The 57671-nt window shown below is 35.9% G+C and carries 43 protein-coding genes, 1 other RNA gene, 1 pseudogene and 1 other annotated feature (1 of these 46 only partly in view); of the genes and pseudogenes, 34 read left to right on the top strand and 11 right to left on the bottom strand.

The window, feature by feature from the left end; translation table 11 throughout:
* Together ptsP and AXY_RS09280 are read right to left on the bottom strand one after the other, a co-directional pair.
* On the bottom strand, positions 1–1168 hold the 5' portion of the coding sequence (gene ptsP / locus AXY_RS09285; RefSeq protein WP_015010550.1) for a phosphoenolpyruvate--protein phosphotransferase. The gene continues 548 nt to the left of window position 1, outside the view; 1168 of the gene's 1716 nt are visible here — the first part of the coding sequence; it begins with the start codon at positions 1166–1168; the stop codon falls past the left edge of the window.
* 6 nt (positions 1169–1174) lie between these two features.
* Positions 1175–1444 (bottom strand): phosphocarrier protein HPr, encoded by a 270-nt coding sequence (locus tag AXY_RS09280; RefSeq protein WP_015010549.1) that lies wholly within the window; start codon positions 1442–1444, stop codon positions 1175–1177.
* A 282-nt stretch (positions 1445–1726) separates the two neighbouring features.
* Here AXY_RS09280 and secG point away from each other — a divergent pair, with 282 nt between their 5' ends.
* The 14 genes from secG to AXY_RS09215 all read left to right on the top strand — a co-directional run bounded on the left by secG (position 1727) and on the right by AXY_RS09215 (position 27886).
* Positions 1727–1957: a preprotein translocase subunit SecG gene (secG, locus tag AXY_RS09275; protein WP_015010548.1), complete on the top strand. Its 231-nt coding sequence runs from the start codon at positions 1727–1729 to the stop codon at positions 1955–1957.
* A 154-nt stretch (positions 1958–2111) separates the two neighbouring features.
* Positions 2112–2855, top strand: a complete 744-nt coding sequence (locus tag AXY_RS09270) for an alpha/beta hydrolase (RefSeq protein WP_015010547.1) — start codon at positions 2112–2114, stop codon at positions 2853–2855.
* A 43-nt stretch (positions 2856–2898) separates the two neighbouring features.
* Complete coding sequence (rnr, locus tag AXY_RS09265; RefSeq protein WP_015010546.1) at positions 2899–5166, top strand: ribonuclease R; 2268 nt, start codon at positions 2899–2901, stop codon at positions 5164–5166.
* 183 nt (positions 5167–5349) lie between these two features.
* Entirely contained in the window at positions 5350–5814 is a 465-nt protein-coding gene (gene smpB, locus AXY_RS09260; protein ID WP_041450162.1) for an SsrA-binding protein SmpB, read from the top strand.
* A gap of 90 nt (positions 5815–5904) precedes the next feature.
* Positions 5905–6267, top strand: a transfer-messenger RNA (tmRNA) gene (ssrA, locus tag AXY_RS12405).
* 197 nt (positions 6268–6464) lie between these two features.
* Entirely contained in the window at positions 6465–7472 is a 1008-nt protein-coding gene (locus tag AXY_RS09255; protein ID WP_015010544.1) for a response regulator, read from the top strand.
* Positions 7473–7573: 101 nt separating this feature from the next.
* The gene (locus AXY_RS09250; protein WP_015010543.1) at positions 7574–10519 is read left to right on the top strand and encodes an ATP-binding protein; all 2946 of its coding nucleotides are present in this window, start codon (positions 7574–7576) and stop codon (positions 10517–10519) included.
* A gap of 202 nt (positions 10520–10721) precedes the next feature.
* Entirely contained in the window at positions 10722–11645 is a 924-nt protein-coding gene (locus AXY_RS09245; RefSeq protein WP_015010542.1) for an IS30 family transposase, read from the top strand.
* 213 nt (positions 11646–11858) lie between these two features.
* Positions 11859–21245: a Cna B-type domain-containing protein gene (locus AXY_RS09240; protein ID WP_015010541.1), complete on the top strand. Its 9387-nt coding sequence runs from the start codon at positions 11859–11861 to the stop codon at positions 21243–21245.
* Between the two features lie 654 nt (positions 21246–21899).
* Positions 21900–23279 (top strand): PTS transporter subunit EIIC, encoded by a 1380-nt coding sequence (locus AXY_RS09235; protein WP_015010540.1) that lies wholly within the window; start codon positions 21900–21902, stop codon positions 23277–23279.
* Positions 23280–23305: 26 nt separating this feature from the next.
* Complete coding sequence (locus tag AXY_RS09230; RefSeq protein ID WP_015010539.1) at positions 23306–24772, top strand: glycoside hydrolase family 32 protein; 1467 nt, start codon at positions 23306–23308, stop codon at positions 24770–24772.
* A gap of 186 nt (positions 24773–24958) precedes the next feature.
* Positions 24959–25705, top strand: a complete 747-nt coding sequence (gene aroD, locus AXY_RS09225) for a type I 3-dehydroquinate dehydratase (RefSeq protein ID WP_015010538.1) — start codon at positions 24959–24961, stop codon at positions 25703–25705.
* Between the two features lie 225 nt (positions 25706–25930).
* Positions 25931–27145: a C40 family peptidase gene (locus AXY_RS13085; RefSeq protein WP_015010537.1), complete on the top strand. Its 1215-nt coding sequence runs from the start codon at positions 25931–25933 to the stop codon at positions 27143–27145.
* Between the two features lie 360 nt (positions 27146–27505).
* Positions 27506–27886 carry a YisL family protein gene (locus tag AXY_RS09215; protein ID WP_015010536.1) on the top strand — a complete coding sequence of 127 codons (381 nt, stop codon included), beginning with the start codon at positions 27506–27508 and terminating at the stop codon, positions 27884–27886.
* A 73-nt stretch (positions 27887–27959) separates the two neighbouring features.
* On the opposite strand, the gene AXY_RS09210 is transcribed toward AXY_RS09215, so the two are convergent.
* Entirely contained in the window at positions 27960–28820 is an 861-nt protein-coding gene (locus AXY_RS09210) for a DegV family protein (protein WP_015010535.1), read from the bottom strand.
* 209 nt (positions 28821–29029) lie between these two features.
* Between AXY_RS09210 and AXY_RS09205 the strand changes: the two genes are divergently transcribed.
* The gene (locus AXY_RS09205) at positions 29030–29881 is read left to right on the top strand and encodes a YitT family protein (RefSeq protein WP_015010534.1); all 852 of its coding nucleotides are present in this window, start codon (positions 29030–29032) and stop codon (positions 29879–29881) included.
* A 142-nt stretch (positions 29882–30023) separates the two neighbouring features.
* On the opposite strand, the gene AXY_RS09200 is transcribed toward AXY_RS09205, so the two are convergent.
* Both AXY_RS09200 and AXY_RS09195 read right to left on the bottom strand, forming a co-directional pair.
* Complete coding sequence (locus AXY_RS09200; protein WP_015010533.1) at positions 30024–30287, bottom strand: NifU N-terminal domain-containing protein; 264 nt, start codon at positions 30285–30287, stop codon at positions 30024–30026.
* A 73-nt stretch (positions 30288–30360) separates the two neighbouring features.
* Entirely contained in the window at positions 30361–31182 is an 822-nt protein-coding gene (locus tag AXY_RS09195) for a Cof-type HAD-IIB family hydrolase (protein WP_015010532.1), read from the bottom strand.
* Between the two features lie 160 nt (positions 31183–31342).
* Here AXY_RS09195 and AXY_RS09190 point away from each other — a divergent pair, with 160 nt between their 5' ends.
* Both AXY_RS09190 and AXY_RS09185 read left to right on the top strand, forming a co-directional pair.
* The gene (locus tag AXY_RS09190; protein ID WP_015010531.1) at positions 31343–32125 is read left to right on the top strand and encodes an alpha/beta fold hydrolase; all 783 of its coding nucleotides are present in this window, start codon (positions 31343–31345) and stop codon (positions 32123–32125) included.
* 101 nt (positions 32126–32226) lie between these two features.
* Positions 32227–32538, top strand: a complete 312-nt coding sequence (locus AXY_RS09185; RefSeq protein ID WP_015010530.1) for a metal-sulfur cluster assembly factor — start codon at positions 32227–32229, stop codon at positions 32536–32538.
* Between the two features lie 308 nt (positions 32539–32846).
* Here AXY_RS09185 and AXY_RS09180 read toward each other — a convergent pair whose 3' ends face one another.
* Positions 32847–33548: a Crp/Fnr family transcriptional regulator gene (locus tag AXY_RS09180; protein WP_015010529.1), complete on the bottom strand. Its 702-nt coding sequence runs from the start codon at positions 33546–33548 to the stop codon at positions 32847–32849.
* A 34-nt stretch (positions 33549–33582) separates the two neighbouring features.
* Positions 33583–34401, bottom strand: a complete 819-nt coding sequence (locus tag AXY_RS09175; protein WP_015010528.1) for an undecaprenyl-diphosphate phosphatase — start codon at positions 34399–34401, stop codon at positions 33583–33585.
* Positions 34402–34483: 82 nt separating this feature from the next.
* On the opposite strand from AXY_RS09175, the gene AXY_RS09170 reads away from it, so the two are divergent.
* Positions 34484–34894 carry a hypothetical protein gene (locus tag AXY_RS09170; protein ID WP_015010527.1) on the top strand — a complete coding sequence of 137 codons (411 nt, stop codon included), beginning with the start codon at positions 34484–34486 and terminating at the stop codon, positions 34892–34894.
* Between the two features lie 53 nt (positions 34895–34947).
* Here the strand turns inward: AXY_RS09170 and AXY_RS09165 are convergent, their stop codons facing one another.
* Positions 34948–35907: an IS30 family transposase gene (locus AXY_RS09165; protein WP_015010526.1), complete on the bottom strand. Its 960-nt coding sequence runs from the start codon at positions 35905–35907 to the stop codon at positions 34948–34950.
* A 294-nt stretch (positions 35908–36201) separates the two neighbouring features.
* Here AXY_RS09165 and AXY_RS09160 point away from each other — a divergent pair, with 294 nt between their 5' ends.
* The 5 genes and pseudogenes from AXY_RS09160 to AXY_RS12615 all read left to right on the top strand — a co-directional run.
* A complete protein-coding gene (locus AXY_RS09160) occupies positions 36202–37134 on the top strand; it encodes a beta-ketoacyl-ACP synthase III (RefSeq protein ID WP_015010525.1) in 933 nt (310 codons plus the stop codon).
* Between the two features lie 30 nt (positions 37135–37164).
* Entirely contained in the window at positions 37165–38406 is a 1242-nt protein-coding gene (fabF, locus tag AXY_RS09155; RefSeq protein ID WP_015010524.1) for a beta-ketoacyl-ACP synthase II, read from the top strand.
* A gap of 187 nt (positions 38407–38593) precedes the next feature.
* Positions 38594–38791, top strand: a complete 198-nt coding sequence (locus tag AXY_RS09150) for a hypothetical protein (RefSeq protein WP_015010523.1) — start codon at positions 38594–38596, stop codon at positions 38789–38791.
* A gap of 58 nt (positions 38792–38849) precedes the next feature.
* Complete coding sequence (locus AXY_RS09145; protein WP_015010522.1) at positions 38850–39605, top strand: YjbA family protein; 756 nt, start codon at positions 38850–38852, stop codon at positions 39603–39605.
* Positions 39606–39775: 170 nt separating this feature from the next.
* A pseudogene (locus tag AXY_RS12615) lies at positions 39776–40003 on the top strand (transposase); the annotation flags it as partial.
* A gap of 233 nt (positions 40004–40236) precedes the next feature.
* On the opposite strand, the gene trpS reads toward AXY_RS12615, so the two are convergent.
* A complete protein-coding gene (gene trpS, locus AXY_RS09140) occupies positions 40237–41229 on the bottom strand; it encodes a tryptophan--tRNA ligase (RefSeq protein WP_015010520.1) in 993 nt (330 codons plus the stop codon).
* A 69-nt stretch (positions 41230–41298) separates the two neighbouring features.
* Positions 41299–41502 (bottom strand) — a binding site (T-box leader).
* Positions 41503–41684: 182 nt separating this feature from the next.
* Between trpS and AXY_RS09135 the strand changes: the two genes are divergently transcribed.
* Positions 41685–41978, top strand: a complete 294-nt coding sequence (locus tag AXY_RS09135; RefSeq protein WP_041450159.1) for a HesB/YadR/YfhF family protein — start codon at positions 41685–41687, stop codon at positions 41976–41978.
* 34 nt (positions 41979–42012) lie between these two features.
* Here the strand turns inward: AXY_RS09135 and AXY_RS09130 are convergent, their stop codons facing one another.
* Entirely contained in the window at positions 42013–43365 is a 1353-nt protein-coding gene (locus AXY_RS09130; RefSeq protein WP_015010518.1) for a DUF1593 domain-containing protein, read from the bottom strand.
* A 664-nt stretch (positions 43366–44029) separates the two neighbouring features.
* Between AXY_RS09130 and AXY_RS09125 the strand changes: the two genes are divergently transcribed.
* The 10 genes from AXY_RS09125 to pepF all read left to right on the top strand — a co-directional run bounded on the left by AXY_RS09125 (position 44030) and on the right by pepF (position 56111).
* Positions 44030–45043 carry an ABC transporter ATP-binding protein gene (locus AXY_RS09125; protein WP_015010517.1) on the top strand — a complete coding sequence of 338 codons (1014 nt, stop codon included), beginning with the start codon at positions 44030–44032 and terminating at the stop codon, positions 45041–45043.
* Positions 45040–45972 (top strand): ABC transporter ATP-binding protein, encoded by a 933-nt coding sequence (locus AXY_RS09120; protein WP_015010516.1) that lies wholly within the window; start codon positions 45040–45042, stop codon positions 45970–45972. Before AXY_RS09125 ends, AXY_RS09120 begins: the two co-directional genes overlap by 4 nt.
* A gap of 7 nt (positions 45973–45979) precedes the next feature.
* Complete coding sequence (opp4B, locus tag AXY_RS09115; RefSeq protein ID WP_015010515.1) at positions 45980–46942, top strand: oligopeptide ABC transporter permease; 963 nt, start codon at positions 45980–45982, stop codon at positions 46940–46942.
* 20 nt (positions 46943–46962) lie between these two features.
* Entirely contained in the window at positions 46963–47883 is a 921-nt protein-coding gene (locus tag AXY_RS09110; RefSeq protein WP_015010514.1) for an ABC transporter permease, read from the top strand.
* Positions 47884–47985: 102 nt separating this feature from the next.
* The gene (opp4A, locus tag AXY_RS09105) at positions 47986–49758 is read left to right on the top strand and encodes an oligopeptide ABC transporter substrate-binding protein (RefSeq protein WP_015010513.1); all 1773 of its coding nucleotides are present in this window, start codon (positions 47986–47988) and stop codon (positions 49756–49758) included.
* A gap of 223 nt (positions 49759–49981) precedes the next feature.
* A complete protein-coding gene (locus AXY_RS09100) occupies positions 49982–51199 on the top strand; it encodes a putative glycoside hydrolase (RefSeq protein ID WP_015010512.1) in 1218 nt (405 codons plus the stop codon).
* 339 nt (positions 51200–51538) lie between these two features.
* Entirely contained in the window at positions 51539–51934 is a 396-nt protein-coding gene (gene spxA, locus AXY_RS09095) for a transcriptional regulator SpxA (RefSeq protein WP_015010511.1), read from the top strand.
* A 223-nt stretch (positions 51935–52157) separates the two neighbouring features.
* Positions 52158–52844: an adaptor protein MecA gene (gene mecA / locus AXY_RS09090; RefSeq protein WP_015010510.1), complete on the top strand. Its 687-nt coding sequence runs from the start codon at positions 52158–52160 to the stop codon at positions 52842–52844.
* 117 nt (positions 52845–52961) lie between these two features.
* Positions 52962–54113, top strand: coding sequence for a competence protein CoiA (locus tag AXY_RS12305; RefSeq protein ID WP_015010509.1), 1152 nt, complete (start codon positions 52962–52964; stop codon positions 54111–54113).
* A 180-nt stretch (positions 54114–54293) separates the two neighbouring features.
* Positions 54294–56111 carry an oligoendopeptidase F gene (gene pepF / locus AXY_RS09080; protein ID WP_015010508.1) on the top strand — a complete coding sequence of 606 codons (1818 nt, stop codon included), beginning with the start codon at positions 54294–54296 and terminating at the stop codon, positions 56109–56111.
* Positions 56112–56317: 206 nt separating this feature from the next.
* On the opposite strand, the gene AXY_RS09075 is transcribed toward pepF, so the two are convergent.
* Positions 56318–57517 carry an MFS transporter gene (locus AXY_RS09075; protein WP_015010507.1) on the bottom strand — a complete coding sequence of 400 codons (1200 nt, stop codon included), beginning with the start codon at positions 57515–57517 and terminating at the stop codon, positions 56318–56320.
* Positions 57518–57671: the final 154 nt, after the last annotated feature.

Raw genomic sequence — 57671 nt, 5'->3', positions numbered from 1 at the left:
ACATAATTTTTAAGTTTCCATAAGTGCTTGCACGTAGTAAAGCGCGTAGCTGGGTACGGAAAATGTCTTTACGCTCTAAGCATAGGCGAATTGCTCGAACACCTAAGAATGGGTTCATTTCTTCTGGTAAATCAAGATAGCTTAATTCTTTATCGCCACCAATATCTAATGTACGGACTACAACAGCTTTATCGCCCATTGCTTCCAGTACTGATTTATATGCTTCAAACTGCTCATCTTCAGTTGGGAAATCATTGCTTCCCATATAAAGAAACTCAGTTCGATATAAACCGACTGCTTCTCCACCATTATTTAATACACCTTCAACATCAGCAGGTGTACCGATATTAGCTGCTAATTCTACTGATACGCCGTCTTTAGAAATTGTTGGTTCATCTTTTAATTGAGCCCATAATTCTTTTTGCTTAGCAAAATTAGCTTGTTTCTCTCTATATTCAGCTAATAAATTTTCATCAGGATTAATGAATACTTTTCCTTCAATACCATCTACGATAATGAGATCTCCGTCTTTAGCATCTGTAGTAACAGATCTTGTCCCAACTACTGCTGGGATTTCAAGCGAACGAGCCATAATTGCTGAGTGTGAAGTTCTTCCACCAATATTTGTTGTAAACCCTTTAACAAATTGTTTGTTTAATTGTGCAGTGTCTGAAGGCGTTAGATCCTCAGCAATCACAATAACTTCCTCATTAATTAATGCCGGGTTCGGGAATGATACGCCGAGTAAATGAGCCATTACGCGTTCTGTAACGTCCTTAATATCAGCCGCACGTTCACGCATATATTCATTATCCATGTTCTTAAAGATGTTGATAAACATTTGAGCAACTTCGTCAAGTGCAACTTCAGCATTAACTTGTTCACTCTTAATTTTATCTTCCATCGGTGTGATCAACTCTGGATCACTTAAAACAAGTAAATGTGCTGAAAAAACTTCTGCATGCTCATCGCCTACAGACGCACGAGCATGTTCTTTAATAATTTCAAGCTCTTGTTTTGACACATTTAGCGCTTCGTGTAGTCGTTCGATTTCTTGCTCTACATTATCTACCTTAACGGATTCAAATGACAGATCAGGTATTTCGAGTGTGTATGCCTTTGCAATCGCGATCCCATTAGAAGCTGCAATCCCTTGTAAATTCTTCATAATTAATTATTCTCCTAATTCTTCTTGTTTGAACACATCAACAATTGCTGCTAGGGCTTCTTTCTCATCTTCGCCTTCAGCAATAACTGTCAACTCAGCATCCATTGGAATTCCAAGTGACATGACACCCATAATTGACTTTAAATTAACTGCTTTATCATTGTACACTAACTTAATGTCGGATGAAAAATGACCTGCTTTGTTAACTAAAGCTGTTGCAGGACGTGCATGTACACCAGTTTCTGCTGTGATACGAACTGTTTGTTGTACTGCCATAATAAAAACCTCCTTGATTCAATAAAATATTCACCTTCTGATTGTAACATACCCTTAAATAAAGGTGAACAATCATGTTATAAGAAGTATTTACCTAACAATTATCTACATACATTTTAGATAAATTCTCTTGATAACAAAAATTACTTTAACAATAGTTGTGATAGAAAGCAAGAAGTTTAACTCTGAAAATGCTTGCAGTTAGTAGTCAGTTTGTGCTAAATTAATAGTAATGTATTAAAAAAATAGTGATGGTAAGATTTGTAGGAGGTGTCGACACCCATGCAAGGTGTTGCCGTAACATTATTAATTTTAACTTCAATCGCACTTATAGTACTTGTTGTATTACAGTCTAGTAAAAGTGAAGGCCTATCTGGAGCTATTTCAGGAGGGGCAGAACAATTATTTGGTAAGAAGAAAGCACGTGGTATTGATGCAGTCTTAACTCGTGCGACAGTAATTGCTTCAGTTCTATTTTTCGTATTAACATTTTTATTAGCATACGTACTTTAATGAAGAATCGATACAAACCTCTCAGTTGTTAGATGAGAGGTTTTTTCGTTGTTAAAAAACATAAATAAGTCGTTATCGATGCAGTTATAGATTATGTTTATTAAGATTAAGCCAAGATAATAGAGATAGTTAGCTTGAAAAGGGGGATAATATGATGAAAGTTCAACAACCACAGCCATTTATGTTTGAAGCAGGGGAACGTGCGGTATTATTATTACATGGCTTTACTGGACATAGCGCAGATGTACGAATGTTAGGTCGATTTTTGCAAAAACAAGGTTATACTACTTATGCACCGATTTATCGTGGACATGGTGGGGCGCCTGAACAGTTGCTTGAAGGTGGAGCAGAAGCATGGTGGTCTGATGTTAAAGAAGCGTATCAAATGCTTAAAGATAAAGGCTATCAAAAAATTGCTGTTGCTGGGTTATCCTTAGGTGGCTTACTTGGTTTAAAGTTAAGCTATTCTGATGCTGTTGTTGGAATGGTGCCAATGTGTGCACCGATGATTTTAGATGAGGATCATCGACTTGATGATGGTTTTCGTTATTATGCGACACAGTATAAGAAAGCAGAAGGTAAAACTGATGATGTAATAAATAAAGAGGTCGATCAATTAATCGAAGCGGCTAGTCCTTTATTTGAACAGATTACAAATTTGATCAATGAGGTTCGAGATTCACTTGATTTAATCTATGCACCAACAATGGTGGTACAAGCAGAAGATGATCAAATTATTAATCCGGAAAGTGCAAATTATATTTATCAACATGTTGAATCAGATCCAAAAGATATTAAATGGTATCAAGATGCTGGTCATGCGATTACATTAGGAAATAAAAGAGATCAATTACATGAAGATATTTATCAATTTTTAGAGTCATTAGACTGGAATTAAAAAGTTTTAAACGGCACATATTATAGAGGAAGAAGGTGAGACGATGGAAGAATTAAGAGAACAAATAATTACATTTTTTAAAGAAGAATCAGAACGACCTTTAACAGTTGACGAGATCATGGATAGAAATGAATTGGATTCAAATGATAGCCAGTTATTTGCTTCAGTGATTAAAACATTGAATGCACTTGAGCAAGATGGCGAATTAATTTTGACTAGAAAAAACCGCTATTCTATTCCTGAAAGAATCGGATTAATTAAAGGTACAATCCAAATGCATAAGAAAGGTTTTGCCTTTTTATTACCTGATGAAGAAGGTCAATCTGATATTTATATTAATCCAACTGATCTGAAAGGTGCGATGAATCGAGATCGCGTTTTTGTCCGCATCGTAACTGAACAGATTGGCGATCGACGTGTCGAAGGAGTAGTCGAGCAAATTATTGAGCGACACTCAACACGAATTGTCGGTACGTATGAGGATAAAGGGAGCTTTGGGTTTGTTATTGCTGATGATAAGCGAATTCCAAATGATATCTTCATTAAGAAAAGTGAGTCACTTGGTGCTGTTACAGGTCATAAAGTCATTGTTAATATTACAAAATTCCCAGAAGGTACGATGTCCGCAGAAGGTAAAATTGTTGAAATTCTTGGTCATAAAAACGATCCAGGGATGGACATTTTATCAATTATTCATAAATATGATATTGCGATTGACTTTCCAAATGAAGTTATGGACCAAGCACAAAGAACTCCAGAAAAAATTGAACCGAGTGAGCTAGAGAATCGTCGAGATTTAAGGGATAAACAAATTGTGACGATTGATGGTGCTGATGCAAAGGACTTAGATGATGCCATCTCTGTTGAAAAATTATCCAACGGTAATTATCGACTAGGTGTCTATATTTCTGACGTTTCATATTATGTTGATAAAGATTCACCAATGGATAAAGAAGCCTATAGTCGAGGGACAAGTGTTTATTTAGTGGATCGAGTGATTCCAATGCTCCCACATCGACTGTCAAATGGCATCTGTTCACTTAACCCTGGAGAGGATCGTTTAACACTAGGGTGTGAAATGGAGATTGATCATAATGGCCATGTGGTGAGTCATGATATATTCCAAAGCGTGATTAACAGTTCAGCTAGGATGACTTACAAAGAGGTTAATCAAATCCTCGTTGATCAAGATGAAGAACTAAGACAGCAATATGTAGAGTTTGTCCCGTTGTTTGAGGCGATGGAAGACTTAGCAGAAATCTTACGTAAAAAGCGATTTGGTCGAGGAGCAATTGACTTTAACTTTAAAGAGGCACAAGTCATTGTAGATGACACTGGTCATCCAATTGATGTCGTCATTCGTGAAAGATCAGTTGCAGAACGGTTGATTGAAGAGTTTATGCTTATTGCCAATGAAACAGTTGCAGAACATTTCCATTGGATGGAGCTACCTTTCATCTATCGAATTCATGAAGATCCAGATGAAGAAAAGTTGAAAAACTTCTATCAGTTCCTTGGCCAGTTTGGTTATCAAGTTAAAGGGACTGCGAATGAAGTTCATCCACAAGCATTACAGCAAGTACTGGATCTTGTTAAAGGTGAACAAGAAGAGATGGTTATATCTAAGTTGCTACTTCGTTCATTAAAACAAGCGAAGTATGACTTTAATAGTATCGGTCACTTTGGATTAGCGACTAAATTTTATACGCACTTTACGGCACCGATTAGACGTTACCCTGACTTAATCGTTCATCGCTTAATAAGAACGTATTTAATTGAAGGAAAAGTTGATGAGAATATCCAAAATCATTGGAAAGCAAAATTACCAGAGATCGCAAAGCATACGTCTGAGCGTGAACGGATTGCTGTCGATGCTGAAAGAGAGACAGATGATCTGAAAAAAGCAGAGTATATGCTAGATAAAATTGGTGAAGAGTTCGATGGAGTCATTAGTTCAGTGACTAACTTTGGTATTTTTGTTGAGCTAGAAAATACGGTTGAAGGACTCGTGCACGTAACGGATTTAACAGATGATTACTATAATTTTGATGAGAGAAGTTACGCGATGATTGGCGAACGCACCGGAAATGTCTTTCGAATTGGTGATGCGATTACAATCAAGGTTGCCGATGTTAACTTGGAGGAGCATTCTGTTGATTTCGAAGTAGTAGGCATGAAGCAGAAAGCTCGCCGTAAAGAATTTGCTAAACAAGATAAGCCGAAGTCGCAAGATAAATCACAAGTGAAAAATAAGAAACAAGGCAAAAAACTTAAACCACCAAAAGCGAAAATGACAAGAAAGCGTAAATAGGATTTTTTTACATTGAAAGAGCAGGCTATTAAGCTGCTCTTTTTCTTTTTTTGTCTGACCGTTAAATCATCAATAAACTGTTAGATCATGCAGGAAAAGGCTAGACTTTGCACGGATCTTGATTGTATTTATCAGCTAAACCTGTTAAAATTAATCAAGGTTTTATATGAAGGAGGGTTGATGATGCCCAAGAATAAAAGTCACGCAATTGCACAAAATAGAAAAGCTTCTCACGATTATTTTATTGAAGAAACCTATGAAGCGGGTATTGTACTACAAGGGACAGAAATTAAGTCGATTCGAGCAGGACGTGTCAATATGAAAGATAGCTTTGCCCGTGTAGAGCGCGGTGAGGTCTTTTTACACAACCTTCACATTTCACCGTATGAGCAAGGTAATCGATATAATCATGAACCAACTCGAACAAGAAAATTACTTTTACACAGACGACAAATTAATAAATTAATTGGTGAAACTCAACAAGCTGGTTATTCATTAGTTCCATTAAAAATTTATATTAAAAATGGTGTTGCTAAAGTGTTAATTGGCTTAGGTAAAGGTAAGAAACAATATGATAAACGTGAGGATTTAAAGAGAAAGCAAGCTAAACGTGAGGTTGACCGTGCGCTTAAAGATAGTCTGCGCTAGTACTTGAAAAATTGATCAGATTTGATATAATGAACTGTACGAACAAAACAACTTCATATGAAGCTTAAACTGTTTTGTCCCTTATTTTACGGGGGCGTTCTGGATTCGACAGGGGTAGTTTGAGCTCAAGTGGCATGTCGAGGTTACGGCTCGTAAAACGTTACACGCCAATAATAACTGGCAAAACAAATAATTACTCTTTAGCAGCTGCTTAAGCACTGTTAAAGGATCCTTTCCAGCATCACCCGTGTGCCGGGTTTAGGGTCTCAACTTAAGCGGGATACGCTAGATATCTTACGTCTGGAGACGTCTAGAAGAGCATAATCAGACTAGCTACTAGGAAGCCTGTTGGTTGGCAGAATAGTTAGAGAATCTAAAATAAACCGACTACACATGTAGAAGCTTGAGTGGCGATATCTTTGGACGTGGGTTCGACTCCCACCGCCTCCACCAATACATATGTAGGTACTGGTGTGAGTGGCTTTTAAAATGTTATGATAACAATTATGGTAACATGTTAATTTAGATTTAAAAATCGTCTCTTTTATAAGGGACGATTTTTTTCGTTAGATCGTTTATAATAATAATCAATTAAATAATAAAAACTGGATCTATTATTAAAATTATCTGGGTAAAGAGGGGAAGTTAGTATGCTTGAAATTTGCATTATCGACGATGAACCGCTAGCTTTACAATATTTGAGGTTTTTGCTGAATCAGATTGACGATGTTAAAGTAACTGGTGCATATAGTGATCCACAAAAATTAATCAACCACATTAGAACAAAAAGGGTTGATACAGTATTAATGGACATTCAGATGCCTGGCATTACGGGAATTGAACTTGCAGAGCAACTGCTTATGATCCAACCAAAGATCGAAATTGTTTTTGTCACGGCTTATGATGAATATGCGATTAAAGCATTTGAAATTAACGCATTAGATTACATTTTAAAACCGATCCAAAAACACCGCTTAGAATTATCGATCAATCGAATTAAAGAAGAACTTGCAGAGAATATTACATTCAAAACGGATCAAGCAACTTTTGTTATTAATAATCTAGGTAAATTATCAATAGAAAAAAATGGTCAGCCAATTTCGATAAAGTGGCGCACGACAAAGGCCAAAGAACTTTTTGCTTGTTTTACTCAAGGGCATCTACATTCATTTAGAAAAGCTAAGTTAATCAGCGAGATGTGGGGAAATCTAGCTTGGGACAACGCAAGTTCACAACTTTATTCGTCAGTGTATCAAATTAGGCGAGTTTTACAAAAGGCAAATATCCCGATTGAAATTGTCAGCCAAGATGAATATTATAAAGTGAATCTATCGTCTGTGAAAATAATGTCGATAGAATGGAAACAAGCAGTTTTAAATCTATTAGATGCCGAAAACCCGTCTGTTTCTAACTTTATTGAGCTTTTGAAAATTTACCAAGGAGACTATCTAGAGGATATAAAACAAGATTGGGCGATTCCAGAACGAAATGGACTTCGAGAGTTATGGATTCAATTCATTCAATATTTAATTGATTTGATCAAAGAGCAAGAAGAACAACCATTACATTTGATTGCAAAAATCAAATCACTTGTTCGTTTTGATCAAGAAGTACTGGCAATTGTTGAGGAAAGAACAAGCACATTAAATTATCATTAAAAGAGCTGATTTGATTGAAGAATAAACGAGCACGTTTGTTTATTATATTAATAGTTTTCATTACAATTTTAACAAGTTTACGCCTACTTTGGAGCGGGATCTTGTACAATAGGATTGAAGTAGAGATCAAGGATGGACACCTTGATCTGCAAACAACTGACTTATCAGATGATATGATTATGTTGGATGGCGAGTGGGAATTTTACCCGTCCACTTTCATTGCAAACGACATTCAATTGACTGGTCAGTCTTGTGAGATAATTTCAGTACCTGATGGTTGGCAAGACCACTTAAATTCACCTTTTGGCTATGGTAGCTACCGGCTAAAAATTCGTGTTGACCCGAATCAAAACGAGACATATGGTCTCTATGTTACGAGCATTCGTAGTTCGTATGATGTTTATGTAAATGGAGAGAAATTAACTTCTTCAGGAATAACTGCAACGACTAAACAGAATTATCACGCCAAAAACTTGCCAAAACTTGTTGTTTTCGAGGCTGATGATCAAGGTCTAATTGAAATCATCATTCAAGCAGCTAACTATAATGACATAAGAGATGGTGGAATTATTCGCTCGATTAAGTTTGGTACAGAGCATGCTGTTAGAAAATTGGTTCAATTATCTAGTTATGCTCAAGTGATTTTATTCGTTCTATTTTTAAGCCATTCTCTTTATGCTCTCGTCTTTTATTTTCTAGGAAAACGAAATAAACGCTTACTTTATTTTTCATTATTCACCTTTTGCTTTTCGCTCTATTCTCTTTTAAGTACGGGGGATAAAATCTTTCATCAATTCTTCTACATTGGCTATGATTGGGATTTTCGCTTAACAAATATGGTCGGCTTGCTTGCATGGTATGCTTTATTACAGTCTACCGATCATAAAAGCTTACCTGTATGGGAAAAATTATTCCCTTATTATCAGCGTTTAGTCTGGATGTTGGTCATGGTAACGTTGTTTATCCCAGCAGCGATAATCACTCGATTGTTTTTCATTTACGCAAGCATTGCCTTAGTTGCTCTTATAGTAGCTCTTTTCTCAATTGTACGGGATTATCGACAAGACACAAAGTCAAACTTGTTAACTGTATTAGGTTTTGTCGCTGTCATTCATCATTTTATTTGGGTACAAATTTGGATTGAATTTGGTGTTTATCTTCCTTATTATCCAGTCGATTTGATCGTTGCAGTGACATTATATACAATCGAATGGTTTGGACAGTATTTTGAAACGTATAAGGAAACGAAGGCATTAGCAGTCCGCTTACAACAAATCAATCAAGAAAAAGACGAGTTTTTAGCGACCACATCCCACGAATTTCGGACACCTTTAAATAGTATTTTGTTACTGACAAAGGCAGTCCATGATCGAGATATAGACACATTATCACTCCAGAGCATAAATGAATTAACGCTTATTTCAGATATAGGGAAAAAGATGAGCTTTTTATTAGATGATCTATTAGCAATTAAACAGTTGGAGAACCATCAGCCAAGGTTGAATAAACAAGTGGTCCGTTTAGAACCGCTTGTGACAGGAGTGATCGACTTATTAAATTTTTCAATTGAAATCAAGCCATTTGAACTTGAAAATCAAATTTCAGATCGATTTCCAGCTGTATATGCGGACGAAAACCGATTGACACAAATTTTCCTAAATTTAATTAGTAATGCAATCAAATATACTGACAATGGGCGGATCACAATTTCCGCTAGTGTAAAAGATAGAAATGCTGAAATCAACGTCACCGATACTGGAATTGGGATCAGTCCCGAACTACAAAAGAAAATCTTTTTACCTTATCAGCAAGGAGACACAGTTAGGCAAATGCGGGATGGAGGGTTTGGTTTAGGGTTGAGTATCGTTAAAGAACTTGTCGAATTACATGGGGGAAAAATTTTTGTCGATTCGATTGAAGGCTCGGGTACAACATTTACATTCACTTTGCCACTCGCTGCTGTTGAAGAAAAGGTTGTACACTCAAATAAATTAACTGCTGATCTGACTAAACTAAAACAATTCAATCAACCCGAGTCAACTAAAAAAGTTGGCTTGCCTGCAATTCTTATTGTTGATGATAATCCAACTAGCTTAATTGCGATAAAGTCGATATTGCCTGATGAAGAGTATGATGCTGTTCTTGTTTCAAGTGCACATCAAGCACTCGAGCAATTAAAAAAGAGAAATTGGGACTTGGTTTTATCAGATATTATGATGCCAGAAATATCAGGCTATCAATTAACTAAGATAATTCGTGAGCAATATAGTTTGTCAGAATTACCGGTATTATTGCTTTCTGTGGGAAATACAAATATCAAAGCTTGTTTTGCTTCAGGCGCAAACGACTATATTCGTAAACCAGTTGAACCAGTTGAACTAAAAGCACGGCTGGATTCACTTATCTCACTTAAACGTGGTGTTGAACAACAGTTAGATCTAGAGACAGCATGGTTACAAGCACAGATACAGCCACATTTTTTATTTAATACATTAAATTCAATTAAAGCATTAAGTGAATGGAATACAGAAGAAATGCAAACATTGCTCGATCATTTTAGTTATTACTTAAGAAATAAATTTAAGTTTCAACGCATGCGTGCCCTGGTTCCCTTAGAAGAAGAGTTAAATTTAGTCCGTTCATATCTTTATATTGAACAAGTTCGTTTTCAAGAAAATTTACGAATCGAATGGCAATTAGACGATCTTACCGGTGTCTTTATACCGTTTATAACCATTCAACCGCTCGTGGAGAATGCCATTCACCACGGGATTAGGAAAAAGCAAGGAAAAGGAACAATTTCGATTCGGTTCATCAATAACATGTCTACTTCAAAGGCGACAATAACAGTAAGTGACGATGGTGTAGGAATCGAACAAACAAAACTAGCTAAACTACTAACAGGAAAACCAGGTGATGAATCGGGAATCGGAATCTTAAATGTCAATCAACGATTAAAACAACTTTATGGTACAGGACTAATCATTGAAAGTTCGGTGAATCAAGGAACAACTGTATCTTTTGAAATTGATTTAACAGTGAACTAACCTTATTAAAAGTAATGCCCCAAGCTTTATATTTAGGAAATGAATTTTTCCTATATATAAAGCTTTTTTTAATGCGTAGATTGTAAAATTAAGCTAGACAACTAAAAAAGTCATTTATGATACACTCTTACTATACTTCCACCACGAAGAATAGGAGTGATCATAAATGACCTACACCCATCTTACCACGGATGAATGAGTTATGATAGAAGCTTATTATCATCAAAATATTTCAGTTACGATGATCGCTGAACGCTTAAAACGTTCGCGTCAACCCATTTATAACGTCATTAACTTTTTGAAGCAGGGTCACTCAGCGATCGATTACTACAAACGCTACAAGGAAAACAAAAGGCGATGCGGTAGACGTAAGATCTCCTTGCCTAAAAAAGAGCAGGAATACGTCAAGGAAAAGGTTTCCCTTGGATGGACGCCGGACGTTATTATTGGGCGTGCCGAACAGCCCATCAGTTGTTCAATGAGAACGTTATATCGTCGCTTTGAGGACGGTTACTTTGATAGAACAACGCTCCCTATGAAGGGCAAAAGAAAACCAAATGGACACAACGAACGACGTGGAAAGCAAGCTTTCAAACGACATATCTCTGAAAGAGATAAAGACTATCCTCTATTTAAAGATGAATTTGGTCACATTGAAGGTGACACAATCGTTGGTGCTCATCATAAAAGCGCAGTTATCACATTGGTGGAACGTCTATCTAAAGCTATCATCACTTTAAAGCCAGAAGGTAGAAAAGCAAGTGACATTGAAACAACGCTAACACAGTGGTTTCAATCTATTCCAAGAAATCTGTTTAAGTCTTTCACATTTGATAATGGGAAAGAATTTAGTAATTGGAAATCGTTGTCCAACCAACATGATGTCTCAATCTACTTTAGAGACCCAGGAACACCTTCACAACGTGGCTTAAATGAACAATCAAATGGCTTACTTCGAAAAGATGGTTTGCCAAAAGAAATGGACTTCAACGAAGTCGATCAGAACTTTGTGTCCGCAGTAGCTGACAAGAGAAATAAAATCCCTAGAAAATCACTAAATTATCGAACGCCTTTGGAAGTGTTTTTGAGTTACATCGATGAATCACATTTGTCTAGCTTAAATTGACAAATCAAAATGCTAAAAAAATACTTGTATAGAAATTGTACAGTTACTTATGATTTTTTCCTCTAGTCAGATCAGCTATGATTATGGTAGTTGCAAGATTAGAATAGTTATCAAATAGAAATATGTAAAAAAGTAAAGAAAACTGATAACTATTTTGTGAATGTATAGAATTATCCAATTAAAACAATATTTTTAAAAAGGGGATGGAGTTAGATGAAGATTAGAGTTAGTTTGCTAATGATTGTACTTTTACTAGTGCAAATGGTTTTACCAGGAGTAGCACCACTTCAAACAGCTTCTTCTGAGAAAGACAATGCACAAAATGAGTTATTTGACTTTGACAGCATAAGCGAGGCTGATTATGTTGAGGATGGAGAAAGTTTATTTGTCAACGTTGATTGGTCGCTAGATGACTATCAATTGCTTGAAGAAGAGGTAGATAAATCGATTGACTTTGAATCGCCTCTTAAATTAGTAGATCAAGAAACGCATCTAACGATACAAGAAGATCAAGAACTTGATCTTGCTGTTGTGGCCGTAGTAGAAGGGGAGCTAACGGTTACATTTAACGAGGTCGCTCTTGAATATCCAAAAGAACAAGGAACGGTAAAATTACAAGTGGAGATTGAAGAGCAAGAAGAAATTGGAGACGATGAACCAGTAATTGAACCTGAGGAAGATTTCGGAAAAAATGCGGAAGGCGATACAGAAATAGAAACAGAAGATGTTCAGAATGAGATAGTAGAAGAAGATACAGAAATAGAAATTGAAGAAGAAGCTACTGAAGAAATTCCTGAAGTTGTTGTAGAAGAAGTTGAAAAGAAAGCGACAGCGGATCTTTCTTATACAAGACTTAACCCAACACAAGATTCAACTTCAAATAAGCAGATTACAGAAAATCTTATAACTGGAGTTACTTTATCAATAGATGGTGAAGAACTTGTAAATGGTACTGAGATTACTGTTGATCAACCATATAATCAGTTAGATGTTATTTTAACATATGATTTTGCATTACCTAATAATCATGGATATGTTAGCGGTCAAACATATACGATTGAAGTGCCGGAAATGTTTGATATTCCAGAAATATCAGCAGATTACCAAGAGGAATTGATTCGCGCAGATGGAGAGACTTTCGGTACATTTTACACAAACGGTAATAATGTAATCATTACATTTAATCAAAATATTGAAAATGAATCAAATATTGAAGGGGAAATCAAATTAGAATCAAATTTTGATGAGAATTATGATGGATTAGCTGACGGGGATAAGATAACATTTCCACTCGAAGATGGTACAGAGCTAGAATTCCCAATTAAATTTATTCCAAATGCTAATGTAATTGATAAGAGTGGGATTGGTAATAAGCAATACAACACCAACACGATTACGTGGACCGTAGAGATTAATAAAAATCTTCGAGAGATTGAAAATGCTACGTTAAATGATATGATCGGAGAAGGAGATGGCGATCATTCATTTGTTGAAGGTTCATTAAAAGTTTATCAATTGGTGATGAATGCAGATGGTTCAGTCAATGAAGCAATTGAACAAACTGACCATGATTTTGGTACGGAATTCCCACTGAATTTAGGTAATATTGATTCCGCATATCGATTTGTTTACGAGACAGAAATCAATGATATTACCGGTGAGGCTTATCGAAATGAAGTTACATTAGATGGTAATGATATTGATCCATCTACGACACATTCAACCGTAAATGTGAAGCGTGGTCAACCACTTGAGAAAGGTGCAGTTGATTATAATGATGTATCACAAACAATTAAATGGGAAGTAAAGTATAATTATGATGAAAAAAATATCTCACAAGAACAAGCGAAAATAACAGATGTTTTTGGCCATAATCAACAATTAGTCGAAAATAGTTTTGAAGTAGTCGTTGTTGATATTGATCCTGACACAGGTGAGCCAATTGGTGAAACACCTGTTAGTGCAGATGACTATAAAGTTTTCAAAACAGCTGATGGATTTGAACTTCAATTTAATGACGATATTGACTGTGCATATAAGATAACGTACCAAACGACAGTGATTAATCGTGTTGATGGTGATGTGAATATTACCAATTCGATTTCTGATGAATTTGGAAATGAAAGCAATGGCGGACAATTAATCAGTCAAGGAATTTTCATTAAATCTCATGGTTCGACCAATTATGAAGCAAAGGAAACAAATTGGTCAATTTTAGTTAACCGCGATGAACAGTTGATGTCAGATGTTGTGATTACAGATATTTTGCCAGTAGGGTTTACTCCTAAAAATATTCGAGTGACTCATGATGGTAATGAGTGGACAGATGGTATGCAGTATGATTACAGCTATGACCCGGATTCACGAGAAATTACATTTGATTTTAACGAAGAACTAACGAAACGTGTCGTTATTACTTATACAACTGATATTGATTTTGATGTAGCAGGTAGAAACAGTGAGTATACGAATGGTGCCCATTTAGAGTGGATACCTAAAGGGGAAACAGACAAAATCGACCGTAATGATGAAGCTACATTTGTGCCTAATGGCCCTACACGAAACAACGGCTTCAAACATGGCTCTTATAACATGGAAACAAAAGAGATCACCTGGACAATTGGTGTCAACTATAATAAAGAAAATCTTAAAAATGTAAATGTACAGGACTTTATTTTAGGTGAGCAAAACTTTGAACTTGATGATGTGAAAGTGTATGAAGTTACATTAACGTCATCAGCTCCTTATTATGAACGTGGTGCTGAGGTAACAGATGATATTACTATTACAGAAGTTACTGGGTCTAATGGTGAAGAAGGATTTAATGTTGCATTTAGAGATATTGATTCTGCTTATATTATTCAATATACAACAGATCTTAATGATCAAAATATTGTAGCCGAATATGAGAATAATGCAACAGTCTCAAGTGATAATAAAGCTGACATCGAACTTGATGCTACAGTAAAACCGACATATGGTGGACAATATGTAAATAAGAGTGGTGCTCAAAATACTTCAAATGGTAGAATTGTCAATTGGTCGATCAATCTTAACTTTAGTCAATCGACAGTGAATAACTATCAAGTTGTTGATACGCTAAGCATTAACCAAACTATTTTGAGAGATAGTTTTAAAGTTTATGAGACAGAAGTGAACCCTAATAGTATTACGAAAACAAGTACAGAGCTAACAGAAGGTACTGACTACGAAATCGTGTTTGCTGAAGATGATGATACAAATCAAGAATTCTTTACACTTCGATTCTTGAATGAAATTGATCGTGCTTATGTTCTAGAATATGATAGTTATATTTTGTATGAAGGTGAAGAAGGAACATATAGTAATTCGGCCCAGATAAGTGGGGAAATTCCAGGTGATGAAATTCAGCAGGAATCGGTCAATAACACAAAAATCTCATTCAACAACATCTCAGGTTCGATTAGAGGTGAGGTAGGTTCATTACAAGTGACGAAAGTCGATGCGGATGATGATAGCATAACCCTTGAGGGTGCAGTTTTTGAACTGTGGGATCAAGCAGGTAACGTTTTATTGAAAACGGCTGAGACGGATGAAAATGGTGTCGCTACATTTACGAATTTACTTTATGCGGATTATCAGTTGAAAGAAGAAAAAGCACCTGAATTTTATGTTGTTGGTATTGACGATCAACAGGAGGTTACGGTTGATTCCGAAATAACTGCAGAAACAATAAAAAACAAAAAAATCAAACAGCATTTTGAATTGACTAAAGTTGATGATGTTGATAAAACGCCATTGGAAGGTGTTAAGTTTGAGCTTTACACTGGAGTGCCAGGATCAGGAACGTTTACTGGTGAAACCTTTACTACTAATGTAGAGGGTAAGATTTTAATAGAGCATTTATCAGGCGGAAATGCTGATGAGGGCCTACCAGCAGGAGATTATTATTTAATTGAGACTGAGGCTAAAGAGCACTATGAGCTTGATGAAACGCCGATAAGATTCACGATTACTCAGGATCAGACGGTTGTGACGACTGTAACAACAGAAAACTCACTAACCCCAGGTTGCCTAACTTTTGAAAAGATAGATAGTGAATCTGAAGAATTATTGTCTGGTGCTGTGTTTTATTTGGAGTATCTTGATTATGATGGAAGTAATTATAATTATAATGGGGAAAATTACAACAAAGTTAGAGAAGTAACGACAAATTCTCAAGGGAAAGTAGAACTTGATGATCTAAGACCAGGGAAATACAGACTAAGAGAGAAAACACCTCCGCGTGGTTATGAATTTACATCTGACATAGATGAAACATTTGAAATTGAAGAAAGTCAGACAACGGCTGTTGATCTTGGTCAGTTTGAGAATGACGTAAAAACAACCAATCTAGTCCTGACAAAAGTAGATGCTGCAATTAACAGTATCAAATTAGAAGGTGTTGAATTTACCTTAAGCTATACTGGGTCAGACTATATAATTGATGATCAAAAAGCTGAAACGAATGAAAAGGGACAAATCATTTTTACCGATTTAAAACCGGGAGAGTATGAATTAGTAGAAACAGGTGTACCAAGTGATTATGGCTACATTGCAGATGATACACCGATTCCTGTAACGGTAACAATAGAAGATGTGCATTTAGAGAGAAATGTTACTCAAACGGTTGAAAATGCGCCGTTTAGAGATGTTGTGCTCACAAAAGTGGATAGTGAATCTGATGCACCTTTACAAGGAGCAGTATTTAACCTAGTAGATAACAATGACAATGTGCTTGAAGAAGATCTAACTACAAATAGTCAAGGTCAGATTCGAATTACTGGACTGCCAGCAGGTGATTATAAATTAGTAGAAACAAGCGCACCAACTGGTTATGACATAGGAACTGTGACAGAATATCCTTTCAAGGTTAATGGAACAGAAACGTCAACAGAATCAGTGCTAATTGAAGCTGCAAATGATATTATTAAAGGCTCTGTCGAAATTACCAAAGTAGATGCAAAAGATAATAATATCACGCTTGACGATGTAGAGTTTACGTTAGAAAACATCTCATTGGTTAATGGTGGAAGTTTCACGACACAAACGGGCTTGGCAACAGATTTTGATGGGAAGCTATTTATTGACGAACTTCGTCCAGGAAGATATCGATTAACAGAAACAACTCCACATGAAGGCTATCAACTTCATTGGAGACCGATTGAGTTTACAATCAATTTAGCTAATGAAGCTGGCGAAGCACATGAATTTGAGCTTACAGTTGAGAATTATAAATTAGTTGATATTGAAGTGACGAAGGAATGGGAAGATAATTTTATTGATTCTAACCATGATGCAGAACGACCAGAAGAAATCACTGTAACGCTTCTTCAAAATGGAATCACACATCGAACGCAAACAATCAATGCAAGTTCTAACTGGACGCATATGTTTGAAGGCTTAGATGCGGTTGATTCAAGTGGGAAGCCTTATACCTATACGATTGAAGAGCAAACTGAAGCTGGCTATATTTCAGTGATTACTGGTGATGTAGAGAATGGATTTGAAATTACCAACACAGCAAAAGCAACTAATATCGAATTAACCAAACAAGATTCTATTAATGGGCAATTATTAAATGGAGCTGAGTTTACCTTAACATATCCAGACGGGACAACAACCCAAAACGGTACAACCGATGAGGATGGTAAATTAACCTTTGAAGATTTACAGCCAGGTGTCTATACGTTAACAGAGACGACACCACCAGCCGGTTATATTGCAAATACTGATCACGAGATAACTGTTACATTAGACGAAGTGGAGAATTCAACAGTTTTAACAAGAACGATTGAAAATGATCCGTTTGCAAATGTAACGTTGACGAAAGTAGATGCGGAAACAGGTGTAGCACTAGCAGGTGCTATATTTAAAGTTGTTGATGCAGATGACAATGATGTAGTAGGGTTTACAGATCTTGCAGTTGAAAGTAATGGCACACTAAGCATTACAGGACTGCCAGCAGGTAGCTATAAACTCGTTGAAACAACAGCACCGACAGGATATATATTAAGTGATGAAGAAATTGCTTTCACTGTAACGGCAGAATTAGATACGGTAGAAATAGAACTGGGTGATTTTGAAAACGAGATTACTAGAGGTTCCGTCACGTTTACAAAAGTAAATAATGATGGTGACCCTTTAGCAGATGTAGAGTTCTTGTTAGTAGGTACGGATTTAGTAAATGATGACGATGGTTACTCTAAAACACACTACACAGATGAGAATGGGGTAATGTCTGTTGATAATTTACGTCCAGGAACATATACGTTTACTGAAGTATATCCAAAAGGCTATCAGCATTACACTGGAGAAGATTTAACATTTACAATCGATCCAGTTGATGGAGAAACCGATATTGACTTAGGCGAGGTGATTAACTATCAACTTGTTGATATCAAGGTAACAAAAGCATGGTTAGATGATAATAACGCAACGAACACTCGTCCAAATGTTGACGGTATAACAATTGAATTGTATCGTAAAATAGAAAATGGTTCTAAAGATCTTGTTGAATCAGTTGAATTAACAGAAGATGATGTTCTCGATGGCGATGACAATATTTGGACATACACGTTTGAAGGTTTGGATGCCGTTGATGGAGAAGGGAATCTTTACACATACTCTATTGAAGAGCTAGAAGTCACTGGTTATACAAGCAGTGAACCTGAGCCAACAGCCGATGGTTTTAAGATAACAAACCTTCGTACAAATACAATTAATGTAACTGGTGAAAAGACTTGGATTGAAGTGCCGGGAGGCGAACAATACCGTCCAGACTCAATCACAGTCAACTTATTTGCCAATGGTGAACCAACAGCTTGGAGCGAAGAAGTAACAGCAGCAAAAGACTGGAAATATTCATTCACAGATCTTGATCAGTTTGATGAAGATGGGAAGGAAATCACTTATACAGTAAAAGAAGATTCCATCACTGGTTACACTCCGATCTATGGTGAAGATAACTATAATATCACTAATAAACAAGAAACCATAAGCATTTCCGGAACGAAAACCTGGAAAGATAATGGTGAAGATCGTCCAGAAACACCGATAACTGTTCAGGTTATGAAAGGGACTGATGTCGTTCAAGAAAAAGAAATTACGTCAGAAGAAGATACAACATTCACATTCACAGACTTACCTAAGTACGATAAAGATGGTAATGAGATTGGGTACACGATCAATGAGTTACCAGTTCCAGGATACTCTACAGATATTAATGGGTATGATATTACCAATACAAGATCAGAATTGGTAGATGTTCGAGGAACAAAAACGTGGAAAGATGATGACTCAGAAGATCGTCCAACTGAAATAACTGTGCAGTTATTTGCGAATGATGGGGATGAGCCAATAGATACGGTTGTGGCAAGTGAACCTGATTGGGAGTACGCATTCACAGGCTTACCTGGTTATGATGAAAATGGAATAGCCATTGCATACACAGTGACTGACGATGTAGAAGGATATGAACCAGATGTAAATGGTTATCACATTACGAACGTAAGAACAGGCACGACTGAAGTTAGTGGTAGAAAAATATGGTTAGATGATCTAGAAGAGCATCCAAGTATAACAGTTGAGCTTTTTGCAAATGACAATAAAGTAGACGAAAAAGAGCTAGATGAAGAAACAGGCTGGTCATACGAATTTACAGACCTCGATAAGTATGACGAAGAGGGAATCGAAATTGTCTATACAGTTGATGAAGCAGAGGTTCCTGTAGGTTATGAGAAGTCGATTGACGATGATTTCAATATTACAAATCGTCGGGTTGGTACAACGTCTGTAGAAGGTGAGAAGATCTGGTTAGATGATCTAGCTGAGCATCCAAGTATTACAGTAGAGCTTTTTGCAAATGACAATAAAGTAGACGAAAAAGAGCTAGATGAAGAAACAGGCTGGACATATGCATTTACAGGCCTTGATAAGTATGACGATGAAGGAATCGAAATTACGTATACAGTCGATGAAAAAGAGGTTCCTGAAGGTTATCAGAAGTCGATTGAGGGTAACGATATTACCAATTTACGTGTCGGTACAACTGAAGTAGAAGTAACGAAATTCTGGCAGGATGAAGATGAGAATGATCGTCCAGATGCTATCACAATTAACTTACTACGAAATGATGCCTTTTTTGCAGAACATGAATTGACGAAAGAAGATGAGTGGAACCTAACAATCTCAGATTTACCTAAGTACGATGAAGAAGGAATTGCCTACACCTATACTGTCGAAGAACATGATGTGCCAGGCTATGATTCAGAAGTCGATGGTTTTGAGATTACCAATACACGCGCAGAAGTAAAAAGTATTACAATCAATAAAGCATGGTTAGATGATGATGAATCCGCAGATCGCCCAGAGTTAATAAAAGTAGATCTGTTCAGATCAGTTGCTGATGGTGAGCAAGAATTTGTAGACACGTATGAAGTAACGGGTTCATTAGATGCATCAAATTGGTTACTTCAGATAGAAGACTTACCATCATTTGATAGTGATGGGAAAGCATACACGTATGAAATTGAGGAAAAAGCAGTTGAAGGTTATCAAACGAGCGTCCATGGATTTAACATAACGAACTTACGTGTAGGCGAAACAAAAGTTGAGGGTGAGAAGATCTGGTTAGATAATAACGATGCAACAGGCGATCGTCCTGAAGAAATTGACGTGATTCTTTTCCAAAATGATGTGGAAATTGACCGTCAAACCGTTTCAGTAAATTCTGATTGGCATTACAGCTTTGAGAACTTAGCTGAATTCGATGATCAAGGTGTTAAATATAGCTATTCAGTTGCGGAAGAGCTTGCTGATGAAGTAAGAGATTTGTATGAAGAAATCTCTGAGCCAAATAGCTATGATCTAATCAATCGTCGGGTTGGACTCATTGATGTTGATGTCACTAAGACATGGCAAGATGATGATCTAACTGATCGTCCAGAAGCAATCACAGTAAACTTATTGCAAAATGGGATCGTTATTGATACACAGAATATTACTGCTGAGATGGACTGGAGTTTCAGTTTCACAGAATTGGCTGAATTTGATGAACAAGGTGTAGCCTACGAATACACGATTTCTGAACATGATGTTCCAGGGTATCAATCGATAATTGATGGCTATGATATTACTAACACACGCTCAGAATTGAAGTCAATTACTGTAACGAAATCATGGTTGGATAATGATTCAGTAGATCGCCCAACAGAAATTACAGTTGATTTATTGGCAAACGGGGAGATCATTCAAACTGTTCAGATTACAGCAACAACAGATTGGGTATATCAATTTGAAGATCTGCCAGCTTATGATGAACAAGGTCAGGCCATTGCTTATTCAATTGAAGAGCATGAAGTTGAAGAGTATGAAACAACGATTGAAGGTTTCGATATAACCAATCGCTCTGTTAAAGAAGGTGCAACGGATGAATCATCTTCAGTACAAGATAACGATGGGCAAACGATGCCTAATACAGCAACAACAATCTATAACACGTTGTTAATTAGTCTAGTATTCCTTTTAGTTGCGACAGTATTGTTTATTATTAATAAGCATCGCAATCGTTCGGCTAAATAATTAAACGATTAGTAAAAATCCCGATCAGAAGGGAATATAAATGATCTAGCGTTGGTGATTAATTTACTCACCAACGCTATTTTTTATGAAAAATGATCTAACTTAGTTTTATGCTTTGTTGGCTCATCATATGAATTATTCACTGTACTGAAGGGTTTAATCGCTAGTTTCAGGAACAGGAACACTTTCTAAGATTGTCTGCTTTATCAATACAATACCAAGAGTAACTTCGGACAATTTATTGCCATTGAGATGAATAAATGTCCGAGGCCGCCCCCATGTCGACCAATTTTTAATTTATATGGCCAAAATCTGTCCGATGTCGACGTTACTTCGGACAAATTCACTCAACATTCTCAAAAATCTGTCCGACCTTTAAGAAAAAAACAATAATAACCAAAATGCTTTCTAACTCTAATGGTTTCTCCGTCTCATAAGGTATTAATATCCATGAATTAACATATGTTTTTTAAAAATTTTATTGACCTATTTTAATATTCCCCCTCAATCCCACACATACTACTCCAAACAGATTCTTCTGATCAAATGTGTTTAACTTTAATGGATAACGGTTAAATCAATAACATGGATTCTTATTCGTTTTCAAATTCATTTTATGAAAAATGTGCTTATCAGATCGAAGGAGGCTAAACAATGAAATATAAAGATACAGTAGACAAATTACTTGAAGTCGTTGGTGGTAAGGAGAATATTCAAAATTACGAGCATTGTGCCACAAGGTTAAGGATCATCTTAAAAGATGATCGTAAGGTGAATAAGGAAGAGGCTGAGGCGATTCCAGAAAACAGGGGTTATTTTTTCAACACGGGTCAGCACCAGTTTATCTTTGGAACTGGGAAAGTAAATGCTGTTTATCAGGATTTAGATAAAGTGATGAGTGGTGCTGAGTCTGATGATCATCAACGTGCAAATTTTAAAGAAGATATATACAAGAATCTAAGTCCTGCGCAACGAATTGTTAGAACTTTAGCGGATATATTAGTTCCACTCATTCCAGCATTAGTTACGACAGGTTTATTAATGGGACTTAGGGGACTATTGATTGAGCTCGGTATGGATATGTCTGGCACGTGGCTATCTATTTTTGAAATGCTAACAGATACGGCTTTTGCATTCTTACCAGTATTAATTGCTTATAGTGCGACTCGTAAGTTTGGTGGAAATCCAATTATTGGGATTGTGGTGGGGTTAATGATGGTTGCACCTCAGCTTCCTAATGCTTGGGCGGTGGCCGGGGGTAATGCAGAACCGCTTAAATTATTAGGTGTATCAGTTGTAGGCTATCAAGGTTCAATTATTCCAGCAATCGTTGCAGGTTGGTTAATCTCAAAATTAGAAAAATGGTTGAGAAAAGTCGTTCCACAAATGCTTGATTTAGTCGTTACACCATTTGTTAGCTTAACTGTTACGATCTTTATTATGTTACTAGTTTTGGGACCAATCCTTCAAATGCTTGAAACGGGCGTAATTAACTCAATTGTATTATTAGTTGAGGCTCCGCTAGGAATTGGTTACATTATCTATGCAGGATTCCAGCAGTTATTAGTTATTACTGGTCTTCATCATTCATTAAGTATTATTGAAATTAGTTTATTAAATAATACAGGTGTAAACGTGTTAAACACACTTGGAACGGCAAGTATGGCTGGACAGTTTGGTGCTGCGATTGCTGCAGCTTTATTAATCCGTAATAAACTGAAGCGAAGCAATGCATTATCTTCAACAGCCTCTACTTTATTCGGAATTACTGAGCCATTATTATTTGGTGTAAATTTACGTTCGATTCGGATCTTTATTTCAGGTATGATTGGCGGTGCAGCAGGTGGTTTACTCACATCGATTCTGGGTCTAGCCGCGACAGGAATGGGTATTACCTTTGTACCAGGATTACTTTTATATACAGCAAGTGCTTGGACATTCATTCAATATATCCTTGTGATCGCTGTTTCTTTTGCAGTCGCATTTATCCTTGTACGCCTGCAAGCTAAGACGATTAAAGAAGATCTTAATTAAAGCATTTTTATAGAAGGGAGTACACGATGAATCCTCTACATCATGAATTAAAGCATTTATATGAAAAAGTTAAACAAGATACACTAATAAAAAATAACGAAGAAGACTATTGGCGTTTAAGCTATCATGTCATGCCACCGATTGGTTGGTTAAATGATCCAAATGGCGTAATGCAATATGATGGTGTCTATCATTTGTATTATCAATATTCACCTTACAACGCTAATGGTGGATTGAAATATTGGGGACATCAATCATCTAAAGATCTAGTTCATTTTAAAGATCATGGTATCGTGCTCTATCCAGATCAACCATATGATCTTCATGGTGTATATTCGGGTACTGCTTTTGTAGAGGATGGTAAGGTACATTATTTTTATACGGGTAATGTGAAGCACTTAGGAGAACATGACTATATTACATCAGGCCGTGAACAAAATACGATATATGCGATCAGTCATGATGGCGGATTTACGATTGAGAAGGTTGCCTGTGTTCTACATGCAAGTGACTATCCAAAGGAATTTAGCCAGCATATTCGTGATCCGAAGGTTTTTAAACATGCAGGAATCTATTATATGTTGTTAGGTGCAAGAGATTTGAATAGTCAAGGTCAAGTAATTGTATACAAGTCTAAGGATTTAATAGAGTGGAACTACCATGGCGTTTTTGCTGGGCCAATTGATGGATTAGGCTATATGTGGGAATGTCCCGATTACTTTGAAATTAATGATACAGCACTATTAATCATCTCGCCTCAAGGCGTTGAGTCTGAAGGTTATGCCTGTCAAAATATTTACCAAGCAGGCTACTTATTAGGTGAATTTGATGATTCGAAGATAACATTTATCGCAGAAAGTCAATTCATTGAACTAGATCGCGGATTTGATTTCTATGCACCGCAAACATTTGTCGATCGAAAGGGACGAAGAATTTTATGGGGGTGGATGGGGCTTCCTGATGAATCAGGGGTTATCACGAATCCAACGGTTGAGAAAGGTTGGCAACACGCGATGACATTACCAAGAGAGCTAACCGTTGAAAATGGTCAGTTAAAACAAAGACCACTACCTGAATATAAAATGCTTCGTCATGATTATTTTACTGATACACTTCAGTTAAACGGTCAATATCAACACGAGCAATTACGCGGTGATGTTTTTGAATTGATCATTTCAATTGATCATCTCGAAGCGGATCTTGAGATTAGCTTACGGCAAGATACTGTGCTTTATTATGATCAACAAGACGAGCTGCTTCATTTAAAGCATGGCAAGTCAGGTTATGGTAGAGATCAACGTACGATTGAATTAGCCGAACTTCATCAATTGCAGATATTTTCAGACCGTTCATCGCTTGAAGTGTTTGTAAATGATGGTGACTATGTGTTAACAACAAGAGTTTATCCAGATCAAGGTCAAGATAATATCACTATTAACGGATCTGCTAGAGTAACAATCAAGAAGTGGGTGTTAAAGTCGTTAACTTCATAAAAAGTTCAAGCCTCTAATAAGTAAAGCTATACTTATTAGAGGCTTTTTGTTCGTAAAATGGGTCGATATCCCGTTATTATAGCGATCACTTAATAAACAAGGATGAGGAATTTAAAATAAAGGGTTTTCCATATTTAAAAAAATGTTATAATGGTAGCCATATATTAAATGAATAGGGTGTCATGTATGTTAAAGATAAGAGATATTGAAATTGGTAAAGGAAGACCGAAGATTTGTCTCCCTATTACTGGAATAAATCTCGATGAAATTAAAGAACAAGCAATACATATTAGTAAATTAAATCCAGATCTTGTTGAGTGGAGAGTGGATTTTTTTGAAAGCTTAGATATTATTCCGGCATTAGAAGTGATTCGTAATCATATTGGTCATAAGCCATTAATTTTCACCTTCCGAACAATTAATGAAGGAGGCCAAAAGCAGATTACAGATCAAGAATATTTAATGATCAACGAACGCGCGATGATGTCAGGGTTAATCGATTTAGTTGATATCGAGTTGAAGCTACCTGTAGTTATCCGAAATCCACTCATTGCAAAAGCGAAACAACAAGGAATTGCAACAATTATTTCTAATCATGATTTTGATAAAACGCCTGCACAAGAGGAAATGATTAATCGATTAAGAGAAGCGGAGTTAATAGGTGCTTCAATAGCCAAATTAGCTGTGATGCCAAAGAATAGTCATGACGTTTTATCAATACTGACTGTTACAAATAAAATGAAAAGTATTTTAAAAATTCCTTTAGTTACAATGTCGATGGGCGGCATTGGTTTGATGACAAGATTATCAGGTGAGCTATTTGGTTCAACGATAACATTCGGGTCTGCTGGTCAAGTTTCGGCACCAGGTCAAATTGATTTTACTAACTTATCGACAGTATTAGATATCATTCATGAAAATATCACAAAATAGTCCAAAAGTACGAGTCTGATTTTCCGGCTCGTACTTTTTAAATTGTAATGAAAAAGAAGGTTTATTTTCAAAAATGAAATATTCTTGTAACAATTCTATCATAGTATTGAAATTTATCAGTGTTATACTTGTTTTGCTAGTTAAATTGAGTTAATTATTGATTTGAAACTAATAGTTTAGTATAAATCTTAATCAAATTATACATATGAAAGCGAGTGGAGCTGCGTGAGCTGTAGAAAAGGTTTTTTTAGTTTATTCTTAGTCCTAGGTATATTTTCCTTATTTGTTTTTTCACCTGATAGTGTACATGCAAGTAGGGAATCAGAATTAAGACAAGAAAGATCTGAAGTTCAATCAGAACTTAATGAGAAGCGAGAAGAATTAGAGAACATGCAAGCTGAACTGGTTGAATTAGAAGAAGAGATTAAGATTATTAATGAGATCATTGAATCTAATGAGAAAGAAATTAAGAAAACAGAAGCAAGTATTGAAGAAACAGAAGCAGATATTGCCGAGTTAGAATTAGAGATTGAGCAACTTGAAATCGATATCCAGCGTCGACATGACATATTAAAAGATCGCGCATCAGCTTTACAAAAAAGCGGTGGTGCAATTAGTTACATAGACGTATTATTTGGCGCTCAAAGCTTCACTGATTTAATTGACCGTGTATCGATTGTTACACGAATTGCACAATCTGATCAAAACTTAATCCAACGCTTACAGGAAGATCAAGATCAAGTTGCTGCACAAAGACAAATAGTTGAAGAGAAGTTAGTAGAATTAGAGGATGCTAAATTAGAATTAGAGCATATTCAAGAGCTTACTCTTGAGCAAAAAGAGCAAAATGAAGCTAAGCAAAAAGAGTTAGAAGAGAAAAAGGCTAAGAGTGAAAAGCTAATTGAAGAACTTGAAATAGAAGATCGAGAATTAGAACAAATGATTGAGCAAGCAAAACGAGCAAGACAGCAACAAATTGTTCAATATAGCAGCAATAGTAGCAACGAGGCAACAAGTGCTCACGTAGGAAATCCTGCTTCAGTATCAGGAAATCTAAGCACGATTATCAATGCCGGAAATCGCTATTTAAATGGTAATACGAGATATAAAGCAGCTGGTGGTCGAACAGCTTACGATATAGAAAATGGTTTATTTGATTGTTCTGGATTTGTTGCATGGGCATTCCGCCAAGGCGGTGTAAATGTTTCAGCAAGTACAGCTGGTTTATCTGTTACAGGAACTAAAGTTTCAACTAGTGAGATGAAGCCAGGTGATATTGTCTTCTTTAACACGTACAAAACAAACGGTCACGTAGGTATTTACCTAGGTAATGGACGTTTCATCGGTTCACAGTCATCAACTGGTGTAGCGATTGCGAATATGAACGATAGTTACTGGTCACAACGATTTACAGGACATGTACGTCGAATTGTTGAATAATAATAAATTAAAAACTTTTACTCAATTACTTGAGTAAAAGTTTTTTTGCTTTCTATTTAAGCATTTTTAAAAAGGATATAGACAGGATTAAAAACTAACCGAGAGGACAAAGGTTAGTTAATAAATTTATTTTGTGAGGAAGAAGCATTATTGATCACTGTTTTTATCATCCTCATTGAAATATTTTTCTAATGAAGATAATAATTTTAGCCAAGTTTGATGGATAAGTTCTGATAGTCGCATAATGAGTCTATCCCTTCTATATAATATAATAAACTTTAGAATAGAAAATGTTTAACATTACGAGAAATTGGTTATATATCTTGTTATAATGATAATTTTTAAGAGGAGGAGATGCTGTTGTTTTATATTCATTTGCATGTGGCAAGTTGGTTCATTGCATTAATTTTATTTTTTACGAGCTGGTATTTGTTAAGTATAGACAAACAGCAACCAGCAAAAATTGCACATTCTATTAATCGCATTATTTTTCTAGTTATATTCTATACTGGCTTTATCCTGATATATCGTTATACACAAGCACCTGTATGGGAAAATTTCGGCGCTGAGGCAGTTGTAAAAGCAATTGGAGGCGTATATCTTGTTTGTCTAATGGAATGGTTAATTAGCCGCTTTCAAAAAAAATTACCATCACGTGGACTTGTTATACAGTTTTTCCTCGTATTATTGATGGTGCTTGCGTTAGGTTTTGGCCGATTACCGTGGGGCTTTTTACCCTAATCGTGTTACTATAGCTTATGAACAAATAAAAAAATGGTGAGTCGTATAAATTACGACTCACCATTTCTATTTATTATTGAATTTTTGAATTTGAGAAGAATAAAGCAATTGTACCTGGTCCTGAGTGTGCACCAATTGTTGCACCGACCATTCGAATTTGAACGTCTTTAACTTCAAAACGTTCTCTAATTAAGTCGGCTAACTGATTTGCTCGCTCTAAATCGTCACCGTGACTAATGCCAATTGTTTGATTTTTAAAATCAGTACCGCGCTCTTCCATCATATCAAGAATACGTTGAAAGACTTTTTTCGATCCTCTTACTTTTTCTAATGGCACTAACTTTCCATTTTCCACATGCAGGATAGGTTTGATTTTAAGTAATGTTCCAATAAAAGCAGCGGATTTTGTTACACGGCCTCCACGTTGTAAATATTCAAGTTCATCAACAGTAAAGATGTGCTCCATATGGTCAGCATAGTACTGTGCATTAGCTGTAATATCTTCAAGTGAATGGTTTTCCTGTGCGAGTTGAGCAGCTTTTAGGACGACAAGTCCAGCTCCGAATGATGCACATTTTGAATCGAGCATCTTTAATTGCCAATCTGGATACTGTTCTAGTACCTCTTGGGCAGCAATAGTTGCTGATTGATATGTTCCAGATAATTCTGATGAAAATGCAATGTACAATGTTGGTTTGTTTTGCTTAGCATATTTCATAAAAACTTCTCTAAATTGTTCTGGTGTCGCTTGAGAAGTTTTCAGTGTCTTGCCATTGCGCATTTCATCATAAACAGTTTTTGCCTTAATACCTTCACCGTCAGAATAGTGTTTGTCATCCATTACGACAGCTAATCTGACACATTCTATGTTGTATTTTTTATAATCTTCAGCGTTTAAATCACTAGCCGAGTCAGCAATAATTTGTACGTTCAAAAAAATCCCCTCCAATTATTGTAGATTAACATAAGTATAGTTGCTTCTCAATTACCTCTAGTTTATAGTTAGCATTGCCATTCGTCAAAGTATTTTTACATATTTCAAAAAAACATTTAAAAAAAGTGGATTCTTTCGTATGATTAAGTTGATGATATGACTGGAAGGTATCTTTTTAGTCGGTTAACGGAATAGGAGGAACAGTGATTATGTTTCTATTGGAAGCAAAGCGAATTTCGATCGTTATTATAGGTGCGTTGATTAATGCACTTGCGTTAAATTTTTTCTATATTAGTGCTGATGTGTATGCGAGTGGTTTTACTGGTATGGCTCAATTACTTGCAACATTCTTCTCGACACATCTTAATATCACATTTATTACGACGGGGATTTGGCTTGTCATTTTAAATATTCCAGTCATTTTATTAGGCTGGTTTAAAGTTGGTCGGCATTTTACAATCTACAGTATCTTATCCGTTGCTGCGACAACTATATTTCTAGAGTTTATACCTGTTTTAACAATTTCAGATGATATAATGTTAAATGCTGTATTTGGCGGTGTCATCGGTGGTTTTGGTGTCGGTATTACATTAAAATGGGGTGCTTCAACGGGAGGCTCTGATATTTTGGCAATGGTGATTTCACGTGTTAAAGATAAGCCGATCGGTGTTTACTTAATGTTAATCAATGGTGTGATTATCTTTCTTGCCGGTATTTTAAATGAGCCAGAGAACGCATTGTATACTTTACTCGCTTTATACGTGAGCACACGTGTAATTGATGCGATTCATACACGACATGAAAAAGTAACAGCCATGATCGTAACGAAAAAAACAGACGAGCTACAAGCAGCGATTCAACAAACAGTCCATCGTGGTATAACTATTTTGCCAGCTAGAGGGGCGTATACGAAAGAAGATAAATCAATGCTTGTCATTGTTATTACTAGATACGAGCTTTATGATTTAGAGCGTATTATTAATGAAGTCGATCCAAATGCGTTTACTAACGTGGTTGAAACAGCAGGTGTCTATGGCTTTTTCAGAAAAGATCCAAATTAAATTATATTGGAAAGATCACTCATCATTTAATTGATAAGTGGTAAAGAAACGAATATTAATAAATGAACCCCGAACAGTATTTTTTATGTTCGGGGTTTGATTCATTTGATATCATATTGTTATCTTATCTACTGGAAAAATGTTAATAACCATGTGCAGTCATAACCGCTTCAACTTTTGGAATAATCGTTTTCCAAGATACTGTCTCTTTTTTAGTAATTGTGATAAAAAATTGATAACCAAAAACATTATCGACTTCAACTAATTCCATTAGTTCATTTAAAATGGTGTAGTCACTTGTCTCGCCTGGTCGAACCGAAACACTTTTGTCACCAGGGAAAATTTGCTTATCAGAGACAAATTTCATTGCATTTGGATTTGGTGTCGCTTCAGTAATGACAGCCATTTATATTCCTCCTTAAAAAATCTCACTTACTAGTCTAGCAAATCATTGGTATAGAATAAAGGAATTAAGCCGATCAGCTTAAATCAAAATACTTTTCAAGGAAAACGGCAACACCATCTTCTTCGTTTGTAGTAGTTTGATAGTTTGCAATTTCTTTTAGATGATTTGCGCCATTTTTCATTGCGACGCCGATTCCGGCAGATTTAATCATTTCAAAGTCATTATCCTCATCACCGAATGCGATGATCTGTTCTTGAGCAATGTTATAGTGTTGTGCAATGCGACTTACTGCAACACCTTTATTCATCCCCTTACGAACAACTTCAATCATATTCCATGGCGCTCCCCAATGTCTATGCTCAATTACTTCGGCATGATTTTGCTCTAGATTTTGTCGTAATCGCTCGACTTGATCTTGACTCGGATGAATGATTAATGATGTTGGGTCAAGTGTTAGCTGACGATTAAGCTGACCAATTTGAATTTGATTTTCTTCCTTTTTTATATGAAATATTTTCATAAATTCTTCATCATAGCGGTCGATATAGACGTTGCCAAGGACTTCAGCCATCATGTTATTTACACCTAATTGATAACATGTCCTTATCACAGCTTGAGCTGTTGGTAACGGTAGTGGCGTATGAAGCGCTTCCCACTTTTTATCGGTAGGATGATGTAAATAAGCACCGTTAAAATTGACCATCGGTGTATCAAGATTTAATTCATTGTAATATGTTAGACTCGCTCGATCTGGACGTCCAGTTGCAATGACAACGATATGTCCAGCTGATTTTATTTTATTAATCACATATTTAGTTCGATCTGTTATTGTTTTGTTATCTGTTAATAAAGTACCATCTAAATCAAGTGCAATTAAATGTCGTTTAGTATTCATATCGACTCTCCTATCTTTAATATCATATTTTAATCAAGTTTACTAAATCTGTAAAGTTAAGAATCTGAGTTTTATAGTGATTAGCTTATTTTGCATTTTTAAGGAAATATAGCTATCCTTATATATAGAGAGTAGAAACATAAAGAATAGGATGATGACAGTGATTCAGATCAAACATGAGATTTGGGAAGGCATCCCCTTATTGATTTGTGCTAAAACTAATCTAGCTGACGAGCCATTGCCTACCGTCGTGTATTTACATGGTATTACAGGTGCAAAGGAAGATAATCTTTCGATTGGCTATTTATTAGCTGATAGAGGTTTTCGTGTTATTTTACCTGATGCTGAATTTCACGGCGAACGTACGCATGCAAATATAGATAATGTCGAGCTGCATTTTTTCGAAATTGTTCAAAAAGGTGTGTTCGAATTAAGCGTAATTTATGACAAGCTGAACCAAGCGGACTTAATTAGAGATCATTCATTTACATTAGCAGGTACAAGCATGGGTGGGATTACAACTGCTGCAGCATTAACTCAATATCAATGGATTTCAAATGCGGGTATTATGATGGGGACAGCGAGGCTTCATGACTTTTCTAAGGCAATGATCGATAAAGTTATCGCAAGAGGTATTGAGTTACCTGTTACTAAACAACAGCTTGACGAATTACTAGCAAATATAAAGCATTATGATTTATCGCTAAACATCGAGCAATTAAATAATCGTCCATTATTTATCTGGCATGGTGAGGAAGATTTGGTCGTACCTTATCAACATGCCATTGAATTTTACCATCAATTGAAAGAGACACAAGTTGATGCTAAGACGATTACGTTTGTTTCTGAGAAAAAAACTGGCCATAAAGTAAGTAGACGAGCAAGACTTGCATTAACGGATTGGATCACGGCAGTTCAGCAACCAATCAAGCAAGAACGTTAATAAAATATCTATCTAAATAGGGATCGACTTTATTTTTTATACTCTTTTGTTTATAATGAGGCTATACTAGGTTTAGCTTACTAAAGAGGAGAGTGAAATAAATGGATGAAGCATTAAAAGAGAATTTAATCGGTGCTTTGGAAAATGTGATTGATCCTGAGCTCGGTATCGATATAGTAAATTTAGGTCTCATTTATGATGTTGATTTAAATGAAGAAGGAACTGCGATTGTAACAATGACGCTTACGGCTATGGGCTGTCCACTAGCAGGCCATATTGAAGCAGATGTAAAAGCAGCTTTATCAGATATTCCTGAAGTAAAAGATACGCAAGTGAACATCGTTTGGTCACCACCGTGGTCAAAAGATAAGATGTCACGCTATGCAAAAATTGCATTAGGCATTCCAGATTGATAATAAAAACGGATTAGCATATGAAACGGGTTGTACAATATATAACGTTGGTGAGTTTGAAAACTTACTAACGTTATTTTTTTATTTTAAGTATATTTAATTTTATAACTCATGTTATAAACCGCAGTTAGCCGAACCTCCGCGTGCCCGCGGAAAGCGAGTGTATTTCACCTGCGGTGAACAAATTGTATCTTTATTAAAACTAAGAGAAATTTATTCTCGACTAATTATCAAACCTACCAACACTATTTAACATTGAACCTTATAAAAACGGATTAGCATATTAAGCGCTAATCCGTTTTATTAATTTAATCGATTGTACATAATTCAATTGGGCAGTTTTCACAGTTAATTGCTTTTCTTAAAGTATCTAATTCTAGTATCGTAATTAAGCCGTGCTCAATTTGAATTACATTATTCCGTCTTAATTCGGTTAATTGGCGATTAACTGATTCACGAGTGGTTGCACAAAAATTAGCGATTTCTTGATTAGTTAAGTGCTTATTTATCAATATACCATCTTCAGTCTCTTGACCATAGCTATTAGCTAAACGAATCAGTGTCGAGTACAGTGCGCCTTTTTTTCCGTATAACAGTAAATCTCTAAATCTCAGTTGGTCTTTTCGTTGTTGTAAACTGAAATAACTTAGTAACTCTATCATAAGCTGCGGCTTTAATTGCAATTGATCAAGTAGTTTTTCTTGATTGAAAACTGCTACCTCACCAGGTTCTGTTATTTTCCCATCAACGAGATATTGAGTAGACGCTTGACCAGTAGTAAACTCTCCTACGAGATCATTGGGGCCACAATATCTAATTGTTAATTCACGTCCATCAGATGTTGTCTTACCAATTACCACTTGTCCAGAAATAATGAGATAAAGCTCATTTGCTACTTCACCTTGACGAAATAGATAAGTATCTTTGTATATCGGTAAATAGTAATCAGGCTCTTTCATTAATTCAAGTAATTTTTTTGCTAAATCTTTATTTTTCGTTAATGGATTCATTGTAAAAACTCCTATTTAATGACGGATAACAAGTTTAGAGAATGACAAATGCGATTGTCCCGACTATAAAACAGTAAATTGAGAAATAAATTAAATTTCCTCGAGCCATAATATTCATAAACCAGCGAAGTGAGAAGAACGTTGCCACACCTGCTGTAATAAATGCAATTAAGTATAGTGGCCATTGTGCAAGAAATTCAGTAGATAAAAAGCTGTCTAGTGATAATATTGTTGAACCTAAACTTACCGGAATAAAAAGTAAGAAAGAAAAGCGTAATGCTGTTTTTTGTTTCATGCCAAGTAGCATGGCTGCAACTAATGTAGCTCCTGATCGGCTTATTCCAGGTATAAGTGCAACGCCTTGAGCTAGTCCAACGATGATTGCATCTTTCAAAGTTAATTCTCCATCAGACTTTCTTCCGCGTAAATTTCGAATTACCCAAAGTGCAATCCCAGTAATAATTAAAGAAATTCCAACCATTTTTGCTGTACTAAAAATTTGCCCGATTTGATCCTCAAATAAAATACCAAGAACGCCTGCAGGAATTGTTGCAACGATTAAATAAAGAATAAAATTAAAGTCATCTTTTGCCGCTTCTTCCTTTTTAAATAAATATTTGAAACCATTTGATGCAAGTCTTACAATATCATCCCAATAAATAATGATGATAGCGATTAATGAAGCAAAGTGCAGCAAAATTTCAAAAGATAGATCTTCCATCTTAACACCGAAGATGTTTTGCAGCATGACTAAATGCCCGCTAGATGATACAGGTATCGGTTCTGTAAATCCTTGGATAAAACCTAAAAATACGTACTGAATAATAGTCATTAATTTTTCAAATAAATTCATTTATATTTCCTCCAAAAATTCTTTTTTAATCACACAATCAGCTTTTGGGCATAGGCTATTGATGAGAACGGGAGGGAGCGCTATGCAAAAATATTTTTATGATGTATGTAAGAAACATATGAATCAACATGTATTGCTTCATACGACTACGGGCGAACAGATTGGTGGCGTCATTACAAATATTGACGAACAAAATGTCTATTTAACTGTATCTGCAAGACCAGATGAAATCTCTGATCAAGATAGACAATATAATCCTTATGGGGGTGGTCCTCAACATCCACCGAGACCACGTCCACCTTACGGACCAGGAGGGAATCCATACCATCCGGGTCCAGGACCAGGGCCAAGACCACGTCCACCATATGGCGGATATCCACCATACTATCCAGGGTATCCACCTTATAATCCAGGTCCACAACCAGGATCACCAAATCAACTTATTATCCCATTAGCTGCATTAGCTGCGATTAGTTTATTACCATTTATTTAATTAATGACCTCTTGCTTTTTGAGCAAGAGGTATTTTTTATATCATTTGATTTGTCAATTTAAGCTAGACAAATGTGATTCATCGATGTAACTCAAAAACACTTCCAAAGGCGTTCGATAATTTAGTGATTTTCTAGGGATTTTATTTCTCTTGTCAGCTACTGCGGACACAAAGTTCTGATCGACTTCGTTGAAGTCCATTTCTTTTGGCAAACCATCTTTTCGAAGTAAGCCATTTGATTGTTCATTTAAGCCACGTTGTGAAGGTGTTCCTGGGTCTCTAAAGTAGATTGAGACATCATGTTGGTTGGACAACGATTTCCAATTACTAAATTCTTTCCCATTATCAAATGTGAAAGACTTAAACAGATTTCTTGGAATAGATTGAAACCACTGTGTTAGCGTTGTTTCAATGTCACTTGCTTTTCTACCTTCTGGCTTTAAAGTGATGATAGCTTTAGATAGACGTTCCACCAATGTGATAACTGCGCTTTTATGATGAGCACCAACGATTGTGTCACCTTCAATGTGACCAAATTCATCTTTAAATAGAGGATAGTCTTTATCTCTTTCAGAGATATGTCGTTTGAAAGCTTGCTTTCCACGTCGTTCGTTGTGTCCATTTGGTTTTCTTTTGCCCTTCATAGGGAGCGTTGTTCTATCAAAGTAACCGTCCTCAAAGCGACGATATAAAGTTCTCATTGAACAACTGATGGGCTGTTCAGCACGCCCAATAATAACGTCCGGCGTCCATCCAAGGGAAACCTTTTCCTTGACGTATTCCTGCTCTTTTTTAGGCAAGGAGATCTTACGTCTACCGCATCGCCTTTTGTTTTCCTTGTAGCGTTTGTAGTAATTGATCGCTGAGTGACCCTGCTTCAAAAAGTTAATGACGTTATAAATGGGTTGACGCGAACGTTTTAAGCGTTCAGCGATAATCGCAACTGAAATATTTTGATGATAATAAGCTTCTATCATTACTAATTCATCCGTGGTAAGATGGGTGTAGGTCATTTATGATCACTCCTATTCTTCGTGGTGGAAGTATAGTAAGAGTGTATCATAAATGACTTTTTTAGTTGTCTAGCTTAATTTTACAATCTGCGTCATATGAAAACATATTAAATAAATAACACTGATATTTGTTCTATCACCGTACTATTTTATCAGACAAAGCATTGAAATGAAATCAAATTTAGCTTTTTTCTGGATAAAATAAAAATAGAACTTGATAATCTTGTTGTTATGGCTTATATTAGTACCAAGTACTAAATGAAGTGATTTGAATTTAAGCGAGGGGTTATATAAATGGCTACTGGGATTATTGGTGTCGGGCATTATTTGCCAGACGATATCTTAACAAATAAAGATTTAGAAAAAATGGTTGATACGACAGATGAATGGATTCGTACACGAACTGGGATTGAAACACGTCATATCGCTAAGGAAGAAGACACATCGGATTTAGCATATCAAGCTGCTAAAATGGCGATTGAAAATGCTAATTTAACACCAAATGATATCGATATGATCATCGTATCAACTGTTACAGCTGATCAATCATTCCCTTCTGTTGCATGCCAAATTCAAGAAAAATTAGGTGCAAGTCGAGCTGCTGCAATGGATATTGGTGCAGCGTGTTCTGGATTTATTTATGGAGTAGTTACTGCACAACAATTTGTTAATAACGGTGTATATAAAAATATCTTAGTCGTAGGTGCTGAGAAGCTTTCTAAAATTACTGATTGGACAGATCGAAATACGTGCGTTCTTTTTGGAGATGGTGCAGGTGCAGCGGTAATTGGAAAGGTATCTGAGGGACATGGTATTTTATCATTTGAACTTGGTGCAGACGGGACAGGTGGAGCGTCACTTTATCAAGATGATAAAAGCATTCAAATGAATGGTAGAGAAGTATTTAAGTTTGCCGTCCGCCAAATGCCTGAGTCAGCTGAAAACGTCGTTAAAAAAGCCGGTCTGTCAAAAGCTGATGTTGATTATTTAATTCCACATCAAGCGAATTTTCGGATTATGGAGGCTGCACGTGAACGTTTAGCGATTAGTAAAGAGAAAATGTCTTATTCAATTAATAAATATGGTAATACATCAGCTGCTTCAATACCGATTGCCTTATCAGAGGATGTTCAAGCAGGGAAAATTAATACTGGTGATGTTATCGTCTTGGTCGGATTTGGTGGCGGATTAACTTGGGGTGCTTTAACACTTCGATGGGGTAAATAGCAAATAAAAAAATCAAGAGGAGGATGCCTAATGGGACAAAAACGTGTTGTGGTAACAGGTATGGGTGCAATAACACCTTTAGGTTCGACTATAGATCAATTTTGGTCGAATTTGATTGCTGGTAAGTCTGGGATCGATTTTGTAACGAAAGTAAATAAAGATGATTTCCCTGCAAAAGTTGCCGGTGAAATAAAAGATTTTGATCCAATCTTATATATGGATAAAAAAGATGCAAAAAGAATGGATTTATTTACACAGTATGCTTTAGCAGCAGCTAAATTAGCTGTCGATGATGCTAAACTTAAAATTGATGAAAGTAATGCTGAACAAGTAGGCGTATGGGTTGGCTCAGGAATTGGTGGAATGGCCACGTACGAAGAGCAATTTAGAATTTTTATTGACAAAGGTTATCGACGAGTCAGTCCATTCTTTGTACCAATGCTAATTCCTGATATGGCTGCTGGTCAAATTTCGATCCATTTAGGAGCTAAAGGGATTAACTCTTGTACAGTGACTGCTTGTGCAACTGGTACTAATTCAATTGGTGATGCATTTAAAGTGATTGAACGTGGCGATGCAGAAGTAATGATTACCGGTGGCGCGGAAGCACCATTAACGAATATGTCCTTTGCAGGATTCTCTTCTGCACGTGCGCTATCATTTAATCAAGATCCAAACACAGCAAGCCGCCCATTTGATAAAAATCGTGATGGTTTTGTCATGGGGGAAGGGGCAGGAATTCTAGTATTAGAATCTCTTGATTCTGCTCTGAAAAGGGGTGCACACATATATGCCGAAATTGTCGGGTATGGTGCTACAGCCGATGCTTACCATATTACTGCACCAGCTCCTGAAGGCGAAGGTGCACAGCGCGCTATGAAGCAAGCAATTGAAGACGCGGGATTAACGCCTGAAGATGTAGATTATATTAATGCACATGGGACAAGTACTGCCTTTAATGATAAATATGAAACTACAGCAGTGAAAGCTGTTTTCCAAGATCATGCGTCACAGTTAATGATCTCATCTACTAAATCGATGACAGGTCATTTACTAGGAGCAGCAGGTGGTATTGAAGCAATTGCTTCTATTAAAGCAATTGAAACAGGAATTGTACCGCCGACAATCAATTACGAGACACCTGATCCAGATTGTGATTTAGATTATGTAGCAAATCAGGCGCGAGAAGCTACAGTTAATGTAGCATTATCTAACTCACTCGGTTTTGGTGGACATAATGCTAGTTTAGTTTTTAAAAAGTATCAAGCATAAATTAGTATTTAATGAAGCTATTAATTAAACTGGCATAAAACTCACCTTTACGTTAGTTACCCTATTTCTTATTTTTATCCTAATGCCGGTTTATAATAGAAGATCTTTCATATTTATATGAAAGGTCTTTTTTTTTATATAAAACATAGACTTTAGTAGAAAGGACAAGCCATAGGGAGGAATAGTGATGTTGTTTTTAATAGGATTTGGCCTTACCGTTGCTGGTGGCGTTATGATGATCTTATATTTAAATCTTGTACCGGCCGGATTATCATGGTCAAGCTATTGGGGCTTTGTCTTAAGGCAAACAGAATGTCAGCTATTCTTCGTTGGTTTGTTATTAATGATTCCTGGATATTACCGGATTTTAAAACGCATGAAATGAATAAAACTGTAAAAATTGGTGATACTATTTTTTAAAGATGAATAAGTGAGGGTTGTTCATGCTCGTTTTGAATGACGTATGGGTTAATTGGTTTGAAGGTGAAGATAAAGGGTATAATGTCTGTCCGTTCTTTGAATGGAGAAAACGAGACAAAATTGAATTACTTGATACAATACCACTTTTATATATTGAAAAGGAGTTATATCAATATATAGAGAATGATCTTGATGATTTACCAGAAAGATTATTAATGAAGATTCATAATCGAGCGATAAAAAATGGCCGTACGATTGAATATGCCGCAGTTGTTACAGATGGAGAAGGAATTATTGCATTTGATACGATGGGATACCGGATTCCATTGAAGAAAAGCCGCTTAATTCCTCGTCACGAACGCCGTGTTTATCAGATGATTCGGATGATTAATCCGATGTCTATTTCAATGAAAAAACTTCGCAATCAAGAGTCTAATCATATATTCTCCTTATCTCGTGAAGCTATGCTTGGGTTGAGTCGGCGTGAGCGAGAATTAAAACAGCTGGTCATGCTTGCGCTAGATCAGTTACGCGAAGGTAAGAATTTGGATGAGGTTCATTATTGGTTAACAGAATGGGAGCCGGAACAGTATCAATTAATTCAAGGATTGTCTTTTCAAAAGGCTTGGGATCGGCTTTATCAGCATATTTATCATGGTTGGACTATTAAGCATGAACAGTTTTGTCAACAAATTATTAAGGGTCAGCCATTGTTTGAACAATTGTGGGATAAAGCAAATCAAATTGATAATGATACACAAATCAAGCGGATTAAATAGACTTAGTATTATGGCTGTTACTTATTTATAATCATGTTTTTCTCCTTGTATGACCAAAACCCTAAGTAGCAGCCATTTAAGTACTAATGATAGATAATCTACTTACAAATTAGGTTGTACAATATATAACGTTGGTGAGTTTGAAAACTTACTAACGTTATTTTTTTATTATAAGTATGCATTTACCATATATAAAGATTAGTTTTATTCACACATACAACAACGGTCGAATTGAAGGGATTAACAACAAGATCAAGGTACTAAGCAAAGTCGCATACGGTTATCGTAATTTTTATAATTTCAAGAAACGAATGATGATTCACTTCAAGTTTAAATCAATAGAAACAAATTTGAGTAAAAAAATGCAAAAAGAAACACGATATGAAGCAGCCATTTAATTTAGACGTGAAAAACAGCAGGTGAAATACACGAGACTCCTGCGGGAAGAGCACGAGCTGAAGATCAACTAAGGCAAGCGCTCTTTGCTTGCCTTAGTTAGCTAAAAGCCGTGCCCGCGGAAAGCGAGTGTATTTCACCTGCGGTGAATAAGTTGTATCTTTATTAAAACCAATATAAATTTATTCTCGACTAATTATAAACCTACCAACACTATTTAACATTGAACCACATATTATCGTTTTTTAACTCGGCCAAGTCCCATAGCTTTTTTAGCTTTAGCTAATGTTTTATTAGCAACGAAACTTGCTTTTTCAGCTCCTTGATCTAAGATATCATCTAGTTCTTGAGAATCGATGATTTGATAGAATCGTTCTTGGATCGGTCTTAATTCATTAACGACAGCATCAGCGACATCTTGTTTGAATTGTCCGTAACCAACACCGCGATATTTTTCTTCTATTTGTTCTAATGTTTGATTTGTACAACTTGCAAGAATCGTCATCAAGTTGCTTATGCCTGGTTTCTGCTCTTTATCGAAACGAACGACACCGTCTGAATCTGTCACAGCGCTTTTTATCTTTTTCTCAATTTGCTTTGGTTCGTCGAGCATATAAATGGTTGCTTTTTGGTTAACATCTGATTTACTCATTTTCTTTGTCGGCTCTTGCAGTGACATGATTCTTGCGCCAACTTCTGAGACCTTGATTTGTGGAATTGTAAAAATATCGTTGTACTTGTTGTTAAATCGTTCAGCTAAATCACGTGTCAATTCTAAGTGCTGTGTTTGGTCATTTCCAACAGGTACTAAGCTCGTATTATATAGTAGAATATCTGCTGCCATTAATGGTGGGTAAGTGAGTAAGGCTGATGACACTGCTTCCTTACCTTTTGACTTATCTTTAAATTGTGTCATTCTTTCCAACTCACCAATATAGCTTTGTGTCTGCATAATCCAACCTAATTGTGTATGGGCTGGTACTTCTGATTGAATAAATAATGTTGCTTTATTCGGATCGATTCCGCTAGCAATATAAAGTGCTGCAAGCTCTCGGATGTTCTTTCTTAATTTTAGTCGATCCTGTGGTACTGTAATGGCATGCTCATCGACAATACAGAAATAACAATTATAGTCTTCTTGTAATTCTACAAACTGTTTCATTGCGCCTAAATAATTTCCTAATGTTAATGAACCACTAGGTTGAATCCCTGAAAAAATTGTTTCCATTTGTTTCACCAATCCTTTTTAGCTAAATATAGTCAAAAAAATAAAAAAACCCATAATCCGAAATTATCATAAAGGGACGAATAGATCGCGGTGCCACCCTAATTATCTCGGAAAATGAGATCACTTTAGATCTGATAACGTTTGATCAAAACGGTATGTTATCCATACATGCTCGAAAGCCCCAATTTCATCACAACTTGGTGTCTGTTTCCAGCGACCAGACTCTCTTGTAAACCAGTGGTTATGAATCCTAAACTTTGTCAACGCACTAAAATATAATTATTCATATTATAATCAATTCCACTAAGTAAGGCAAGTCGACATATGTAAGTATGAATAGGTAATATCGATGGGGTTTGGCTGGTAAATCAGATTTCTTTTAAAATTGGGGAAACGTGGTATAATATGAGTAGCTTTATAATTAACTAAAATCAAGCTTGAAAGGATTTTTTATGATGAATATAGAAGCAACTGATCGAGCTTTAAAATGGTTCAAAGAAGATTACGGTGTAAATGAAAGTGAATATGTGAAGTTCTACCCGCAAATATATGGGACAAGTCCAGTTCAAAAAAACTTTGCCTTAGCTTTCTTGAAAGTCGATCAACCGATCGGCGAAGCAATTATTTTTGAAAGAGATAAAGTTCGTTTCCTTGTAGAACAAGACGATTTATGGTTTTTTGATGGTCATGATTTAAAAATTGACTATTTAGAAGAACAAGACGAAATTACATTCGAATATCATAAATAAAACAAAACCAGCAACAAGATCACTGTTGCTGGTTTTAGTTTACGTGAATAATGACGCGTTGGTATCTAGTTAAAGCGGGTGTCCCGTTGTCTGTGACCGCTAATATAATATGAATCGTACCAGTTCGGAATATATTTTCACTTGGTACAATAAAATAAGCTTCTTCTTGATCAGCGTGATGAATATTAATGGATTCGGGGGTCGTTGGATGACTGAATGTAAATGATCCTGCTTCTGGATAGTAAAACCAATGATAAGACAATTGATCACCATCAGGGTCGAAGGAACCTTTCGCGCTAAGCTCAATTTTATCACCAGGTCTAGCAGATAAAACATTGGGGTGATTTAACTGAGCAACTGGTGGGTGATTCGCTTCATCAACTTCCTTAATCGTCCAATCCATTCGTGCACTAAAGTCATTTTGAAATGCTTCTCTAAATCGCCAAATCGTGGCATGATTACTCGTATGCCAATGCTCGTCAATGCCTAAGACTTCATCCATACAGTCTGAATATATTGGTCTTGTTTCTGCTTCTAAAAAGTATTTCTGCATTCTAGGTGTATATAGTTCATAGCGTCCTCCCCAGCTACCCCACTCTGGATGTTCTGGATTACTAAGTCCATTATGTATTAAATAGAGAAAAGTAGGTGAATCTCCTTCCATTAAATACTTACTTTCAGGGTATTTTGCGCCAAGCGGACCTTTGCACCTAATATTTTCCTCAAGCCAAGGATTATCAACAATGTCAAAGTTAGCACCAGTAAATCGTCCATGGAACCTGTCTCCACTAATTCCACTCCACGTTGCATAGTGATATGCACCACCATCATGAAAGCCTGGACTAGTTATATAGAATAATTGCGGAAATGTTTTGCGGAGCCACGGACCAGTATCATCCTGATCAGAAGTTGTAAAGACACGGAGCTGTGCAATGTAATGATCGAATTCTTCTGGAGAACAGATTTGTTTCAGTTTCCAGAGAGCTTGAGCAAGCACGTTCGTGCCACCCCAGCACAACACCCATAATGGACGATGGTCTTGTCGTTTAATTGCTTGTGTTAAACGTTCAGATCCAGCTGAATCCTTGTCTTTACCGACTCCTTTGAACCCATAGACGGGAAGCCCCTCACTAATTACGCATTTAAGTTGATCAGCTGTTGGAAAACCTTGTTCATGCTTTTCTAATTGATCTCTAACCTTTCCATAAGCAGTGACAATCTCTTCAATCCGATGTTTTGCCGTCCGATCCTTTAAATGAATTGACGTTGTGGCTACAAGTCCTTCAATATCCCATTGATTAGCATATACAAGAAATCGAACGAGAGACATCGCATCATCAGGTTCATTTTCGATATCAGTTAAGACAAAAACGCGTGTCTTTTTCATCTGTCTAATCCCCTTATTATTTAGTATAGTCATATACTTCTATATATTAACAACTTTAATATATCGTGAAGTTTCATTCAAGAAAACTTGTATAATCTACTATGATTTGTGAATTCTATTAATAGAAAAAGGAAATCAAATAATGCAAAAATTGCATAAATTATGTTTAAAACGTTTATAGGAAGAAATTACATAGGTCAAATCAATGATTTTAAAAAACTTCTAACCCTTTGAGAATCAAGGAATGTGAGATTTAACTGAAAATTGCTATATTTGCGAATATTATCTTATTATTCGATTAATATTGCATTTTTAAAGCCAATCCAATATAATTCTTTCTATGCAATTAAATGCATGCCCATTTTTAGATCTAAATATTTAGTCCTTTAATTATTTTTCTACATACGTAGATATTTTAAAACAAGTTTATACAAAAGTATTTATATTTTAATCTCTACTAAATTTTCTAAATATAGAGATTTTTTATTGCAGGTTAACTGTCGATGCCTTTTTTATGTAAAAGGGTAGTTGATTAATTATTTAAATCTCACATTTGACGACAGTCAGCCTACTAAAAAGCATTCATAATTAATCATTTAGATCTTTTGTATAAAAATGCTTGATAAATTTCAAAGGATAGAGAGTGAGAGAGGAGAGGTTTTAAGTGAGTAACGAAGAGCTATTGAAAATTAAGAATTTACAGACCTCCTTTCGAATTCGCGATGATTATTATGCGGCAGTTGACAACGTCTCATTAAATGTGAGAAAAAATGAAGTCTTAGCTATCGTAGGAGAGTCAGGATCAGGGAAAAGTGCGTTAGCTTTTTCAATCATGCGCCTGCATAATCGCGCGAAAATTGAAGGGGAAATCTTATTTAAAGGTGAGAATGTAATTGACATGTCAGCTTCACGTCTTAATGAGATGCGAGGTAAGGACATGGCGATGATTTTCCAAGACCCATTAACTGCATTGAACCCATTAATGACAGTAGGGCAACAGATCGGTGAGGCGCTCTTTTTACATGACCGTAAATTAACGAAAAAGGATGTTCAAGATCGAGTAATTGATTTGCTGGATCAGGTTGGTATTCCTCGACCAAATTATGTGATTGATCAATACCCACATGAATTATCAGGTGGAATGCGCCAACGTGTCATGATCGCAATTGCGATTGCTAATGACCCAGAGTTGTTAATTGCAGACGAACCAACTACTGCTCTGGACGTAACAATCCAAGCGCAAATTCTCGATTTGATTCGAGACCTTAAAGAAAAAATGGACGCAGGCATTATTTTAATTACGCACGACCTTGGAGTTGTGGCGGAGATGGCAGACCGTGTAGCGGTAATGTATGCGGGGGAAATTGTTGAGATTACCGATGTGAAAACATTGTTTGAAAACCCGAAACATCCATATACACGTTCATTATTAAATTCAGTTCCTAATTCAACAGATTCTAAAAAACAAGAGAAGTTACATGTTATTCAAGGGATTGTCCCTTCATTAGCTCACTTACCACGAGTAGGTTGTCGCTTTAAAGATCGGATTCCTTGGATTGATGATTCTGCACACGAGGAACACCCAGAATTAAGAGAAATTGAGCCAGGACACTTTGTCCGCTGCTCATGTTATCAACATTTTTATTTTCCAGATAAAGAGGGGGTCGAAAAGAAATGACCTTTCTTGAGATAAAAGATTTAAAAGTTCATTTCCCGATTCGAGGAGGAATCTTGAATCGTAAAATCGACGCAGTTCGTGCAGTCGATGGGGTATCTTTTCAAATAGAACAAGGAACGACTTATGGTCTTGTTGGTGAATCAGGTTCAGGTAAGACAACGACAGGTCGAGCTATCATTGGTTTAAATGATATTACATCAGGTCAAGTGCTATTTGAAGGAAAAGATTTATATTCGAAAAAGAATAAAAAATTAGACTTTAGACGCGATATTCAAATGATCTTCCAAGACCCGTATTCATCACTTAACCCGAAAAAACGTGTCCTTGATATCGTCGCTGAACCACTTAGAAACTTTGAAAAGATGACGAAGAGAGAAGAGTTATTTGAAGTTATCGGTTTATTGGAGAAGGTTGGTTTATCTGAAGAGAGTATTTATAAGTACCCTCACCAATTCTCAGGTGGACAACGTCAACGTATTGGGATTGCCCGTGCGATTGCCCTAAAGCCAAAACTGATTATTGCTGATGAGCCTGTATCTGCACTTGACGTATCAGTTCAAGCACAGGTGCTTAACTTTATGCAAGATATTCAGAAAGAACTGAATTTAACGTACTTATTTATTAGTCATGATTTAGGTATTGTTAAACATATGAGTGACCGGATTGGCATCATGTATAAAGGTCGTTTTGTAGAAGAAGGGGATACAGATGATATCTTCTCTAATCCACAACATATTTATACGAAGCGCTTAGTTGCAGCCATTCCAGATATTAATCCAAATAATCGAGCAAAGCAAAAGGAATTTAGAGAAGCTGTTCAAAGAGAATATGAACAAGATTATGATAAGTACTTTGATGAAAAGGGCTTAGCTTATCCATTGCGTCGCCACTCAGACACTCATCTTGTTGCTTTGCCAGAGAGAGGGTGAATGACCGATGTGGAAATTTATTATTAGACGCTTAATTACAACATTACCGCAAATTCTTTTACTAAGTGTGCTGATCTTTTTAATGGCACAACTCATGTCGGGTGATGCATTAACAGGTTTAATTGATCCAAACCTTGACCCTGCAACAATCGCAGAACAGAGAGAACGTCTTGGTTTAAATGATCCTTGGTATGTTCAGTATGCAAACTGGATTTCTAGTGCAATAAAAGGTGATTTAGGTCAATCGTTCCGATTTAAAATGGATGTTACTGAGTTAATCGGTCAACGTTTAAACAATACGGTTTGGTTATCACTAACAACGTTAGTGTTTACGTATTTAATTGCCATTCCACTTGGTATTACAAGTGGTCGTTACAATGATACGTTACGTGATCAGTTGATTACAGGTTATACGTATGTTGGTTTTGCAACACCATTATTTATCTTTGCCCTTGTTGCTTTATGGATTTTTGGTTTCAACTTAGGTTGGTTCCCAACGGGATCAAGTGTGCAAGCAGGTTTAACACCAGGTACATTTGAATACGTGTTAAGTCGAGCGCATCACTTAATGTTACCATCTTTATCAATGGCATTGATTACAACGGTAAGTACCGTTCAATATTTACGTAATGAAATTATTGATACGAAACAAAAAGATTTTATCTTAACTGCTCGTGCTAAAGGTGCTTCAGAATCACGTGTCTATAACCGTCACGTGCTGAGAAACTCACTATTGCCGATTGCTGCATTTTTCGGATTTGAGATTACAGGGTTAATTGGTGGGACCGTGTTTATTGAAACCATTTATAGTTATCCTGGAATGGGCCTTCTATTTATGGAGTCAATCATTCAGAGAGACTATAGTGTCGTAACGTCGGTCGTGTTATTATTCGGAATTGCTTCTATCTTAGGAGCGCTACTTTCTGATATTATCCTAAGTTTAGTTGACCCAAGAATTCGAATTAAGTAATTGAGGAAGGAGTGAGTGGAGTGGAAGAAACAAAAGTAGAAACAGTAAATTTAGATGCTAAGAAACAGAAAAAGGCACACCGCAGTCAAAGTGGTTTAAACATTCTTTGGCGCGAAATCGTGCGTGATAAATTAGCTTTATTTTCATTAATATTCTTTGTTGGGATTACTGTCATTGTGTTTGTAATCTCTGGAATATTAGATTTAGAGGAAATTGTAAAAGTTGACCTATTTGCGATTCACGAACCACCAAGTAGTAGATTCTGGTTAGGAACAGACTACGGTGGACGTGACGTTTTCGGTCAGTTAATCATCGGTACACGAAACTCATTATGGATCGGTTTTGTCGTAACCTTCTTAACTGGGGTTATCGGTGTAACATATGGCTTAATTGCTGGTTACTTTGGTGGAAATGTTGATAACGTTATGATGCGTGTGTTAGATTTCTTCCAAATCCTACCGTTCTTAATGATCGTTATCGTATTTGTTGCGATTGTACCAAGCTATAGTACATTAGCTTTTTCATTAATTATGACCGCCTTTTTATGGATGGGTATTGCCCGTTTAATTCGTTCAAAGGCATTACAAGAGCGCGAGTTAGATTACGCGCAAGCATCAAAAACATTAGGTACACCACAATGGAAGATTATGTTTAGTCAAGTGTTACCTAACCTTAGTTCAATTATTATTGTTTCAATGACATTGAACTTAGCAGCAAACATTGGTTTAGAATCAGGTCTATCTTTCTTAGGCTTTGGTTTCCCTGAATCAACACCAAGTTTAGGTACATTACTCAGCTATGCAAGAAACCCACAAACATTAGAGTACCGTTGGTGGATTTGGTTACCAGCTGCGATCTTAATTTTCTTATTAATGCTTAGTGTCCGAAATGTCGGTGAAGCATTGAAAAGAGCAACAGACGCAAGACAGCGTCGTGGTTAAATATTTATATGTCTTAATTTATAAATAAAATAATTTTTATTGTGCATATATAAATAAAGCACAATTAATTATAGATAAAATTGAAGGGGGAAGTCATACAAAATGATAAAAAACAGCATGAAAAAGCTTTCAGCCGTTCTTTTAGTAGGATTAGTATTAATTCTTGCTGCATGTGGTGAAAAAGCTGATGATCAGATTTTTTCTATCGATGATTTTGACAAGATAAAAACAAATGAAGGAGAGGCAATTGAAGGTGGTACAATCAATTATGGCCTTGTAACAGATTCTCCATTTGAAGGAACATTAAACTATACCTTCTATTCTGGAAATCCAGATGTTGAGATTATTGACTGGTTTGATGAATCACTTTTAGCGATTGATGAAAATTACAATTTCACTCAAGATGGCGCAGCAACTTTTGAGGTGAATCAAGAGGAAAACTCAATTACATTCACAATTAGAGATAATGTGAACTGGCATGATGGTAAGCCTGTAACAGCAGAAGACTGGGTATTTTCTTATGAAGTAATTGGTCACCCAGAGTATGATGGTGTTCGTTACAATTCTGATTTTACAATTATTCAAGGTATGGAAGCATACCATAAAGGTGAAGCAGATTCTATTTCAGGAATTGAAATTCACGATGAAAAGTCATTTACAATTACTTATGATCAATTTACACCTTCTTTATTAGCAAGTGGTGTTTGGACATATGCAATGCCTAAGCATATTTTTGAAGATATTCCAGTAGCAGAAATGTCTTCATCAGATGCAGTTCGTCGTAACCCAATCGGTATGGGACCATTTAAAGTAGACAGTATTGTACCAGGTGAATCGGTAACTTTAGTGAAAAACGAAGATTACTGGAGAGGTGAACCAAACCTTGATGGCGTAACGATTCGTGTTGTGAACCCGAACGTTGTTGTTCAATCTGTTAAAAATGGTGAAGTTGACTTAGTTTCTTCATTCCCTACTGATCAGTATCCAGATAATAAAGATTTATCTAACGTTCAGTTCTTAGCAGATGTTGAAAATGCTTATACGTATATTGGTTTTAAATTAGGAAAATGGGATGAAGAAGCTGGCGAAGTTGTTATGGACCCAGATATGAAGATGGCTGACGTAAACCTACGTCGTGCGATGTGGTATGCAGTTGATAATGATACAATCGGTAAACAGTTCTATAATGGTTTACGTTGGAATGCAACAACTCTAATTCCACCTTCACACCCAGATTATCATGATGGAACGATTGAAGCTCCACTTTATGATCCGGAAAAAGCAAATGAAATCTTAGATGAAGCAGGCTATATTGACGTTGACGGTGATGGTTTCCGTGAAGACCGCGATGGAAATAAATTAGTGATTAACTTTGCATCAATGTCAGGTGGAGATACAGCTGAACCAATCGCACGCTACTACATGCAAGCGTGGGAAGCAGTTGGACTAAATGTTCAATTACTAGATGGCCGTTTACAAGAATTTAATACATTCTATGACCGTGTAGAAGCTGATGATCCAGCTATTGACATTTACCAAGGTGCTTGGGGTGTTGCATCTGACGTTGACCCATCAGGATTATATGGCCGAAATGCTGCATTTAACTTCCCACGTTATACAAACGAAGAGAATGATCGTTTATTAGCTGAAGGTATTTCTGAAGCAGCTTTCGATCAAGAGTATCGTCAAAATGTTTATAAAGAATGGCAGAAGTTAATGGTAGAGGAAGTTCCAGTATTCCCAACAGTTTACCGAGCAAAACTTGTACCTGTTAATAACAGAGTATTAAACTATGCTGTTGGATTTGATTCATCAACTGGTATTTACCGTCATGAACTAGCTGTATCACAAGACGAGCCAGTTAAAGCAGAATAATAAATCACAACCCAACCTCAAGCGAGTCATTGTTACTCGTTTGGGGTTTTTTATACTTCAATTGTCTAAATATCTGTTTACACGTATCAATTTATCGTATTTTCTTATATAATGGGGATTAGGTGAGAAGCTATAAAAAGTAGTAACTAGATAGAAAAAATGAAGTGTTTATAACTATCTTGTTGATATTGTATAGCGGAATAATGACTTGGGGGTAGAGAGCATGTTTAAACAACTTAGAAAGGGTTGGGTTATTTTTGCGATTATAATAATCAGCTTATTAATAAATCAACCAACGATAATGGCAGAGAATTCAGAACAACTTATTGTTAATGATCATTCAACCAGAGAGACGCAAATTCAGTTAATTGAACCAAATAGATTTTTAGCACGTTTTACATATAATTCTGGATATACTTTTAATTATCCGGATCATGTACGAGGAATTTACGTAACAGGTCATTCCGCAGGTGGTGCCCGTTTTCAAACATTATTAGAGCTTGTAAAGTCGACTGAATTAAATGCAATGGTAATCGATATTAAAGATGATTATGGGAACTTAACGTTCAGACCAGATGAAAATTCCCCATTTTATGATATTTCAAAACCGTACATTGGTGATCCAGTGAAAATGATGGAAGTATTAGAAGAAAATCAAATTTATCCTATTGCTCGGATTGTTGTATTTAAGGATAGTGTTTTAGCTAAGCAACGTCCAGACCTCTCATTTCTCGAAAACGGTAACGTGTGGGTAAATAACAGAGGAGAGGCCTTTGTTAACCCATATGAAAAGGAAGTATGGGAGTATAACGTAGAAATCGCTAAAAAGGCGGTTGAACTTGGTTTTCAGGATATTCAATTTGATTATGTTCGATTTCCAGAAGGTTTCGAACTTCGTGACGATATCTTGCAATATGGTTTAGGAGACTATGCTGATTTAGATATGGAACCAGTGAAAAAACGTGTTGAAGCAGTAACAGACTTTGTTGCATATGCTAGAGAAACATTGAATCAATATGGTGTCGATGTATCAGTTGATATCTTTGGTTATGCTGTTACAGTTGAGGAAACACCAGGGATTGGACAAAACTTTTCTCGTATTTCAGAAAATGTTGATGTCATTTCATCAATGATTTATCCAAGTCACTGGACACCACACTTTGGTATTGATTTTCCTGATAAAGAACCGTATCGTTTAGTAAATGAGTACAGTAAGCTTGAAAATAAAGTATTAGGTGCTTTAGATAATCCACCAATATCTCGTCCGTGGATTCAAGACTTTGAAGCTCCGTGGTTGTATAGTGGTCCAACATTCCAATATGGTGTTGCAGAGGTTGAAGCGCAAATTCGCGCGTTAAATGAGAATGGTATTAATGAATTCTTACTATGGAATGCAGGTAACGTGTATACAGAAGGAGTAGACTATACACCACTTGATTAATTTTTTTACTTATTATAAACGATATCTGATCGTCATATATCTATATGTAGATGAAATAACTTTTTTCAATTAACGAATGTTTTACTGATGCTAATTGAGAAAAGTTATTTTTATTTGTTGAGATATAGTTTAAAAGCATAAAAATAGGGAATACCGTGTAAAAGCGATCATTTCAATATCACTAATTGTGTAAATACTTTGTAAATATGTATCAGGGTCTATTAATATAACACAATATGTAGTATAATAATAATTAGTTATTACATTATACTTATTGTCATCTGATAATGAAATGAAATAGTGAACAATTAAATTTATATATATGAGGAGTGAAGTCAAATGGTTACACTTTATACCTCGCCGAGCTGTACATCATGTCGGAAAGCGAAAGCATGGTTAGAAGAACACGATATACCTTATCATGAAAGAAATATTTTCTCCGATACGTTGACAATTGATGAGATTAAGGAAATTTTGAGAATGACTGAGGATGGAACAGATGAAATTATTTCAACTCGTTCTAAAGCATTCCAAAAGTTAGAAGTTGATATTGAACAAATGTCATTGAAGGATTTAATCGACACGATTCAAGAAAATCCTGGTATCTTAAGACGTCCAATTATTCTAGATGAGAAACGACTACAAGTCGGATATAATGAAGATGAAATTAGACGCTTTTTACCTCGTAAGGTTAGAAACTTACAATTACTTGAAGCTCAAAGAATGGTCAATTAAATTTTCATACTTACTGTAAAAACACAGCCATAAACATCGTTATCGGTTGTGTTTTTTCGTGATTCCCTTGATAAATTAGGATGACAATTGTTGATAAATACGTTAAAATAGGTATTTAATATGAATACATTTTAGAAATGCTTAGCACAAGTTTAAATAGGGTAGAGTAAGATATAAATAAAGTGAATGGCGATGGACCTTTTTTTGAAAGGGGAGAAGCTGGATGGAAATTGAAAGAATTAATGATAATACAATTAAATTTTATATGTCGTATTTAGATATTGAAAATCGAGGCTTCGATCGTGAAGAAATTTGGTATAGCCGCGAGCGAAGTGAGCAACTGTTTTGGCAAGTGATGGACGAGGCGGGCGATCAAGAGGCTTTTGATATGGATGGTCCTCTTTGGATTCAAGTTCAAGCGATGGAGAAGGGCTTGGAGATTACAGTCACTAAAGCACAACTCTCAAAAGAAGAACAAGATTATCAAGTACCGAATGAACCATCACAAATTGATGAAGGATTAAATGAACGTCTTGAGGATTTATTAGATATGCAGCTTGGCGAGAAAATTCGCAAAGCATCGCGTGAAAAGCAAGCTAAGCAAGATAATCAAGCACGATTAATTCAACATACAGTTGCCTTTAAAGACTTTGAGGACGTTATTCAATTAAGTCATCAGATTAACTTAGTAGACGGGATATCGAGCGAATTATACCATTATCATGAGCGCTACGTCCTAATTGTTAAATTTGATGATGATGTGATTGATGACCATGTTCAAGATAATTTATTGAGCATTATTTATGAATATGGAAATAAGGAAAAGGATACTATCCCAGTCATTTTAGAATATGGTAAAGTTATTTTCGCTGAAAATGCTTTAGAACAAACTCAACATTATTTTAAATAGCTTTAAGCAATGGTCAATAGCCGAACAGGATCGGTTATTGACTTTTTTATTGAAAAAAGGGAAATTAGAGTAGAGCGTCGAATATAGACATATCACAATATAAAAGGAAGGTGGAAAATGCTTCAGGCTGTTTCAAAGAATGGTCAATTGGTTACCCTCGCACTCCTCTCTAAATCAAAAATCAGTCAACTTAAGCAAGAAAACTCCCCGTTCTATTGTCCTATTTGTAAGAGTAAATTAGTCATTAAAGCAGGAACAAAAATGATTCCCCATTTTGCTCATCGAACAACAGAAAACTGTCCTAATCGTGTTGGTGGTGAGGGTGTGTATCATGAAAGAGGTAAGCTGGATTTGTTTACATTGTTTAAAAGCTTAAACTTAAATGTCAAATTAGAATGCTTTTTTCCCGAGATTAAGCAACGAGCGGACCTTTTGATTCAATTTAAGAAGAAACGATTAGCAATCGAATACCAATGCGCGACGATTCCTGTAAGTGAGATTGTATCACGAACGAAAGGTTATCAATCAATTGGAGTAACGCCATTATGGATTTTAGGTGGTAATCGGATGCGGCGATTAGGTAAACAAGGTCTATTTTTAACTCCTACTGAACAATATTTTCTTCATCAATTCTCAAATGATCCAGTAGCGAAAATATATTTTTATTGTCCAAATGCTCGACAATTTGCTCGGTTTGATCTAGCTTGTTTAACTGGCTATAATCGTGCTATTGGTAAGCTTAAATTTTATCCATCAGCCTCAATTCATCTCGAGAATTTTTTTGAGAAGAAGTTAATCAATCATCTCACCCATGAATGGTTATTAGAGAAACGACGCTTCAGATTAAATATCCCTCAAAAACTCAACCCCCGTGAGCAAAAATTTAGAGAATGGCTTTATATAAATCAGCTATTTCCATCACTATTATCGAGTTGGGTTGGTTTGCCTGTCAATGGTCAGTGGAAAATGAAAGTGTCAGCTTGGACTTGGCAGACATACTTATGTTATGATTTTCTTAATCACTTTCCGCAATTTACTGTTAATCAATTGAATCGTTATATGCGAACGTTTATTAATCATCAAGATCAGTATCCTTTACTCCAACAAGTGGTTGATCCGGTTTCAGACTATTTGGCCTATTTTATTAAGCTTGGTAAAATGACAAAGATAGATGATCAATACATTTTCCATGGATCAATTAATCAGCATGCATCTGTTGAAGAGGCATTAAGGAGTGATCGATTACTTCATAATAAATTAATCGAGTAGTTTTGTTCAATAAAATTGCAAGGATTGCGGTATAATAAAGTGGAAATATCAACCGACAAAATTATTGCAAATGGTTGAAATTAAATTAATAAAAATTAATCATCAAATAAGAATCTTTGTTAATTAACAAGAGTAAGATCAAATGGCAAGATTCTTCGAAAAACAAGGGAGGAAGTCATTTTGACAAAAGAAGCGAGTAAATTACAGTCAAGGGAAGAGATTCCTGTAGAGAGAACGTGGCGATTAGAAGATATTTTTGCTACGGACGACATTTGGGAAGAGGAGAGAAAGGCAGTTACTGAGGAGTTGAAGAAGTTTTCTGCTTTTAAAGGCACTTTAGCAGACTCTGCTGATCAGCTCTATCAGCTGCTTACATTAGAGGATGCTGTATCTGAACGAATTGGTAAGCTATATACATATGCCCACATGCGTCATGACCAAGATACAACCAATTCATTCTATCAAGCATTAAATGCGAAAGCACTAACGCTGTATACTGAAGCAGCTAGCGAAATGAGCTTTATTGTTCCGGAAATTTTAGCAATTGATAAGGAAAAACTTGATCAGTTCGTTAAAGAAAAACCAGAACTTGAACTATATAATAAAGTATTAACAGATATAGTTCGTCAAGCTGAGCATGTATTATCAGAACAAGAAGAAGCACTTCTAGCGCAAATGAGTGAAGTGATTGATAGTTCTTCACAAACATTTGGTGCCCTTAATAATGCCGATTTAACGTTCCCAACAATTAAAGATGAAGACGGCAACGAAGTAGAATTAACACACGGTCGTTACACTAATTTTATGGAATCAACTAAACGAGCAGTTCGTCGTGATGCATTCTTAGCTATGTATCATACGTATAAGAAGTTTATTAACACATTTGCATCCACATTATCTGGCCAAGTGAAAAAAGATAATACGATGGCAAAAGTACGAAAATATACATCTGCTAGAGCAGCTGCTTTAGACCGAAATAACATTCCAGAAACTGTTTATGATAACTTAGTTGAAGCAGTTAACGATAGAATTGATCTTTTACATCGCTATGTAAAATTACGTAAGAAAATTCTTGGTCTTGATGAGATGAACATGTACGATATGTACACACCTCTCGTTAAGGATGTTGATTTTAAATATACTTATGAGCAAGCACAGCAAATTTTAATCGATGGCCTTGCTCCACTTGGGGAAGAGTATATTGAGCGAATGAAGGAAGGTTTTGACAACCGCTGGGTAGACGTTGAAGAAAATAAAGGTAAACGTAGTGGAGCATATTCATCAGGAGTATATGGTACTAACCCATATATTTTAATGAACTGGCAAGATAACCTAAATAACGTCTTTACACTAGCTCACGAGTTTGGTCACTCAATGCATAGCCTATATACACGTGAAAACCAACCTTATCGCTATGGTAACTATTCTATTTTCGTTGCAGAAGTTGCATCAACGTTAAATGAATCGTTACTAAATGAGTATTTAGTTAAGCGTACAGAAGATCCAAAAGAGAAACTCTACTTACTAAATAACTTCTTAGAAGGCTTTAGAGGTACTGTTTTCCGTCAGACAATGTTTGCTGAATTTGAGCATTTAATTCATAAGCTTGATCAAGAAGGTGAAGCATTAACACCTGATACATTGACTAAACATTATTATGAGTTAAATAAGAAGTACTATGGTGAAGATGTCATTCATGATGAAGAAATCGGCTTAGAATGGGCACGTATCCCACACTTCTATTACAATTATTATGTTTATCAATATGCAACAGGCTATTCAGCAGCTCAAGCCTTATCACTGAAAATCTTAAAAGAAGGAAAACCTGCAATTGATCGCTACTTCGGTTTCTTAAAAGCAGGAAGCAGTGATTATCCAATTGAAGTATTAAAACAAGCAGGTGTAGATATGACTGAGAAGACACCGATCTTGCAAGCACTAGATATTTTTGAAGAAAAACTGAACGAAATGGAAGCATTATTTGAAGAATTAAACTAAGTAATAAGAAACCTGCGAGAATTTAATTATCTCGCAGGTTTTTGATTTGGTAATATCTAACGTTTTGTGTGCGAACGCACCATCTCATAGTGCGTTCGCACCCAAAATTAAAAATTCGCACTATACAATCAAAATTTCGCACTCAAAATTAGAATTTCGCACTCAAAACTAAAAATTCGCACTCAAAATTAGAATTTCGCACACGATTAGTTTTCACTCGTAAAGTTTCGTGCTTGATTTGCAGATTTACCGTGAACGAGATAGTAAATTGCAATACATAATATTAAAATTCCTGCCATGATCAAGTATAGTTGTCTAAAGCCCATAAGTGGTAGGATAAATCCTAATAAAAATGGACCTACTCCAATTCCGAAATCAAAGCAAACAAAAAATGTTGATGTCGCAAGTCCAATTCTTTCTTTAGGAGCTTTTGAAATAGCAATTGTTTGCGTACTTGACTGGATTGTACCACAGCCAATACCAATTAATGCACCAGCAAGTAATAATGTAATAGCAGAGTTAGTTTGACTGAAAATAAGCATTCCAACAGTAAAAATAATTAACGAAGCATAGATAACAGGATTTTCTCCTTTTAAGTCATACATTTTACCGCTAAACGGTCTTGAGAGTATTAAACAAATGGCATAAAAGATAAAGAAGAAGCTAGCGGCATTTACTAAGTTAATCTCTGTAGCATATTGAGTTAAGAATGAGAGAATACTTGAATAAACAAATCCGATTAAAAGCACAACAACCCCAATCGGAAGCGTAGTCTTTTCGATATAATCAGTTAGCTGAAATTTCGACTTCATTTGTTTTTTCACTGTAGATAATTCGACTAATGGCATTTTGATAAAAAATGAAATAAGTAAAGAAATCGTAGCTAATAATAATGTGAAAATAAATAAAATCAACATATTGTAGCGTTGACTAATAAATAATCCGAAAAAAGGTCCGATTGCAGCGGCTAAGTTTGTACTCGTTGCAAAATAGCCAAGTCCTTCTCCGCGTCTTGTAATCGGCACGAAATCAGCAACAATCGTATTTGTAGCTGTTGTACTAATCCCAAAAGAAAATCCATGAATAAAGCGTAGGATTAATAAAAGAACGAGAGAATCGACGACGAAATAAAAAATCATAAAGCCGAAAAACATCACTAATCCGAACACTAATAATTTCTTTTTACCAACCTGATTGATGATTTTGCCTGCAATAGGCCTAATTAAAACTGCACCTAGTACAAAGATACTTGATGCTAAGCCAGCAACGCTTTGACTAGCTTGAAAATGACTACTCGTATATGTCGTTAAAGTGACCATTAACATATAAAAAGCATTAAATAGCAAAAAATTCGTTAATGAAATAATAATAAAATTGCTTGTCCATAATTTAGATTCATGTTGCATTAAATACTGTCTCCCTTATTTAATTTCTGTCTATTAGGCTGTTTTGTGTCGATTCAAAAAAACTGCATAAAAGCCCACTATTAAATATAGCTAATAATATCTAGAAAAGCCAACATAATCGTAGTTGGTAATTGTAAGCAAAAAAAATAATCGA

This window comes from Amphibacillus xylanus NBRC 15112 (genome assembly GCF_000307165.1).
GTDB classification, from domain to species: Bacteria; Bacillota; Bacilli; order Bacillales; family Amphibacillaceae; genus Amphibacillus; species Amphibacillus xylanus.
The sequence above is the reverse complement of the archived record's forward strand: the minus strand, read 5'-3'. Positions and strand labels throughout refer to the sequence as shown.

Excerpts from the sequence above, each read along its gene's own strand:
- AXY_RS09280 (WP_015010549.1), bottom strand. The coding sequence starts at position 1,444 with ATGGCAGTACAACAAACAGTTCGTATCACAGCAGAAACTGGTGTACAT.
- secG (WP_015010548.1), top strand. The coding sequence starts at position 1,727 with ATGCAAGGTGTTGCCGTAACATTATTAATTTTAACTTCAATCGCACTT.
- AXY_RS09270 (WP_015010547.1), top strand. The coding sequence starts at position 2,112 with ATGAAAGTTCAACAACCACAGCCATTTATGTTTGAAGCAGGGGAACGT.
- rnr (WP_015010546.1), top strand. The coding sequence starts at position 2,899 with ATGGAAGAATTAAGAGAACAAATAATTACATTTTTTAAAGAAGAATCA.
- smpB (WP_041450162.1), top strand. The coding sequence starts at position 5,350 with ATGCCCAAGAATAAAAGTCACGCAATTGCACAAAATAGAAAAGCTTCT.
- AXY_RS09255 (WP_015010544.1), top strand. The coding sequence starts at position 6,465 with ATGCTTGAAATTTGCATTATCGACGATGAACCGCTAGCTTTACAATAT.
- AXY_RS09245 (WP_015010542.1), top strand. The coding sequence starts at position 10,722 with ATGATAGAAGCTTATTATCATCAAAATATTTCAGTTACGATGATCGCT.
- AXY_RS09240 (WP_015010541.1), top strand. The coding sequence starts at position 11,859 with ATGAAGATTAGAGTTAGTTTGCTAATGATTGTACTTTTACTAGTGCAA.
- AXY_RS09235 (WP_015010540.1), top strand. The coding sequence starts at position 21,900 with ATGAAATATAAAGATACAGTAGACAAATTACTTGAAGTCGTTGGTGGT.
- AXY_RS09230 (WP_015010539.1), top strand. The coding sequence starts at position 23,306 with ATGAATCCTCTACATCATGAATTAAAGCATTTATATGAAAAAGTTAAA.
- aroD (WP_015010538.1), top strand. The coding sequence starts at position 24,959 with ATGTTAAAGATAAGAGATATTGAAATTGGTAAAGGAAGACCGAAGATT.
- AXY_RS09205 (WP_015010534.1), top strand. The coding sequence starts at position 29,030 with ATGTTTCTATTGGAAGCAAAGCGAATTTCGATCGTTATTATAGGTGCG.
- AXY_RS09200 (WP_015010533.1), bottom strand. The coding sequence starts at position 30,287 with ATGGCTGTCATTACTGAAGCGACACCAAATCCAAATGCAATGAAATTT.
- AXY_RS09195 (WP_015010532.1), bottom strand. The coding sequence starts at position 31,182 with ATGAATACTAAACGACATTTAATTGCACTTGATTTAGATGGTACTTTA.
- AXY_RS09185 (WP_015010530.1), top strand. The coding sequence starts at position 32,227 with ATGGATGAAGCATTAAAAGAGAATTTAATCGGTGCTTTGGAAAATGTG.
- AXY_RS09180 (WP_015010529.1), bottom strand. The coding sequence starts at position 33,548 with ATGAATCCATTAACGAAAAATAAAGATTTAGCAAAAAAATTACTTGAA.
- AXY_RS09175 (WP_015010528.1), bottom strand. The coding sequence starts at position 34,401 with ATGAATTTATTTGAAAAATTAATGACTATTATTCAGTACGTATTTTTA.
- AXY_RS09170 (WP_015010527.1), top strand. The coding sequence starts at position 34,484 with ATGCAAAAATATTTTTATGATGTATGTAAGAAACATATGAATCAACAT.
- AXY_RS09165 (WP_015010526.1), bottom strand. The coding sequence starts at position 35,907 with ATGACCTACACCCATCTTACCACGGATGAATTAGTAATGATAGAAGCT.
- AXY_RS09160 (WP_015010525.1), top strand. The coding sequence starts at position 36,202 with ATGGCTACTGGGATTATTGGTGTCGGGCATTATTTGCCAGACGATATC.
- fabF (WP_015010524.1), top strand. The coding sequence starts at position 37,165 with ATGGGACAAAAACGTGTTGTGGTAACAGGTATGGGTGCAATAACACCT.
- AXY_RS09150 (WP_015010523.1), top strand. The coding sequence starts at position 38,594 with ATGTTGTTTTTAATAGGATTTGGCCTTACCGTTGCTGGTGGCGTTATG.
- AXY_RS09145 (WP_015010522.1), top strand. The coding sequence starts at position 38,850 with ATGCTCGTTTTGAATGACGTATGGGTTAATTGGTTTGAAGGTGAAGAT.
- trpS (WP_015010520.1), bottom strand. The coding sequence starts at position 41,229 with ATGGAAACAATTTTTTCAGGGATTCAACCTAGTGGTTCATTAACATTA.
- AXY_RS09135 (WP_041450159.1), top strand. The coding sequence starts at position 41,685 with ATGAATATAGAAGCAACTGATCGAGCTTTAAAATGGTTCAAAGAAGAT.
- AXY_RS09130 (WP_015010518.1), bottom strand. The coding sequence starts at position 43,365 with ATGAAAAAGACACGCGTTTTTGTCTTAACTGATATCGAAAATGAACCT.
- AXY_RS09120 (WP_015010516.1), top strand. The coding sequence starts at position 45,040 with ATGACCTTTCTTGAGATAAAAGATTTAAAAGTTCATTTCCCGATTCGA.
- opp4B (WP_015010515.1), top strand. The coding sequence starts at position 45,980 with ATGTGGAAATTTATTATTAGACGCTTAATTACAACATTACCGCAAATT.
- opp4A (WP_015010513.1), top strand. The coding sequence starts at position 47,986 with ATGATAAAAAACAGCATGAAAAAGCTTTCAGCCGTTCTTTTAGTAGGA.
- AXY_RS09100 (WP_015010512.1), top strand. The coding sequence starts at position 49,982 with ATGTTTAAACAACTTAGAAAGGGTTGGGTTATTTTTGCGATTATAATA.
- spxA (WP_015010511.1), top strand. The coding sequence starts at position 51,539 with ATGGTTACACTTTATACCTCGCCGAGCTGTACATCATGTCGGAAAGCG.
- mecA (WP_015010510.1), top strand. The coding sequence starts at position 52,158 with ATGGAAATTGAAAGAATTAATGATAATACAATTAAATTTTATATGTCG.
- AXY_RS12305 (WP_015010509.1), top strand. The coding sequence starts at position 52,962 with ATGCTTCAGGCTGTTTCAAAGAATGGTCAATTGGTTACCCTCGCACTC.
- AXY_RS09075 (WP_015010507.1), bottom strand. The coding sequence starts at position 57,517 with ATGCAACATGAATCTAAATTATGGACAAGCAATTTTATTATTATTTCA.